The organism is Brevibacillus sp. B_LB10_24 (assembly GCF_046036945.1).
In the GTDB taxonomy this organism is placed as follows: domain Bacteria; phylum Bacillota; class Bacilli; order Brevibacillales; family Brevibacillaceae; genus Brevibacillus_C.
Map to the genome: position 1 here is coordinate 57076 of NZ_JBJQOQ010000012.1, position 55313 is coordinate 112388.

The 55313-nt window shown below is 52.9% G+C and carries 63 protein-coding genes and 2 riboswitches (2 of these 65 only partly in view); of the genes, 50 read left to right on the forward strand and 13 right to left on the reverse strand.

Annotated elements, in window-relative coordinates:
* The 9 genes from araD to ACI7RC_RS13120 form a co-directional block, all read left to right on the forward strand.
* Positions 1-319, forward strand: the 3' end of a protein-coding gene (gene araD / locus ACI7RC_RS13080; protein WP_408108687.1) for an L-ribulose-5-phosphate 4-epimerase. 389 nt of this gene lie to the left of the window's left edge; only the last 319 of its 708 coding nucleotides appear in the window; its start codon lies off the left edge, out of view; it ends in the stop codon at positions 317-319.
* Positions 316-1986, forward strand: coding sequence for a ribulokinase (locus tag ACI7RC_RS13085; protein ID WP_408108688.1), 1671 nt, complete (start codon positions 316-318; stop codon positions 1984-1986). The genes araD and ACI7RC_RS13085 overlap by 4 nt, the downstream gene beginning before the upstream one ends.
* Before the next feature lie 34 nt (positions 1987-2020).
* Positions 2021-3508 (forward strand): L-arabinose isomerase, encoded by a 1488-nt coding sequence (araA, locus tag ACI7RC_RS13090; RefSeq protein ID WP_408108689.1) that lies wholly within the window; start codon positions 2021-2023, stop codon positions 3506-3508.
* Positions 3509-3545: 37 nt separating this feature from the next.
* Positions 3546-4664 (forward strand): GntR family transcriptional regulator, encoded by a 1119-nt coding sequence (locus tag ACI7RC_RS13095; protein WP_408108690.1) that lies wholly within the window; start codon positions 3546-3548, stop codon positions 4662-4664.
* Positions 4665-4858: 194 nt separating this feature from the next.
* Complete coding sequence (gene ppsA, locus ACI7RC_RS13100; RefSeq protein WP_408108691.1) at positions 4859-7471, forward strand: phosphoenolpyruvate synthase; 2613 nt, start codon at positions 4859-4861, stop codon at positions 7469-7471.
* Positions 7472-7825: 354 nt separating this feature from the next.
* The gene (locus ACI7RC_RS13105) at positions 7826-8548 is read left to right on the forward strand and encodes a hypothetical protein (RefSeq protein WP_408108692.1); all 723 of its coding nucleotides are present in this window, start codon (positions 7826-7828) and stop codon (positions 8546-8548) included.
* Positions 8549-8766: 218 nt separating this feature from the next.
* A complete protein-coding gene (locus ACI7RC_RS13110; protein WP_408108693.1) occupies positions 8767-9672 on the forward strand; it encodes a LysR family transcriptional regulator in 906 nt (301 codons plus the stop codon).
* A 192-nt stretch (positions 9673-9864) separates the two neighbouring features.
* Entirely contained in the window at positions 9865-10878 is a 1014-nt protein-coding gene (locus ACI7RC_RS13115; RefSeq protein ID WP_408108694.1) for an NAD(P)H-dependent amine dehydrogenase family protein, read from the forward strand.
* Between the two features lie 99 nt (positions 10879-10977).
* Positions 10978-11430 (forward strand): GNAT family N-acetyltransferase, encoded by a 453-nt coding sequence (locus ACI7RC_RS13120; protein WP_408108695.1) that lies wholly within the window; start codon positions 10978-10980, stop codon positions 11428-11430.
* Positions 11431-11539: 109 nt separating this feature from the next.
* Here the strand turns inward: ACI7RC_RS13120 and ACI7RC_RS13125 are convergent, their stop codons facing one another.
* Positions 11540-12088 carry a GrpB family protein gene (locus ACI7RC_RS13125; protein WP_408108696.1) on the reverse strand — a complete coding sequence of 183 codons (549 nt, stop codon included), beginning with the start codon at positions 12086-12088 and terminating at the stop codon, positions 11540-11542.
* 276 nt (positions 12089-12364) lie between these two features.
* Between ACI7RC_RS13125 and ACI7RC_RS13130 the strand changes: the two genes are divergently transcribed.
* Positions 12365-12760, forward strand: coding sequence for a hypothetical protein (locus ACI7RC_RS13130; protein ID WP_408108697.1), 396 nt, complete (start codon positions 12365-12367; stop codon positions 12758-12760).
* Positions 12761-12808: 48 nt separating this feature from the next.
* Here ACI7RC_RS13130 and ACI7RC_RS13135 read toward each other — a convergent pair whose 3' ends face one another.
* Positions 12809-13237 (reverse strand): protease complex subunit PrcB family protein, encoded by a 429-nt coding sequence (locus tag ACI7RC_RS13135; RefSeq protein WP_408108698.1) that lies wholly within the window; start codon positions 13235-13237, stop codon positions 12809-12811.
* 102 nt (positions 13238-13339) lie between these two features.
* On the opposite strand from ACI7RC_RS13135, the gene ACI7RC_RS13140 reads away from it, so the two are divergent.
* From ACI7RC_RS13140 to ACI7RC_RS13180, 9 genes are all read left to right on the forward strand, one after another.
* Positions 13340-15280, forward strand: a complete 1941-nt coding sequence (locus ACI7RC_RS13140) for a tudor domain-containing protein (protein WP_408108699.1) — start codon at positions 13340-13342, stop codon at positions 15278-15280.
* Positions 15281-15375: 95 nt separating this feature from the next.
* Entirely contained in the window at positions 15376-15828 is a 453-nt protein-coding gene (locus ACI7RC_RS13145) for a YlbF/YmcA family competence regulator (RefSeq protein WP_408108700.1), read from the forward strand.
* A 159-nt stretch (positions 15829-15987) separates the two neighbouring features.
* Entirely contained in the window at positions 15988-16323 is a 336-nt protein-coding gene (locus ACI7RC_RS13150) for a YlbG family protein (RefSeq protein WP_408108701.1), read from the forward strand.
* Positions 16324-16486: 163 nt separating this feature from the next.
* Positions 16487-17245 (forward strand): LamB/YcsF family protein, encoded by a 759-nt coding sequence (locus ACI7RC_RS13155; protein ID WP_408108702.1) that lies wholly within the window; start codon positions 16487-16489, stop codon positions 17243-17245.
* 61 nt (positions 17246-17306) lie between these two features.
* Positions 17307-17765 (forward strand): helix-hairpin-helix domain-containing protein, encoded by a 459-nt coding sequence (locus ACI7RC_RS13160; protein ID WP_408108703.1) that lies wholly within the window; start codon positions 17307-17309, stop codon positions 17763-17765.
* Between the two features lie 89 nt (positions 17766-17854).
* Positions 17855-19705, forward strand: coding sequence for a M1 family aminopeptidase (locus ACI7RC_RS13165; RefSeq protein ID WP_408108704.1), 1851 nt, complete (start codon positions 17855-17857; stop codon positions 19703-19705).
* 11 nt (positions 19706-19716) lie between these two features.
* Complete coding sequence (locus ACI7RC_RS13170) at positions 19717-20238, forward strand: shikimate kinase (protein WP_408108705.1); 522 nt, start codon at positions 19717-19719, stop codon at positions 20236-20238.
* A 19-nt stretch (positions 20239-20257) separates the two neighbouring features.
* On the forward strand, positions 20258-20419 hold the full coding sequence (locus tag ACI7RC_RS13175; protein WP_408108706.1) for a YqzE family protein: 162 nt from the start codon (positions 20258-20260) through the stop codon (positions 20417-20419).
* A 20-nt stretch (positions 20420-20439) separates the two neighbouring features.
* Entirely contained in the window at positions 20440-20697 is a 258-nt protein-coding gene (locus tag ACI7RC_RS13180) for a YkuS family protein (protein ID WP_408108707.1), read from the forward strand.
* Positions 20698-20723: 26 nt separating this feature from the next.
* On the opposite strand, the gene ACI7RC_RS13185 is transcribed toward ACI7RC_RS13180, so the two are convergent.
* The 3 genes from ACI7RC_RS13185 to ACI7RC_RS13195 form a co-directional block, all read right to left on the reverse strand.
* Complete coding sequence (locus ACI7RC_RS13185) at positions 20724-21602, reverse strand: hypothetical protein (RefSeq protein WP_408108708.1); 879 nt, start codon at positions 21600-21602, stop codon at positions 20724-20726.
* Positions 21603-21710: 108 nt separating this feature from the next.
* Complete coding sequence (locus tag ACI7RC_RS13190; protein WP_408108709.1) at positions 21711-22808, reverse strand: YqhG family protein; 1098 nt, start codon at positions 22806-22808, stop codon at positions 21711-21713.
* A gap of 29 nt (positions 22809-22837) precedes the next feature.
* Positions 22838-24532: a DEAD/DEAH box helicase gene (locus ACI7RC_RS13195; protein WP_408108710.1), complete on the reverse strand. Its 1695-nt coding sequence runs from the start codon at positions 24530-24532 to the stop codon at positions 22838-22840.
* Positions 24533-24722: 190 nt separating this feature from the next.
* Positions 24723-24821: riboswitch (glycine riboswitch) on the forward strand.
* Positions 24822-24929: riboswitch (glycine riboswitch) on the forward strand.
* A gap of 118 nt (positions 24930-25047) precedes the next feature.
* On the opposite strand from ACI7RC_RS13195, the gene gcvT reads away from it, so the two are divergent.
* The 4 genes from gcvT to ACI7RC_RS13215 all read left to right on the forward strand — a co-directional run bounded on the left by gcvT (position 25048) and on the right by ACI7RC_RS13215 (position 29931).
* Positions 25048-26151, forward strand: coding sequence for a glycine cleavage system aminomethyltransferase GcvT (gcvT, locus tag ACI7RC_RS13200; RefSeq protein ID WP_408108711.1), 1104 nt, complete (start codon positions 25048-25050; stop codon positions 26149-26151).
* A gap of 66 nt (positions 26152-26217) precedes the next feature.
* Positions 26218-27528, forward strand: coding sequence for an aminomethyl-transferring glycine dehydrogenase subunit GcvPA (gcvPA, locus tag ACI7RC_RS13205; protein ID WP_408108758.1), 1311 nt, complete (start codon positions 26218-26220; stop codon positions 27526-27528).
* Positions 27521-28990, forward strand: a complete 1470-nt coding sequence (gene gcvPB / locus ACI7RC_RS13210) for an aminomethyl-transferring glycine dehydrogenase subunit GcvPB (RefSeq protein WP_408108712.1) — start codon at positions 27521-27523, stop codon at positions 28988-28990. Before gcvPA ends, gcvPB begins: the two co-directional genes overlap by 8 nt.
* Positions 28991-29100: 110 nt before the next feature.
* Positions 29101-29931: a lipoate--protein ligase family protein gene (locus ACI7RC_RS13215; RefSeq protein WP_408108713.1), complete on the forward strand. Its 831-nt coding sequence runs from the start codon at positions 29101-29103 to the stop codon at positions 29929-29931.
* 197 nt (positions 29932-30128) lie between these two features.
* Here the strand turns inward: ACI7RC_RS13215 and dat are convergent, their stop codons facing one another.
* Both dat and ACI7RC_RS13225 read right to left on the reverse strand, forming a co-directional pair.
* Positions 30129-30986 carry a D-amino-acid transaminase gene (dat, locus tag ACI7RC_RS13220; RefSeq protein ID WP_408108714.1) on the reverse strand — a complete coding sequence of 286 codons (858 nt, stop codon included), beginning with the start codon at positions 30984-30986 and terminating at the stop codon, positions 30129-30131.
* Positions 30987-31095: 109 nt separating this feature from the next.
* On the reverse strand, positions 31096-32118 hold the full coding sequence (locus ACI7RC_RS13225; protein WP_408108715.1) for a hypothetical protein: 1023 nt from the start codon (positions 32116-32118) through the stop codon (positions 31096-31098).
* A gap of 299 nt (positions 32119-32417) precedes the next feature.
* On the opposite strand from ACI7RC_RS13225, the gene mntR reads away from it, so the two are divergent.
* Complete coding sequence (mntR, locus tag ACI7RC_RS13230) at positions 32418-32846, forward strand: transcriptional regulator MntR (RefSeq protein WP_408108716.1); 429 nt, start codon at positions 32418-32420, stop codon at positions 32844-32846.
* 103 nt (positions 32847-32949) lie between these two features.
* The gene (locus ACI7RC_RS13235; protein WP_408108717.1) at positions 32950-33873 is read left to right on the forward strand and encodes a patatin-like phospholipase family protein; all 924 of its coding nucleotides are present in this window, start codon (positions 32950-32952) and stop codon (positions 33871-33873) included.
* A gap of 39 nt (positions 33874-33912) precedes the next feature.
* Here ACI7RC_RS13235 and ACI7RC_RS13240 read toward each other — a convergent pair whose 3' ends face one another.
* Both ACI7RC_RS13240 and ACI7RC_RS13245 read right to left on the reverse strand, forming a co-directional pair.
* Entirely contained in the window at positions 33913-34257 is a 345-nt protein-coding gene (locus ACI7RC_RS13240; protein ID WP_408108718.1) for a hypothetical protein, read from the reverse strand.
* Positions 34258-34291: 34 nt separating this feature from the next.
* On the reverse strand, positions 34292-35233 hold the full coding sequence (locus tag ACI7RC_RS13245) for a DUF1385 domain-containing protein (RefSeq protein WP_019122801.1): 942 nt from the start codon (positions 35231-35233) through the stop codon (positions 34292-34294).
* Between the two features lie 149 nt (positions 35234-35382).
* Between ACI7RC_RS13245 and ACI7RC_RS13250 the strand changes: the two genes are divergently transcribed.
* From ACI7RC_RS13250 to efp, 4 genes are all read left to right on the forward strand, one after another.
* Positions 35383-35838: a YqhR family membrane protein gene (locus tag ACI7RC_RS13250; RefSeq protein WP_019122802.1), complete on the forward strand. Its 456-nt coding sequence runs from the start codon at positions 35383-35385 to the stop codon at positions 35836-35838.
* Between the two features lie 64 nt (positions 35839-35902).
* Entirely contained in the window at positions 35903-36340 is a 438-nt protein-coding gene (gene aroQ / locus ACI7RC_RS13255) for a type II 3-dehydroquinate dehydratase (protein WP_019122803.1), read from the forward strand.
* 35 nt (positions 36341-36375) lie between these two features.
* Complete coding sequence (locus ACI7RC_RS13260; RefSeq protein WP_019122804.1) at positions 36376-37449, forward strand: M24 family metallopeptidase; 1074 nt, start codon at positions 36376-36378, stop codon at positions 37447-37449.
* Positions 37450-37489: 40 nt separating this feature from the next.
* Positions 37490-38047 carry an elongation factor P gene (efp, locus tag ACI7RC_RS13265; protein WP_019122805.1) on the forward strand — a complete coding sequence of 186 codons (558 nt, stop codon included), beginning with the start codon at positions 37490-37492 and terminating at the stop codon, positions 38045-38047.
* 92 nt (positions 38048-38139) lie between these two features.
* Here the strand turns inward: efp and ACI7RC_RS13270 are convergent, their stop codons facing one another.
* The 4 genes from ACI7RC_RS13270 to comA form a co-directional block, all read right to left on the reverse strand.
* The gene (locus ACI7RC_RS13270) at positions 38140-38367 is read right to left on the reverse strand and encodes a hypothetical protein (protein WP_019122806.1); all 228 of its coding nucleotides are present in this window, start codon (positions 38365-38367) and stop codon (positions 38140-38142) included.
* Positions 38368-38470: 103 nt separating this feature from the next.
* Positions 38471-38935 (reverse strand): DUF441 domain-containing protein, encoded by a 465-nt coding sequence (locus ACI7RC_RS13275; protein ID WP_026074545.1) that lies wholly within the window; start codon positions 38933-38935, stop codon positions 38471-38473.
* Positions 38936-38978: 43 nt separating this feature from the next.
* On the reverse strand, positions 38979-39695 hold the full coding sequence (locus ACI7RC_RS13280; protein WP_019122808.1) for a 2-phosphosulfolactate phosphatase: 717 nt from the start codon (positions 39693-39695) through the stop codon (positions 38979-38981).
* Complete coding sequence (gene comA / locus ACI7RC_RS13285) at positions 39686-40510, reverse strand: phosphosulfolactate synthase (protein WP_019122809.1); 825 nt, start codon at positions 40508-40510, stop codon at positions 39686-39688. Before comA ends, ACI7RC_RS13280 begins: the two co-directional genes overlap by 10 nt.
* A 167-nt stretch (positions 40511-40677) precedes the next feature.
* Between comA and ACI7RC_RS13290 the strand changes: the two genes are divergently transcribed.
* From ACI7RC_RS13290 to xseB, 21 genes are all read left to right on the forward strand, one after another.
* On the forward strand, positions 40678-40941 hold the full coding sequence (locus ACI7RC_RS13290) for a DUF2619 domain-containing protein (RefSeq protein WP_019122810.1): 264 nt from the start codon (positions 40678-40680) through the stop codon (positions 40939-40941).
* Positions 40942-41007: 66 nt separating this feature from the next.
* On the forward strand, positions 41008-42024 hold the full coding sequence (gene namA / locus ACI7RC_RS13295; protein WP_019122811.1) for an NADPH dehydrogenase NamA: 1017 nt from the start codon (positions 41008-41010) through the stop codon (positions 42022-42024).
* A 98-nt stretch (positions 42025-42122) separates the two neighbouring features.
* The gene (locus ACI7RC_RS13300; RefSeq protein WP_019122812.1) at positions 42123-42650 is read left to right on the forward strand and encodes a CD1247 N-terminal domain-containing protein; all 528 of its coding nucleotides are present in this window, start codon (positions 42123-42125) and stop codon (positions 42648-42650) included.
* Positions 42651-42794: 144 nt separating this feature from the next.
* Positions 42795-43757, forward strand: a complete 963-nt coding sequence (gene spoIIIAA / locus ACI7RC_RS13305; protein ID WP_026074546.1) for a stage III sporulation protein AA — start codon at positions 42795-42797, stop codon at positions 43755-43757.
* Positions 43745-44263, forward strand: coding sequence for a stage III sporulation protein SpoIIIAB (spoIIIAB, locus tag ACI7RC_RS13310; protein WP_019122814.1), 519 nt, complete (start codon positions 43745-43747; stop codon positions 44261-44263). The genes spoIIIAA and spoIIIAB overlap by 13 nt, the downstream gene beginning before the upstream one ends.
* 15 nt (positions 44264-44278) lie before the next feature.
* Positions 44279-44482: a stage III sporulation protein AC gene (gene spoIIIAC, locus ACI7RC_RS13315; RefSeq protein ID WP_019122815.1), complete on the forward strand. Its 204-nt coding sequence runs from the start codon at positions 44279-44281 to the stop codon at positions 44480-44482.
* 18 nt (positions 44483-44500) lie between these two features.
* Entirely contained in the window at positions 44501-44890 is a 390-nt protein-coding gene (gene spoIIIAD / locus ACI7RC_RS13320; protein WP_019122816.1) for a stage III sporulation protein AD, read from the forward strand.
* A 13-nt stretch (positions 44891-44903) separates the two neighbouring features.
* Positions 44904-46088: a stage III sporulation protein AE gene (gene spoIIIAE / locus ACI7RC_RS13325; protein ID WP_019122817.1), complete on the forward strand. Its 1185-nt coding sequence runs from the start codon at positions 44904-44906 to the stop codon at positions 46086-46088.
* A 9-nt stretch (positions 46089-46097) separates the two neighbouring features.
* Positions 46098-46760 (forward strand): stage III sporulation protein AF, encoded by a 663-nt coding sequence (gene spoIIIAF / locus ACI7RC_RS13330; protein ID WP_408108719.1) that lies wholly within the window; start codon positions 46098-46100, stop codon positions 46758-46760.
* 27 nt (positions 46761-46787) lie between these two features.
* The gene (gene spoIIIAG, locus ACI7RC_RS13335) at positions 46788-47438 is read left to right on the forward strand and encodes a stage III sporulation protein AG (protein WP_019122819.1); all 651 of its coding nucleotides are present in this window, start codon (positions 46788-46790) and stop codon (positions 47436-47438) included.
* A gap of 12 nt (positions 47439-47450) precedes the next feature.
* A complete protein-coding gene (locus ACI7RC_RS13340) occupies positions 47451-48080 on the forward strand; it encodes a SpoIIIAH-like family protein (RefSeq protein WP_408108720.1) in 630 nt (209 codons plus the stop codon).
* A 223-nt stretch (positions 48081-48303) separates the two neighbouring features.
* A complete protein-coding gene (accB, locus tag ACI7RC_RS13345; protein ID WP_408108721.1) occupies positions 48304-48828 on the forward strand; it encodes an acetyl-CoA carboxylase biotin carboxyl carrier protein in 525 nt (174 codons plus the stop codon).
* A gap of 16 nt (positions 48829-48844) precedes the next feature.
* A complete protein-coding gene (accC, locus tag ACI7RC_RS13350; protein WP_408108722.1) occupies positions 48845-50197 on the forward strand; it encodes an acetyl-CoA carboxylase biotin carboxylase subunit in 1353 nt (450 codons plus the stop codon).
* Positions 50198-50264: 67 nt separating this feature from the next.
* The gene (locus ACI7RC_RS13355) at positions 50265-50684 is read left to right on the forward strand and encodes an Asp23/Gls24 family envelope stress response protein (protein WP_019122823.1); all 420 of its coding nucleotides are present in this window, start codon (positions 50265-50267) and stop codon (positions 50682-50684) included.
* Positions 50685-50786: 102 nt separating this feature from the next.
* Positions 50787-51347: an alkaline shock response membrane anchor protein AmaP gene (amaP, locus tag ACI7RC_RS13360; RefSeq protein WP_408108723.1), complete on the forward strand. Its 561-nt coding sequence runs from the start codon at positions 50787-50789 to the stop codon at positions 51345-51347.
* A gap of 12 nt (positions 51348-51359) precedes the next feature.
* Positions 51360-51572: a DUF2273 domain-containing protein gene (locus ACI7RC_RS13365; protein ID WP_408108759.1), complete on the forward strand. Its 213-nt coding sequence runs from the start codon at positions 51360-51362 to the stop codon at positions 51570-51572.
* A 15-nt stretch (positions 51573-51587) separates the two neighbouring features.
* Complete coding sequence (gene nusB, locus ACI7RC_RS13370) at positions 51588-51992, forward strand: transcription antitermination factor NusB (protein WP_408108724.1); 405 nt, start codon at positions 51588-51590, stop codon at positions 51990-51992.
* 19 nt (positions 51993-52011) lie between these two features.
* Positions 52012-52977, forward strand: coding sequence for a tRNA (adenosine(37)-N6)-threonylcarbamoyltransferase complex transferase subunit TsaD (locus ACI7RC_RS13375; RefSeq protein ID WP_408108725.1), 966 nt, complete (start codon positions 52012-52014; stop codon positions 52975-52977).
* A gap of 86 nt (positions 52978-53063) precedes the next feature.
* The gene (gene folD / locus ACI7RC_RS13380) at positions 53064-53924 is read left to right on the forward strand and encodes a bifunctional methylenetetrahydrofolate dehydrogenase/methenyltetrahydrofolate cyclohydrolase FolD (protein ID WP_408108726.1); all 861 of its coding nucleotides are present in this window, start codon (positions 53064-53066) and stop codon (positions 53922-53924) included.
* Between the two features lie 20 nt (positions 53925-53944).
* Positions 53945-55312, forward strand: a complete 1368-nt coding sequence (gene xseA, locus ACI7RC_RS13385; protein WP_408108727.1) for an exodeoxyribonuclease VII large subunit — start codon at positions 53945-53947, stop codon at positions 55310-55312.
* A protein-coding gene (xseB, locus tag ACI7RC_RS13390; RefSeq protein ID WP_408108728.1) for an exodeoxyribonuclease VII small subunit crosses the window boundary here: on the forward strand, positions 55293-55313 show its start. 234 nt of this gene lie beyond the right edge of the window; the window shows 21 of its 255 coding nt (coding positions 1-21); it begins with the start codon at positions 55293-55295; the stop codon falls past the right edge of the window. Before xseA ends, xseB begins: the two co-directional genes overlap by 20 nt.

Consider the following 55313-nt stretch of genomic DNA (forward strand, 5'->3'; position numbering starts at 1 on the left):
GCTCAGCAATGAGGAAATTGCCGGCGAGTACGAACTTGAAACGGGAAATCTCATTGTGGAAACATTCCGGAATCTGGATCCGAATGAAATGCCGGGCGTACTCGTACACAACCATGCCCCGTTTAATTGGGGCAAGGATGCTCTGGACGCGGTGCACAATGCTGTCGTCATGGAGGAGTGCGCGAAGATGGCGTATCATTCCTTTCAATTGAATCCAAAGCTGGAGGAGATGAACTCCCGTTTGCTTGAAAAGCATTTTTTTCGAAAACACGGCGCTCATGCATATTACGGCCAGAGAGAACAGGGGGATACACGATGACCAGATATGCCATTGGAATCGACTTTGGGACCCAATCGGGGCGTGCGGTTTTAGTATCGCTTGCCGACGGGAAAGAAATTTCTGATCACGTCACACCCTATCGGCACGGCGTAATCGATACGGTCTTGCCCGGTTCTGCCGCTGAATTGGGACATGAGTGGGCCCTGCAGCATCCCTCAGACTACCTCGAGGTGATCAAACATTCGGTGCCGGCCGTGCTGCGTCAAGCGGGAATCGATCCGAACCTGGTCATCGGGATTGGCATTGACTTTACGGCGTGTACGATCCTGCCGGTTGATGAGAGCTTGCAGCCCCTCTGCCTTCGCGATGAGTACAAGGATCATCCCCACAGTTATGTAAAGCTTTGGAAACATCATGCGGCACAGCACAAAGCAAATAAAATTAATGAGACGGCCAAACGAAGAGGCGAGGCCTTTTTGCCGCGGTACGGCGGGAAAATCTCGTCTGAATGGATGATCGCAAAAGTCTGGCAGGTGCTGGATGAGGCTCCTGACATCTATGATCGAACCGATCAGTTTGTGGAAGCGGCGGATTGGGTCGTCTCGCAGTTGACGGGAAAGCTGCTCCGAAACAGCTGTACGGCGGGTTATAAGGCGATCTGGCACAAACAAGACGGATATCCCGGCAAGGAGTTCTTTCGCGCTCTCGACCCGCGGCTGGAAAACCTGACCGCGACCAAGCTGCGCGGGGAAGTCGTCCCGCTTGGAACCAAGGCGGGCGGGCTGACGAAAGAAATGGCGCAGCTGACGGGATTGCCGGAAGGAATTGCCGTCGCCGTGGGCAATGTAGACGCCCATGCCGCCGTCCCGGCGGTGGGTGTCGTCCAACCGGGGAAAATGGTCATGGTGATGGGCACCTCCATTTGTCACATGCTGCTGGGCACGGCAGAAAAAAAAGTAGAAGGAATGTGCGGCGTGGTAGAGGATGGAATTATTCCCGGATATTACGGCTACGAAGCCGGACAGTCGGCTGTAGGTGATATTTTTGAGTGGTATGTGGAAGAGGCGGTGCCCGCCTATGTGCAGCAAGCAGCGCAGGAGCAGGGCCTTGAGATCCATCCTTATCTGGAACAGAGGGCTTCTGCATACAGACCGGGAGAAAGCGGCCTGCTCGCCCTTGACTGGTGGAACGGAAATCGTTCTGTCCTGGTCGATACGGAGCTTGGCGGCCTCTTGCTGGGGATGACCCTGCAAACCAAGCCGGAAGAGATATACCGCGCCCTATTGGAGGCCACCGCATTCGGGACGAGAACGATCGTGGAGGCTTTTCAGAAAAACGGTATCGAAGTAGATGAATTGTATGCGTGCGGAGGACTCCCCCAGAAAAATCAACTGTTATTGCAAATATATGCAGATGTTACCAATCTTCCGATCAAGGTGGCTGCGTCCAAGCACACGCCTGCGCTCGGAGCTGCGATGTTTGCTGCCGTTGCGGCTGGCAAAGAAGCAGGTGGTTACGATACAATCATAGAAGCCGCAGGCTATATGGCCAGGGTCAAAGCAGAAGTGATCCTGCCCATTCCTGAACATGCCGCGATTTATGATAAACTATACGAAGAGTATAAACGGCTGCATGATTATTTTGGCCGCGGTGACAACGATGTGATGAAAAGACTGAAATCGCTTCGGACCTTTGCCGGTGGATAAATAGGAAAATTGCGAATCGAACAGGGGGGGTTTCATGCTGCAAACAGGGCCGCATCAATTTTGGTTTGTGACCGGAAGTCAGCATTTGTACGGAGAAGACGCCTTGGCGGAAGTGAATGCCAATGCGAGAACGATTGTCGATGCGTTGAACCGCATGGGACAGCTTCCGCATGAGATCGTCTGCAAAGGCGTCGCAACGACAGCGGACGACATCCGCAAACTCATGCTGGAAGCCAATGCCGACGACGCGTGCGCAGGCCTGATCACCTGGATGCATACCTTTTCCCCTGGGAAAATGTGGATTTCCGGTTTGTTATCCCTGCAAAAACCGCTGCTCCACCTCCATACGCAGTTTCATCGAGATATCCCTTGGGAAACGATCGATATGGATTTTATGAACCTCAACCAATCCGCTCACGGTGACCGCGAGTACGGCTATACGGTCACGCGGGTAAAAATACCGCGAAAAGTCATTGCAGGCTACTGGCAGCATGATCAGGTCCAGCAGAGAATCGGAGAGTGGATGAAGACGGCGGTGGCCGTGGTCGAAAGCAGGAAGATTCGCGTGGCCCGGTTTGGCGACAATATGAGAAATGTCGCCGTTACCGAAGGGGACAAGGTCGAAGCGAATATCACCTTTGGCTGGACGGTGGACTACTACGGCATCGGCGATTTGGCAGAGAAGATGAAGGACATCACGGAAGAACAAATGGAACAGCTCTTCGCGGAATACCGGGAGTTGTACGATATGGAGCCGGAATGTCTCACGCCTGGCCCGCTGCAGGAATCCGTCAAGGAACAAGCGCGTATGGAATTGGCGCTAAAGGCCTTTTTACAAGAGGGAAGCTACACGGCGTTTACGACGAATTTTGAGGACCTGCATGGAATGAAGCAGCTGCCGGGTCTTGCCGCCCAGCGGCTGATGGCCGAAGGGTACGGCTTTGCCGGTGAAGGAGACTGGAGAACGGCTGCCTTGACTCGTCTGGTAAAGATACTTACAGATAATCAAAATACCTCCTTCATGGAGGATTATACCTATCATTTCGAACCGGGCAATGAAATGATCCTCGGTTCACACATGCTTGAGATCTGTCCAACCGTTTCAGCCACAAAGCCCAAGCTGATCGTGCGGCCTCTTGGCATTGGCGGAAAGGAAGCTCCGGCCAGACTTGTATTCGACGGCAAGGCTGGAGATGGAATCGTCGCGTCGCTTGTCGAGCTGGGGGGACGTTTTCGGCTTGTGATCAACGAGGTACAAGCCGTTCAGCCAACTGCCGCCACTCCCAAACTGCCGGTTGCCAAGGTGCTCTGGAAGCCGCTTCCTTCCTTGACGGCGGCGGCGGAAGCGTGGATCTATGCAGGCGGTGCCCATCATACGGTTTTTTCTCTGTCAGTAACGAAAGACCAATTGTATGATTTTGCTGATATGATGAACATTGAATGCGTAATCATCGACCAACATACGATTCTTTATCGGCTCAGATATGAACTAAAAATGAACGAAGGTATTTGGAGATCATAAAAGCGAAACATATATTCTATTTACGAGGTGTGGTTTTGTGGCTGAAACGAAGTACAGTATGGTCAAAGGATGGATTCGGTCGAAAATATTGGACGGAACGTACGCGCCAAACCAAAAGATCAGTTCCGAAAGCGATTTAATGAAACAGTTCGACGTCAGCCGCCATACCGTCCGAATTGCCATCGGTGAACTGGTGAGCGAGGGCTGGCTGTACACGGAGCAGGGAGCGGGCACATTTGTTGCGGACCGTTCGGCTATTCTTCCGGATACCCCTGCCTATCAGCAAAAGAAGATCGCCATCATAACGACATATATCTCCGATTATATTTTTCCATCGATCATCCGGGGCGCCGAAGCGGAAATCAGCCAGGAAGGCTACCAGGTCAGCCTGTTCAGTACGAATAACGATCACGAACAGGAAAAACGCATCCTGGAAACGATCCTTTCGCAGCCGTTCAGCGGTGCGATTATCGAAGCGACCAAAAGCGCATCGGCCAATCCGAACATCAACTACTATTTGAATTTGGAAGCATTGGGAATTCCCTACGTGATGATTAATGCTTATTATGATGAGCTCGAACCTGTAAGTGTAGTGGTTGACGATGAAAAAGGCGGTTTTTTGCAAACAGAGCATCTCATCAAATTGGGCCATCGCCATATCGCCGGTTTTTTCAAGACGGATGACATGCAGGGCGTCAAGAGAATGAAGGGCTTTATCAAAGCCCATCGGGTCTACGGCATCCCCATCAATCCCAAGAACATCGTCACCTATCACACCGACAAAAAATCCTCGAAACCGGCCGAGGTGTTAAAAATGATGCTGGAGTCCTCGCAGGAGAAGCTGACAGGCCTCGTTTGCTATAACGATGAATTGGTGATGAAGCTGCTGGATGTGCTCAGGCAAAAAGAAATGAATGTCCCCGAGGACATATCCATCGTCGGTTTCGATAATTCATTTTTGGCAGAGGTATCCGAAGTGAAACTGACGACCATCGAACATCCGAAAAGCGAGCTGGGGAAAGTCGCCGCAAAGACGGTGCTGGAGATGATCGGCAGGGGCAGGGGCTGCAAGCAGGGAACTCCTGTCGAGTCGGTCGTGTTTGAGCCGGAAGTGGTGTTGAGGAACTCTACGAAGAGCCTAGGGGTGATGGCATGAAATCAAAAAAGAACCTGGAAAGTTTTACCAGGTTCTTTTTATATTGCACATAAACAGACATGATGATATAATCACATCACGACTGTTTCAAATTATTAAGTCATAAGTATTGCATCTTACACTTTTATTGTATCATGCCGGTGAACTCTTGTCAAATGTTTTTTCTCAATTTAAGGGTTAGGAGAGGATATTGAATGAGTTCTTTGATTCTCGGTTTTCAGGAAATGGAAAAGTCGCAGCTTTTGCTCGTTGGCGGAAAAGGGTTACATTTAGGGGAATTATCAAAAATTGAAGGCATACAAGTGCCAGAAGGATTTTGTGTTACAACAGTGGGATATCAAAAAGCCATCGAACAAAACGAAACGTACCATGCTTTGTTGGATCGACTAACCATGCTAAAAGTAGAAGATCGAGATCAAATCAGTGAAATCAGCAGGAAGATTCGACAAATCATTATGGATGTAGAAATTCCTTCCGATGTGGAGTCCGCAGTTACTCACTATCTCTCCCGGTTTGGTGAGGAACATGCTTATGCCGTGCGTTCTAGTGCGACTGCTGAAGATTTGCCGCATGCCTCTTTTGCCGGTCAACAAGACACCTATTTAAATATCATCGGCGTCGATGCCATCTTGCAGCATATCAGCAAATGTTGGGCTTCCCTGTTTACGGATCGCGCGGTAATCTACCGGATGCAAAATGGATTTGACCACAGTCACGTTTATATATCCGTTATCGTGCAAAGGATGGTTTTCCCACAGGCTTCAGGGATTTTATTTACCGCTGATCCGATTACCTCCAACCGGAAGCTGCTATCAATCGATGCCGGTTTTGGACTTGGAGAAGCACTGGTCTCTGGCTTGGTATCTGCCGATTGTTATAAAGTTCGCGATGGGGAAATCGTCGATAAGAGGATAGCAACCAAAAAATTGGCGATCTTTGGACGAAAAGAAGGCGGAACGAAGACACAGCAGATCGATCCTGATCAGCAAAAGACTCAAACCCTTACTGAAGAACAAATTTTACAACTGGCACGCATCGGAAGACAGATCGAAGCTTATTTTGGCTGTCCGCAAGATATCGAATGGTGTTTGGCTGATGATACATTTTATATTGTTCAGAGTCGGCCCATCACGACTTTATACCCGATCCCTGAAGCAAATGATCAGGAAAATCACGTTTACGTCTCTGTCGGTCACCAACAAATGATGACTGACCCCATGAAACCACTGGGATTGTCTTTTTTCCTGTTAACGACTCCTGCACCCATGCGCATAGCTGGTGGAAGGTTGTTTGTTGATGTTACAAATCATCTGGCTTCACCTGTCAGCAGAGAAATTTTATTAAATACCCTGGGGAAATCGGATCCGCTCATAAAAGACGCACTGTTGACCATCATAGAGCGAGGAGATTTTATAAAATCGTTGCCAAATGATAAAAAAGAACAGAGTCCAAGTAAAAAGAAAGATATGTCGTTCCCGGATTTGCAAGCACAAGTCGAAAATGATCCGACAATCGTTTCTGATTTGATTAAGCGTAGTCAAACATCGATAGAAGAGTTAAAACAAAACATCCAAACGAAATCAGGATCAGATGTATTTGATTTTATTCGAGAAGATATCCAAGAATTAAAGAAGATTTTATTTGCCCCGCAAAGTTCGGGAGTGATTATGACTGCTATGAATGCTTCATCATGGATCAATGAAAAAATGATGGAGTGGTTGGGTGAAAAAAACGCAGCAGACACCCTTTCTCAATCTGTACCAAACAATATTACTTCGGAAATGGGTCTGGCGCTATTGGATGTCGCAGATGTGATTCGTCCTTATCCGGAAGTGATTGATTATTTACAGCATGTAAAAGATGATAACTTTTTGGATGAACTGATTACGTTTGATGGTGGACAGGAAGCCCAAGACGCTATCTATGCTTATCTCAACAAATACGGAATGAGATGTGCCGGAGAAATCGATATTACTAGAACTCGCTGGAGTGAAAAACCAATTACACTTGTCTCCACGATTCTGGGTAACATCAAAAACTTTGAGCCTAATGCCGGAAAGCGGAAATTTGAGCAAGGGCGACAGGAAGCTTTGAAAAAAGAACAAGAGTTATTAGATCGATTGAAGCAATTGCCGGATGGCGAACAAAAAGCGAAAGAAACAAAGAGTATGATCGACCTCATCCGGAATTTCAGCGGGTATCGGGAATATCCAAAATACGGCATGGTGAATCGCTACTTCGTTTATAAGCAGGCTTTACTGAAAGAAGCCGAACAACTCGTACAAGTGGGTGTTATTCATGAAAAAGAAGACATTTACTATCTCACTTTTGAAGAACTTCACGAAGTCGTACGCACAAAGAAACTGGATTACCAGATCATCAGCAAACGAAAAGACGAGTACAAATTCTATGAAAAACTAACTCCGCCACGTGTTATCACGTCTGATGGTGAAATCATTGCAGGAGAGTATAAACGAGAAAATCTCCCAGCCGACGCGATTGTAGGTCTGCCTGTTTCTTCCGGAGTGATCGAGGGGCGAGCACGTGTCATCTTAAACATGGAAGATGCAAATCTGGAAGCTGGAGATATATTAGTCACCTCCTTTACAGACCCTAGCTGGACACCCTTGTTTGTATCCATAAAAGGTCTCGTCACCGAAGTTGGTGGACTAATGACCCATGGCGCAGTTATCGCACGTGAATATGGCTTGCCAGCAGTTGTTGGGGTGGAAAATGCTACCAAATTGATAAGAGATGGGCAACGAATTCGCGTGAATGGAACAGAAGGTTATATCGAAATATTGTAATGGCTGAACGATCGAGTACGATACAATAAGAGAGGAAGCAGTCTATATGCAATCCGTTTAGACTGCTTCATTTTTTCCATACGAAATGCCTCGCTAAGTCGTACCAATTTGCTTTCTTGGTAGTATTCCCGCTCAAATTTACGTACAAGGGCTAAAAGCGTAGCTGTCACCAGCCGCAAAGTATGGAGAAATCTGGTGAATATTAAATATTTGCTTGCGAAGTACAATTTTTCGATACATACCGTCAAATAAGACAGATGAATCTTTAATCACTGAGACAGTAATTGTCTCCCTTTATCATTTCACTAAGGCTGTCGGCCGTATCAGTTCCAGTTTCATAGTAAGGAGGATCTTATGAAATATTCAGCCCTTTTTCTGGCTATCATGTCATGGCTCTCGATTAGCTCGACTTTATCTGATCGATCCACCCAAATCCAATATAACGACACCCATTCCGAGATGGTTTCTTTGCATACTACTGATAAGTCTTCGGATAAAGAACATACAGAAACAATGGGGGGACATATACGATACTCCATTGCACTGCATGATTCATCCGGCCAAACTTATACGGTCCGTATCTACTCCGAAAACGAAAGCATGTATGTGGAACAAAACGATTGGTCTGGAGCATCTGAGGGTGACAGGATTTACAGGGGAAAATATCGGATCAACCTGGTTAAAGCCGGTCAGGAACAGTTGGAGGGCCAGCCACTAATGCTCTTTGATGATGAAGAAATGGAGTTTCATTCTTCCAGGAACATGGTCTATAAAGTGGAATCAGGGTACCCAGGCCAACCAGACCTCTTGGTTGTCACCCAGCACGGCGGATCAAATGGTGTTTTTGCCAGGTTCTTCTACATCAGAGACGAGGAATTGCGGCCGGTTGCAATCAAGTGGCAGGAGCGAACGAATTTCGAGTTGTTTATGCAGGAAATCGAAAACCCGGCTTACATGGTGTTTCAAACGAAAGCTTATGTTAATGCGGAGGGGAATTGGTACACCCGTCGGTGGACTTTAGACATAAAGACAGATTCGTTTTTATTAATTGATACGAAGGTAAAGACGAACGGGTGATATATCTTGGAGAATACAAAAATGGAATGTAAAGTGGTCGAGGAACGAATCAAACAAACAAAAGTCCGGCAAGTCCAGCTCGAACAAACCATTATCGATCATGTGCCTCATGAAGTGGGTTTTCCAGCAAGATTCAACTGGACTCTGGCGCCGCGTGTATTTTTGTGACACATTGTATATCGAAGATACTAAATAAATTCGATGAGGCTGGTACAATAATGAACTACAATTATTTATCCTTACGTTATTTTATTGAAGTGGCAACATACCTAAATTTCAGTCATGCTGCACAAAAACTTCATATATCCCAACCCGGTCTGAGCCAACAAATCAACGCGCTTGAAAAAGAACTTGGCGTTAAGCTTTTCCACCGATCGACGCGTATGGTATCTTTAACTCCTGAAGGAGAGTACCTTTTTAAAAATCTATCGCCCGCCCTCGAAATTATAGAGAGAACAATTACTGAGCTCAAAGAAGAGGGCGCCGTCCCGAAAACGACAATTCGCATCGCTACCGTTCCTTCCGCAGCAAGCAATAAGGTGCCCTTCCTCATTCAAAAATTAAAGGAAGAGCACCCCATGATCGAATTTTATATTAAAGAAACCACTTCTGTTCATGCGATTGAGCTCGTGCAGAAAAACGAGTATCACCTAGCATTTATTCGTACACCAATCGACCTAAAGCATACGATACAAAAACCTTTGGATTGGATGGAGTTTACCAAACATCCGCTTCAAGCGGCGTTATCCTGCGACCATCCATACGCCGACCAGGATGAGATCGATCTCCTTGAATTAAAGAACGAGACTTTTTTACATTATGACGCAAAACATTCACCGTCTCTCTATTTTTTACTAGAGCACGCATGCTTGACTGCGGGTTTCATTCCGAAAACGATTGGTTCCGGTCCGGAGATTCTTACCATAGCAAACCTGATCTCGAATGGCATAGGGATTACTTTGCTTCCCCAAGACATGCTTGAGTTGCTGCAATCCTATCGAATCAAAGCCATTTCCTTAAAAAATCTCTCTCTTCTTAGTTCCATATCAGTCGTCTGGAATTCTGCAAATGTTCCTGTTATTGTAGAAGATGCTATCCGTATATTAGATGAAATGATGAAATAAACCAATCATACCTATACCTTTCGCCTATCAAAAATTTCACGTAAACGTATCGCATCTTTCCATAAGGAAGGATGCGTTTTTACTTCAATTTTATAATCATAGATTATATATATATCATTTTTTCGTATTTTAGCTTTCTACAAGGCGATGTTACATTGGGTCTGACACTTATCCAAGGAGGAGTACAAACTCATGAGCAACTCAAAAATGAATGTGATATCGTACGGTCTAGGCCCCATCGGCATCAAGATGCTGCAAGGTATTCTTCAGTCTGATTCGATCGAACTGATTGGCGCCGTGGATATCGATCCGCAAAAGCTTGGTAAAGACGCTGGAGAATTAGCTGGCGCTCAATGCATTGGCGTGAATGTAGTTCGAACCTTGGAAGAAATCGACACTTCGTCAATTGATGGACCTAAGATAGCTCTTCACGCAACGGGGTCTAATCTGGAACAGGTGTGGCCTCAACTGAAACAACTGCTCGATCACGGATATTCCGTTGTATCCACTTGTGAACAACTGTCTTTTCCTTGGCATCGCTATCCCGAATTATCTTCTGAAATTGACCAATATGCCCGTGATAAACAGCAATTTGTAATTGGTACTGGAGTAAACCCAGGATATATCATGGATACGCTAACATTATTCGCAACTTCAGTGACGCAAACATTGTCAAAAATTACAGTCTACAGAAAAGTTGATGTCTCCAAACGCCGCATTCCACTGCAAAAAAAAGTGGGAATCGGGATGACAAAAGAAGCTTTCAACGACCTGGCTCAAAATGATCGTATTGGCCATGTCGGTCTTGAAGAGTCGCTCCGTCTTATCGCACATGGGCTAAATTTGACTCTTATCGAGGTACAAAACAGCATTGAGCCAATAATCTCTGACAAAGACACAACGTTAGCGCTTGGGCCGCTGTGTAAAAATGAAGTAAGCGGGCTTCATCAAGTCTCTCGTGGTTCGACGGCGAGAGGAATCAGTATCGAATTGGATCTAATCATGTCAGTAGATATCACGCAGGAGGATCGGATCGTTCTGGAAACGAGAGATATGGGAACCGTGGAATTCGTGGTACCAAATGGGATATTTGGAGATACCGCTACAGTTAACATCGTAACGAATACCGCTAAAACTCTTCAATTTACTGATAAAACAGGACTACTAACCATGGCCGACATCCCACTTACCAGGAGCGTTCAATAATAGCCTTTGTAAATGTAACAATCGTTTTCCTCCTTCAGGGAAAGGATTGTCTTCGTATTATATGAGAGATCTATAAAAAAGAAAGGGGAATAGATGTAAATGGAGTTTAGAATGGCGACGAAAAGAGATGTAAAAGAAATTGTGCGCTTATTAGCAGATGATGAACTGGGGTCCAAACGGGAGAAATATGAAGACCCTTTACCAGAGGCTTATTATAATGCCTTCTCGGCAATTGAAGATCAAAGTGGTAATCAAATCTTATTAGTTATGGAAGATGAAATCGTGATAGGTTGCTTACAGTTAACAATTATCCCTGGACTAGCCAGGCTAGGGATGAAACGGGCGCAAATTGAGGGAGTGCGTGTTGATAAAAATTACAGAGGTCAAAAGGTTGGAGAAGCTTTATTTCGTGAAGCAATTGCAATAGCAAAATCCGAAGGTTGCGGTCTTGTACAGTTAACTACTGATAAAGACCGTAAAGATGCCCACCGTTTTTATGAAAAATTAGGCTTTACCTCCAGCCATGAAGGCATGAAGTTAATTCTAAATTAATATAAATCATCTATTCCACAATCGGTTTGTTATAATAATGATACGACGGCAGCCGGCAAGTTAATCGGCTGCCTTTTCTCATCTGAGGGCAGGATCGTGATGATAACAACTATTCCCATACTTTTTGAAGAGGGAGTCCCCGTTCAGCTCGAGCCAGATCGACAACATGCTGTATAAAGGCAGTTTTTGCCTTTGTATAGCCCTCATTGTCGGAGTGATATTGTTCAGCCAACGCGCGTTTCAGTTCGCCGTATTCCTTTATTAAATGAGGATGGTGACAGAGGTAGTCTCGAAATAGCAATTCATTTCTTTCATGGAATCCCTCGATCGACATGATATGCAAATGATGTGTACGCAGACCTGCGAATTCTTTTACAAAAAAATGCCGCTCGGTCATGCCGGTTTCAACATAGCGGTAACCCGAGTGACCAAGCAAGTCCGCATAGACCTGTTCATGAAGCAATTTTTGAACACCGGCGAACATATCGATGATTGGTTTTGCCTCTTGGTTGGGGATGGAGGTGCTTCCAATATGTTCAATTGCAACGATGTGAGGGTTCAGGATCTCAAGCAGCCGGTTTTTCTCTTTTTCAAATTCCAGAGACCACTTGGAGCTGTAAGGAACTACTTTGACTATATGATGATTCTGCGCAGACATCTGATTCATCCTCCCTTTCCTTTTCGGGCGCCTGATTGCAGAGCGTATTCTATCATTTGATTTTTTGTTCTGTCAATCTTTTCCTTTCATGAAAATATAGTTGTAGGACAGGCAACCTTGTTACGAAGAAATACTTACAAGGACCGATGAAGAAGCCAAACATGATTTTCATCAGACACCAGGGCTGGCTTTATTCATAACCGATTGCAGAATCTAAAAGAAATATTTGGGCACCCTATGTGTAAGAATGCACATGGAAAGGGGGCCCTTTTAAACATGAATGGCAAAAAGCTGATGCGGCAAGCAATGCTCGGGTTGATCCTCGCCGGTACGGCTGTCTCCGCGGTTCCGTTAGACGCCGCAGGCCTGATTCTGGAAGAGCAGGGGCCAACGCTCGCCGTCAAGCACTCGCTGAAGGGAAACAGCTTGCACCTCAAGCTGGAGGTGTCGCGCTTTACCTTCTCGCTCGACAACATGGGCAAAGAAAACAAAGCGGGAGAAGGGCACGCCGTACTCTATCTGGACGGCAAAAAAACAGCGAAAATTTTTGACAAGGAATATGTACTTGACGAGATCCCGCCGGGAAAACATCAGGTCGTGATCGAACTGGCGCACAACAATCATGAATCATACGGAGTGAAGCAGGCGTTTCAGATCAGCGTAAAACCGTAACCAACGAAAAAAGCAGAGGACAAAGCACCTCTGCTTTTCACGGTTGTATTAAGACGAAAAGACGACTTTGGCCTGGGCGTCCGCTTTCGGCAGCGAGACGACCAGCGTCGGGTAGGTCAGGACTTGCGTTTTCATGCTGCCAGGGGCGGGCTTAGACTCGTGGACGTGGACCTGCCAGGTTCCATCGGCAGACTGCTCTACTTTGTCCACTTGCAGGCTGTACCCGCCGGTTGGGCGTTGTCCCAACCCGATGACGACGTAGGTTTGCTGATCAGCGTGAACCACTTGGTAACCGCCGGCCTCTTTCACCTGCTTGTAGACAGGCTGCAAAGCGTCGGAATAGGGGGGCTGAACGACTTGGTAGCTTCCCGCAGTTTGCCCTTGAGAGTGCTGGGGCTGATTGGTTTCAGACATGACGGATGCTCCTCCGAATACCGCCAATGAGGCGGCGAGTATCATTGAAAGATATATATTCATTCCATTACCTCCTCGTGATTAAGGTCGTTTAGCAGCCTGCCCTTGGCAAAAACGGCCGGGACATGTAAGATCATGACATGATGCGTAATGCGAGGTGTCCCAATGAACCTTTCGACATGCTTGTCCATGCTATCTGATTCGACGCAGCAGGCGATTGTCGAGGAACAAAATCGACGCTTGCAGGAGAACAGCAAGGCTGCGCTGGCAGAACGTCTGACAGACGAGTGCTATCTGACGCGCTTATGGCAGGCATTGCACGATGTCGAACGCGACGTCGTAAGACTGTTTCTCCTCGAAGCGGCCAAAGGCTTCTTGACTAAACGACAATGGGAAAGCCTGTCACATGCAAGACACGCCAGGTTGTCTGTTGGCTTGACTCGGCTGCGCAGGCTGGGGATCGTTCTAACGGTTCGAAAGCTGTGGAGCGAGGTGGGCTACTTTGTTCCCGAAGAGATTCGCCGCACCTTTCTCCCCTTGCTCGATCAGCAAGGAAAGACGGAACTACACTGCAACAATCACATTCAAACGCTCTCCTATTATACTACAGGAGGGCGGGGAATACATCTGGATTTGTTTGCCTGCCTGCAGCTGGTACGCGACCAACAGCCCGCGCTGACCAAGCGGAGGACGATTCATCAACGCTTTATCCAAAAATTGTCAATCCAGGTATCGCTCAGTGATGAGCACGTGGGTACCATGGCCGACCGACTCGGCGGCGACGGACGCAAGCAGCCGTATCCTGTCGCGATTGCGGTCCTGCTCGATATGGCCTTCCGCTTGCAGCTGCTGAGCGCAGATGAAAAGCAGATCGGGTTGAACCAAGCCAAGGTGGACGAGTGGCTGGGGCTGTCTGCAGCGGAGCGGCTTATGGACATTTACCGGCTGGCGGAACGCTACTACCTCCCGCATCAGCCTTGGCTGGAAGCCTGTTCGTTTGAAATGAAGCGCTGCCGGGATAGCGGCTGGCGATCGGTTTCGCAACTGCTGCAGCGCCTGCGTACACTGGGATTTCGGCTGCCGGATGACGCGGATGCTCTGCTGAAAGCCGCCTGGCTGCACCCGTTGCTGGGCTTTGGCTTTGTACAGTTAGGCCTGGATCAGGACCAGGAGCTGTTTTGGCGGTGGAATCCGCTGCTCGCCGAAGGGAGCGAATCGTCTTTGTGGTATGTAGAGCCGACCGGAGTAGTCATCGCCGCGCCGACTGTTCCGCTGCGTGATTTGTGGGAGCTCGGCCGATTGGGCGACTTTTCGTTTGAAGGCGAGATGGTGCAATGTACATTGCAGCCGGCAAAGGTTCAATCCTATATCGGAGGCGGAGGGGCGGAAAGGCAGATTCTCTCTTTTCTGCAGTCGGCCTGTCCCTATCCGTTGCCCGATGCGATTTTGCAGCAGGTGAAAAATTGGGCAAGGGATGCGAGACAAATTCAAATGGAACGCTGCATCCGGGTGCGGACAGCCCATGCCGGAATTCTGCAGGAACTGCGAGAGCTGCAAAGCATGCAGCCATTCCTTGGCGAGATCATCTCCGAGACTGATTTCCTGATTGATGAACGACAGGAAGAGAAGCTGCTCATTATGCTGCGCCAGTGCGGGTATGAGCCGCAAGCAGGCCTCATCCGCGGTTTCCGGCCGTTGGAAGCAGGGGAGGGCCGCCCAACATCAGCCCGGCCTGACGCCGATGACACCCAAAACGGGCTTTTGGCGATCGCGCTGCCGTGGGACGGATATCAGGTGGAAAACGTCTTTCCCGACCCGTCGGACGGAGCGCCGCAGTTGTCCCGATTGCCGCGAATCTGGACGCAGCATTACCAATCCTACCATCCGCAGACACTTCGGGACTTGTTGAAGCGGGCGGAGGAACTGCAGCTGACAGTCCGCGTTCAATTGGCGGCAGGCACGGAACAGGAGGGGGTTCCGGTCAAGGTGGACATCCAGCTGGGCTATTGGCATGTCACCCTGGATACAGGAGCAGGCAAAAGCAGGCTCCGGCTTGATGACATTCAGCGGGTGCGCATGCTGCTGCCGGACTACGTTCAACATTGAGCAGGCAAACACTTCCTTTTTGCGCGGGAAACTGTTACAAATCCATGGTTTCGTGTTAAAATAGGATGTGCATCATATCACAAGGGGGGTCGCACATGATCCAGACGATTGAGCCGCTTGACATGGCGGAGATGCTCAGCCAAAGTTACGCGCTGGCCGACATGATCAACAGTTCATGTGAAGTCTCCGCATACCTCCAGGCCAAACAGGCCATGGAGCAAGATGAGGAAGCACAGCGCCTGCTGCATCTGTTTGAACGCAAGAAGGTGCAGTTTGAAGAAGTGCAGCGATTCGGGAAGTACCATCCCGATTTTCATAAAGTTTCCGCAGAGTTGCGGCAGTTGAAGCGTTCGCTGGAAATGCTTGACTCCGTCCAGAATTTTAAACGGGCGGAAAACAAGCTGGACGAGATGCTGTACAGTGTTGGCCGGTTGATCGCCGACGCCGTCTCGCCAGAGATTAAGGTACCGAGCAACAATCCCATTCTGGAGGCTAAGGCAAGCGGCTGCGGCAGCGGCGGAAGCTGCGGGTGCAGCACACGGGCGTAACGGCATTTTGGTCTGGCTCGTCCCTGCGGGACAGCTGCCAGACCATTTTACCGGAAGCAGAACACAGCGATGGCCGGTTCGTTTTCGCCGGCCGCGCTCCTGCCGTTTTAGGCGGCGCGCCATGCATGTGACCAGATGAGGAAGGGGTTCAATGAGAAAATGAGGGAAAGACGACTGGGATTGGCCGTCTGGGTAAAGCACCCGCGTGCGGCTAAAAATTTGCGGAAATTTGGAACCATTCACTATATCTCCAAGCGCTTAAACTACGTGGCGATGTACGTCGATGCCAACTCGCTGGATGAGACGATCAAAACGATGGAACGCCTGCACTTTGTCACCAGGGTGGAGCGTTCGCATCGGCATGAAATCCCAACGGTTTACAACAATGCAAAACCGGATCGGGCAAAAGAGTTCGATTACGAGCTGGAGAAGACACAGCTGATGGCTTTAACCGAGACGCTTCTGACTGAGACCAGCGGAAGCCTGGGCAAGTAAATCTGTTGTCTTTCGACGATCACTGGCTGCCTGTCCGGGCAGCTTTTTGTTCCCCCTCTGCGTTTTTCTTCCAGATTTGGCCAATCTGTGATATCCTAAGGGAACACAAAGATCAAGGATGAATGCGTTTACATAGAATGTCAAAAATGCGGAGGGTGAATAGATGAGACTTGATATTAACTGTGATATGGGAGAAGGATTTGGCCGTTATCGGCTGAAGGAAGACTTGGGCATTCTCAAGTGGATTACCTCGGCAAATATCGCCTGTGGCTTTCACTCCGGCGATCCACACGTCATCTGTACACTGGTGGAAGCGGCTTTGCGGAACAATGTGATGGTCGGCGCCCATCCGGGTTATCCCGACGTACAGGGGTTTGGCCGGCGCTCGATGGCTTTGTCGGCGCGGGAAGTGTACGAGCTGGTGCTGTACCAGGTGGCCGCACTTGACGGGATTACCCGGGGGCTGGGCGGGAAGCTCCATCACGTCAAGCTGCACGGGGCTCTGTACAACGAAGCGGCGGAGCGGCCGGAGCTGGCCGAAGCGGTCGTTCGTGCAGTCACGGATATCAACGAAGAACTTGTCCTCTATGCTCTGTCCGGCAGCTCGCTGGTCCATGTAGGCTTGGAGTACGGACTTGCTGTCGCGGAGGAAGTGTTTGCTGACAGGGCGTACCTGCCGACAGGGAGGCTGGCTCCTCGCGAATTGGAAGGAAGCGTCTTGATCAGCAAGGAAGAGCAGCTGGCTCAGACCAGCCAGCTGGTGTTGGAACAAAAAGTTCGCACGGTTGACGGCAGTACGATTGAGCTGGTCGCCGATACGCTCTGCGTTCACATTGAAAGTCCTGACACGCTGCTGTTTTTAAAAGAGCTGCACCGCTGGGCCAAGGAGCACGGTGTCAGCGTGGAGCCTATTTCAAGTTGATCGATCGAGGTGACTCCGATTTCTTCCGAGTCACCTCTACCCTTTCTAGGTGGGATGAAGTTTGGACAAAGACAAAAGCCCCAAGCTGCCGCTGACACAAGCGGAACGCGCTGCTCTGAGAACGTGCAAACTAAAATTGCGGGAGATCCATAAACAAGATCTGCATGATCTCATGCGGATTATGGATGTCTCGGAGGAACGGGCAAGGTATGTAAAAGCGATGGCAGCTTTTCAGCAAATTCCTTCCATCGGATATGAGTTGGCCTGCAACCTGACACGGGATTTGGGTCTGTACTCGATAGAGGAGGCTGTAAAAACAAGCGGGCCAGAGCTGTTTGACCGCCTCGAGCAGAATCTGGGGGTGCGGATTGACCCTTGTGTAGAAGATCAATTTCGCTGCGTGATTCACCACGCCAATCATCCCGGCAGCGACAAGCAGTGGTTTGACTTTACCGCCGAACGAAAGCAGTACCGTCAGACGCATGGCTATCCCAAGTCGCGTCCCGCTCCTGTCAAATAAGCGGAACAACAAAATGCAGTTTGTACCGGAAATCTTTGCTACAATGAAGAGAGTATTTCGAGAGATATAGAGATGTACGGGAGATTTGCATGAAACCGATTCAACGGACGAGCTTATTGCTATGCCTTACCATTTTCGTGGTCTTCGCCGCTGCTGCCATCGTGTTCAAGTGGCCTGTCATCGCCGCCTGGCTGGACAGCCAAAAGCCGCGTCAGACAGCCGGTTACACAGGGGCGGATCCCTTTGGCTACAACCCGCCGCTTCCCTCATTGGTAAAAGAACTGCATCCGGTCTACCAGATCAAGGCGGAGCTGAACCCGGATGAGAGCGAGATTACCGGCAGCATGACGCTGCAATTTGACAATCCGAAGACGGCCGAGATTTTCTTGTACATATACGACTATACCTGGAGTCCGATCACGATCACTTCGTTGCAGGTGGGGGACAAGCCTGCGGTCTTTCAGCGGCGCGGAGCCATTGTGACTCTGAAGCCTCCGAAGGAAGAGGCGTCTGGCAGGCTGACGCTGCAGATCGCCTTTCGGTCAAAGGTGCCGCGCGGATGCACCCGGTTTGGCATGAGGGAGAATATCTGGACGCTGACCAACTGGTATCCGATGCTCGGCTCCCTCAATCAGCAAAACCAGTGGTACGAACCGCCAAAACCGGTCGGCTACGGCGATCCGTTTTTTTACCAGTACGCCGATTATGACGTATCGTTTGTGTCGCCGGGGGCCTATCGCTGGGTGTCCTCCTGGGGCAGAGGAGAGGGGAAACCGGTGTCGGACGGCAAGCAGGAGGTGCGTTATACTGCCCGCCGCGTGCTCAATTTTGCGCTGGTTGGCAGTCCGAACTACCAGATCGAAAGCGTGCAGGTCAGCCCGAAATTGACGGTTGACATTGCATCTGCCGACCCGGTCCGCCTGAAGCAGATAAAAGAGATTGCCGGCACGGCATTTTCGGCCTACAGTGAGCAGTTTGGCGAGCTTGCCTACCCGCACGCGGCGGTCGCGGAGACGGGAGGATGCACAGTGTACGCGATGGAGTACGCAAACATGGCGATATTCTCCCGTGACTTGTTTGCCCAAAAGCGGGTGGACCACTGGCTGCCGCACGAAATCGCCCATCTGTGGTGGTACAACAGCGTGGCGACGCTCAAGCCGATTCACAGCTGGCTGGATGAAGGGCTTGTAGAGGCAAGCGTGTATTTTTACCTGAAAAAGCGCCATGGTCAGGCCGCCGCCGACCAGCTGCTGACGGAATACGCTCTCGAGACGTCCAAGCTGTCCCAGCATTATCCCGACGGATCGCTGGCGAAGCATTTGGTCCAGTTCAGCAGCTACAACGAGTTTGACTGGACCTGGTATTCCAAAGGGGCGATGCTGTACCACCGCCTGCGCCAACAGATCGGCGACAAGCAATTTAGCCAGTTCCTCAAGCGAGTCCAGCGCAATTACCAGGGAAAAGTCATCGGCCCGGCCCACCTCGACCAAGCCCTCAGCCAGACGTTGAACGGGGAGGCACAGTACTTCGTGCCGAATGCGGCGCAGCCAAATCGCAACCCGTTTCTGCCGCTGCAGGTAGAGCGCTACGTCGGTACGGTGATCAACGACATGATTTTTTATCCGGCCACACCGGCGCGGGAGCACGGCAAGACCGTGTACCTGCCGCTTGCCGAGATCATGAAAAAGGTTGGATTTGAGATGTCCGCCGGCCCGCATCCGGGAGAATTGCTGCTGAAGGCAGACGGAAGGGAATTGCGGCTGAGCGAAAATTCACCGGATGTAACCTGGGATAAACAAACATATCAGCTTTCCGCAAAGACATTGAAGGCGAATGGGCAGCTAATGGTCCCGCTTGACTTTTTTGAAAAAGTCATGAAGTACCGGGTTCGTTACGATGCCGATGCAAAGACTGTGCGGATAGACGTTGTAAAGAACTGAGGCGTTGAAGTATGGACAACATTATTTTCATCGGATTTACCGGGACGGGTAAATCGACAGTGGGAAAAGCACTGGCGCAGGCTCTGGGTCGACGCCATGTCGACTTGGATGAGGCCATCGTAGAGGCGGATGGCAGAACCATCCCCGACATCTTCCGTGACGAAGGAGAACCCTTCTTTCGCCAGCTTGAATCGGACGTGCTCGCCCGGCTGCTGCAGCAAAACGGGCTGGTGATCTCTACCGGTGGCGGGGCCGTGCTCAGTATGGAGAACGTAAAGCGAATGATGGAATCCGGCCTGGTCGTCAATGTACGGGCGGCAGAAGAGGAAATTGTCCGGCGGCTGTCCGGACATTCGGATCGGCCGCTATTGGTCGGCGATGTACAGGGACGGGTGCAAAAATTGCTGAAGGAACGGGCGGGGCGATACGACTTTGCCCCGCTGCAGATTGAGACGACGGGGCGGGATGTCAGTTCCATCGTCGAAGAAATTATTGAGAAAATGACTGAAATGGCGGATTCCCGGAAAGACTAACATCAAGGAGGAATCTGCGATGTCATTCCAAGAGTACCTAAAGTATCTGACGAAAAGGCTTGTCGAATACCTGGATACCCCGGCGGTAGAGCGCAAACGGCGAAAAGAGCCGCGGGAGGCGTGGTCAACTCGCTGGTTTGGCGCAATTCCTATGTCTATCAGGCTTCTCAGACGCAAATAACCAAGGAAAGGGTGTCCGCATTGCCGAGAATTGCAGTAGAACAATCGCTTAGCCACATTGCGGAAATGCTGCGGAGCAACGGTTACGATGTCGTTGATTTAGGGAACAGCCAGCAAATGGTTGACGCCGTGGTCATCACAGGGCTGGATGAAAACATCATGGGCGTAGAAAACAAAACGTTTGCCGGTGCTCCTGTAATCAGTGCGGAGGGATTGACGGCGGAGGAAGTTTTTCACGAAGTGCATGAACGCTGCTCTCCTACCGACCATCAATACTAGGGTAGAAACAAAGGTGTCTCGAACGATCACGAGACACCTTTTTGCTGTTCAGGAGGGATGATGATTTTCCCCACCCGGTTTACGTAGGAATAGGGCAGAAATCTCAGTCCTTCATCCCAGACGCCGATGTAGGCAAGCCGGTCGCTCCAGACGTGAATTGTTCCAACAGAATACGGAGCCATCACCTCATCGTGAAACAAGGAGGCGGAGACGACGACCGGGTGCGAAGGAGCGTCGCCAGCTTGCATCAATTTCATCCAGGGCTTGTCCCCTTCGCCCTCCGTTCTGAGCGGTCCGGCCCCGATCCAGCTAATGTCGTCAAATGGATCTGTTTCGTTCTCTTCCAAGGTCGTCGATGCCGTCAACTGCTGCCCCGGATTAATCACTTCTTGTAAAGAAAGCGTGTTGACGACAGAGGGATCCGGGGTTAGAGCAGCAGGATACCTTTCTCCCGTCTTGGCATTCACATATAAGTCGCCTCCATGCTGAGCAACCCGCCAATAGGAGGAAAACCCGTCGTAAACCGGCTCGGCCGCTATATTTTGAGGGGCAAATGCATCATCGAACAGGATAAATTCGCCAAGTCCGTATTCGAGCAAGACAAATTTGGCCAGGTTGCCTTTGCTCTCGGGTGCTTCCGCCACCACCAGGTATCCCACGTTCTTTCCTTTTGCCGACAGCGTAATCAGCCATTGGTGGCTGCCCGGGCCGAGAGCTTGAACGGTCGGCTTTGCATCCTGCCACGTTTTAAACTGTTTGTCTTTGGCCGCCAGGTCTGAAATCCAGTGCTGAACCTGCTGCTGAAACTGTTGGCTCCAATCCTGTTCCATCGCAGGTACGTGAATGGAGGGCAGCATCATCAGCAGCAGAACAAACAAGAGTATAGACGGTAGTTTTGCATTCAATGGACAAACACCATCCCTTAACAAAGGTTACATTTTTATTGTAACCACTTTCAGAAAAAAGATTTGTTGCTTATTGTCAAGGGCAGACCGTTTTTTCTCGTTGATCTTTTACATATTTTGCGGTTCCGCAGCAAACGAGGGGGTGCTGTGCAGGTAAAACAGGCCGGCGTTGACCAGGGTCACTTCGATCCTCGGTTCGTACTGCCACTTCAGTTCGGCAATCCGCCGCTCACGCTCTTCCTGCGGCGTACTCTTACGCCACTCCGTCTGCTCGATCTGTTCTTTTGGTGTGACAGGAATGCCATTCATCCGCAAAAAGTCCAAGATTCTGCCGCCTGTCGACTGGTGCTGCTCCCATGAAACGGGTTCCTCTGAGGGAGGATAAGGAGGGGGCGGCGGCAGTTCTTCTCCTGCTTCAGCAGTACCCGTCGCTCCAGGATCGTCCTCTGCCGAATCCGCAGTCTCTTGGGACGAACCCTCGCTGGCCGTCTCTTTGGAGGAACTCTCTCTGTCTGTCAGCTGCGTGTAGTACGCCTCCAAGATCTCCAGTTCCTGTGCCAACCGCTCCCGGGCCAATTCTGCCCAGCGATGATCCTCCCGCCCGATCGTTTCGTCGACAGCCTGTTTGACCAATTCAACCGCCTGCTCCAGCGTCATCCGCTGGTCCAGCGTGTAGAAGTAGTCGGGGATGGTAGGGGAGAGCGCCAGCTTTCTCACCGACGGATAAAAGTCAAAAATGACCTTGGGTTGATGGAGATTGACGCCAAGGTAGAGAAGCAAGTCTTTCTTTTTGTCGCAGATGAACGAAATTTTCACATTCACGCCGAACCAGGGGACAAGCGGCATTGAACGCCGCTTGGCGCTGCTTTGGTGAACGGTCGGGGCAAGCTCATACATGCAGACAAACCTGCCGTGTTTTTGGGCAGAGCGAAAAATTTGCTGCAGCCGGCCTGCGCCCAGGTGAAGCAGTTCGGCCCGGACACCTTCCGGCATCCGGTCCGGATCAAACGCAAACGTGAGGACCATCGGCTGGGGAGGCATGTTCATCTTTTCGATCCACGACCAGTAAAAAGGCCGGTTGCCGATATCCTTGTCGATTGCTTCCGGCAGTTTGACCGTCAGATAGTCAGGGTGCGATTCACAGATATGGGAAGAAAAGGCTGCCAAATAGGTTTCGATAAATCTGCGCATCTGCTGCTGTTCCACGGAAGGCCCCTCCTTTGCGGTATCTGGGGTTATGAGAGTTTCTTGGCTTTGTCTGCCAGGGCGCTCTGCCGTATGGAATTGATTGCTTGGCCAATGTTGTCCAACTTTAACGCCATCTCTTTTTCTGACCCTGATTCCATGATGATATCGATAATGTTTTGCTCCAGGGAGGAGAGCAAGCCGAGCCGGTCGACGATTTCATCCAGTTCTCCGATCACCATCTCGAACAAGTCGATCTTTTCATAGAGCAGATGGAGGATGTGCTCCTCGATCGTTCCGGTGGTGGACAGGTTGTAAATGTGGACGTCACGCTTCTGGCCCAACCGGTGCACACGGCCGATTCGCTGCTCGATTCGCATCGGATTCCACGGCAGGTCGTAGTTGATCACCTGATTGCAAAACTGCAGGTTGATTCCCTCGCCGCCCGCTTCGGTAGCGACCAGCACCTGTGCGCGATTCTGGAACAGCTCGGTCATCCAGTCCTTCTTGCTGCGCTTGAAGCCGCCGCGGAAAGGAACCGAGGTGATGCCGTGCTCGCCGAGGTATTTTTGCAGGTAGTTTTGGGTCGCGCGGTACTCGGTGAAAATGATCACCTTGTCGTCTATCTGCTTTAGCAGCTCGACGGTTTTGGCTGCCTTGGAGTGGGTTTCGATCCGCTTGATCATCTCTACCAGTTCGAGGATCGCTGCCTGTTCCTTCGACCCTTCTGCCGTCCGCTGATGCATGTTGTACAGGGTCATAAACGCCGCCTCCCGGCTGGAGCAGACTTCCCGCTGCAGCGTGATCAGAGCAAGGGCGTTGATCCCGCCGATGTCGGCACGGTAGGTTTGGCGGACAAAATCAGTGACGCCTTGGTACAGCGCCCACTCCTCATTCGACAACTCAATCGGGATCGACTTCACCTGCCGTTCGGTAAATTCGATCCCGCCGTCGCTGCGCCGGTTGCGGATCATCACCTTGCCGATTTCCGTCTTCAACTGTTCATTGTTCTTTGCCTGCCGCTTCCCTTCCACATAATTCGTGGCAAATTCGTGAGAGGGACCCAGATGTCCCGGACGGAGCAGATTGATCAAGTTGTACAGCTCGTCCATTTCGTTCTGGATCGGGGTTGCCGTCAGCAGCAAACAGTATTTTTTCTTGATCTCTTTGGCAAATTGATAGTTGCGGGTGCGCTTGTTTTTTAATTTGTGGGCCTCATCGATCACCAGCATGTCGTACTCGATGTCAAGTACGTGACGGCGGTGCGGGTCGCGTTTGGCCGTGTCGATCGAACCGACCACCACGTCGTACTGGCGCCACATGTACTCTTTTTTCTGGGCGACGGCCGGGATGCCAAACTTTTGGTTCAATTCCTTCGTCCATTGAATGACGAGCGATGCCGGGACGAGGATGAGGATTTTTTTGGCCAATCCCCTCACCATGTATTCCTTCATGATCAGCCCGGCTTCAATCGTTTTGCCTAGCCCGACCTCATCGGCGAGAATGGCCCGGCCGCGCATTTCGTTCAGCACTTTTTCCGCCGTGCTGATCTGGTGGGGGTAGGGCTTCACATGGGGCAAGTATTTCAATGCTTGAAGCCGGTCAAATTCTTTGACCGCCAAGGCTTCTTCGGCTTCAAGAGCAAGTTGGAACAGTTCCCATTTGTGCCACGGACCGTCATTTTGCATCAGATCTTGCAAGGCGGGCAGCCAGGTGCGATCGAATGCGATGGGAATATTCGTCATTGTGATGACTCCTTTTGCTTCTGGCTTTTGATCATGAGTTTATCGCGGTTAAAACCAAACGTTTTTGATAACTATAAATAAAACGTTCAGTTTTTCTGCTGTTTTGCTGAATTGGTTATTCCCAAATACACCCTGGTCGTGGTAGGATACATATAGTATGGAATAAGCGAATAGCGATTATGTATGGCGGATGAGAGTAGTAGGGAGAGACTGCCGCAATTTGAGGCAGCGCCGAAGGAGCAAACCTTGTGCAGGTGAATCTCTCAGGCAAAAGAACCTCTGCTGGACGCATCTCTGGAGAGCGCTTCGGCTTGGGATAAGCGGAAGCCACCAAAGGGGAAACTTGTGTGCTTTGCGGCACGAGGTAACTCTCAGGTAAAAGGACAGAGAAGGAGAAGAAAGAGACGCGCAATCGCGTTCTTTCTTCTGCTTTTCTGTCTTTTTTCATGCCCAAAATCGAATGAGCTTGGGCCAAAGTGAAAGGCAGCAAGGAAGACGATGGAGGTGGAGGTAACATGGCAGAGTTAAAGCGCACCCCGCTGTATGACCTGTATGCCAGGTATGGCGGAAAAACAATCGACTTTGGCGGTTGGGAATTGCCGGTACAATTCTCCGGGATTTCCCAGGAGCACGAAGCTGTTCGGACGAAGGCCGGGTTGTTTGACGTCTCCCACATGGGGGAGGTAGAAGTAAAGGGGGAAGGAGCCCTTGACTTCCTGCAGCGGCTGACGACCAACGATGTCAGCAAATTGGAGGACGGACAGGCGCAGTACAGTGCGATGTGCTATCCGGACGGCGGGACGGTAGATGATCTGCTCGTCTACAAAATTGCCGACGATCACTATTTTCTGGTGATCAATGCGAGCAACATCGACAAGGATCTCGCCTGGATGCAGGAGCATAAGACCGCTGGTGTCTCCATTGCCAATCTTTCCGACGAAACGGCCTTGCTGGCGATCCAGGGACCGCTGGCGGAGAACATCCTGGGGAAGCTGACGGATTTCGATCTGTCGCAGATCAGACCTTTCCACTTTGAGCGAAATCTCGATCTTGCCGGCATTCCGGTGCTGATTTCCCGGACGGGTTACACAGGGGAAGACGGATTCGAACTCTACCTGGCCGCAGGCAAGGCAGCAGAGCTTTGGGAGGCACTGCTTCAGGCGGGCAAGGAAGACGGGCTTTTGCCGTGCGGCCTCGGCGCTCGCGACACGCTTCGGTTTGAAGCAAAGCTGCCGCTGTACGGCCAAGAGCTAAGCCGAGACATTACCCCGATCGAAGCGGGCATCGGTTTTGCCGTCAAGACGGATAAGGCTGTTCCCTTTATCGGCAGCGAGGCGCTCAAGGCGCAGAAGGAGGGCGGCGCACTGAGAAAGCTGGTTGGCATCGAGATGATCGATCGCGGCATACCGCGCTCCCACTACCCCGTATTTTCCGGCGGGGAACAGATTGGTGAAGTCACGACGGGTACACAGTCGCCCACTTTAAAGAAAAACGTCGGTCTGGCCCTGTTGAAACGGGAACACGCCGAGCTGGGCAGCCTTATTGAAGTAGAAATTCGCGGCAAGCGCCTGAAGGCCCAGGTTGTCGCCACGCCATTTTACAAGCGTCCGAAAAAATAGGACTTGAAGGAGGATTTCACTGTGCAATACCGTTATCTGCCCCAGACCGATCAAGATAAGCGCGAGATGCTGCAGGCGCTCGGCATCCAGTCGGTTGAAGAACTGTTTGCCGACATTCCCCGAGACATCCGGTTTAACCGCGAGCTTGACATTACGCCGGCGATGCCCGAGCCTGAGCTGGTCAAGTACATGAAGGGTCTGGCGGGAAAAAACGTGAATTTTGACACACATGTCAGCTTCCTGGGAGCGGGCGTGTATCAGCACTACATTCCCAGCGTGGTGAATCACGTCATCTCCCGTTCCGAGTTCTATACGGCTTATACACCCTACCAGCCGGAGATCAGCCAGGGCGAGCTGCAGGCGATTTTTGAGTTTCAGACGATGGTCTGCGAGCTGACCGGCATGGAAGTGGCCAACTCTTCGATGTATGACGGACCGACCGCCATGGCGGAAGCGTCGATGATGGCGGCAGGACACACCGGCAAAAAACGCGTCGTCGTATCCCGTGCAGTACATCCGGAAGCCCGTGACATTTTAAAAACCTATGCGTACGGACAAGGCGTCGAAGTAGAAGAGGTCGGCTACAATCGCGATGGCGTGACTGATCTGGAGGCGCTGACGCAGACAGTGGATGACACCGTGGGCGCTGTCGTCGTGCAATATCCCAACTTTTTTGGGAATATGGAAGACTTGGCCGAGATCGAAAAATGGGTTCACGGCAAAGGGGCGCTCTTGATCGTCAAGGCCAACCCGGTCGCTCTGGGCATCCTGGAAGCCCCGGGCAAACTGGGAGCGGACATCGTGGTCGGAGACATGCAGCCATTTGGCATTCACGCCGCGTTTGGCGGGCCGCACTGCGGTTACTTTGCCACCACCGCCAAGCTGATGCGAAAAATGCCCGGACGCATCGTCGGACAGACCAAGGACGAGGAAGGCAAGCGCGGCTTTGTCCTCACTCTGCAAGCGCGAGAACAGCACATTCGCCGTGAAAAAGCTACCTCCAACATCTGTTCCAACCAGGCGCTCAACGCTCTCGCTGCCTCTGTAGCCCTGACAGCGCTGGGCAAACAAGGCGTGCAGGAAATGGCGATGATGAACCTGCAAAAAGCGCATTACGCCAAGAAGGAGTTCGCCAAGGCGAAGGGGATGGAGATCGTATTTGCCGCCCCGTTCTTCAACGAATTCGTCATCAAATTGCCAAAAGAGGTAAATAATGTAAATAAAGCGCTTCTGGGCAAAGGGTTCATCGGCGGATATGATCTTGGCCGGTCCTATCCGGAGCTTGACGGTCACGTGCTGATCGCGGTGACAGAGCTTCGGACGAAACAGGAGATCGATTCCCTGGTGAAGGAAATGGAGGCGATCATCCATGCGTAACGATAAAGAAAAAGCACTGATCTTTGAACTGAGCCAGCCGGGACGGATCGGCTACAGTCTGCCGCCGCTTGACGTGCCGGAAACAGAGGTTGCCGACTTGCTGCCTGAACACCTGATCCGCGAAACGCCGGCAGAACTGCCTGAGGTTTCCGAATTGCAGCTGATGCGACACTATACGGAGTTGTCGACGCGCAATCACGGTGTCGATTCGGGTTTTTATCCGCTCGGCTCCTGCACGATGAAGTACAATCCGAAAATCAATGAGGATGTGGCCCGCTATCCCGGATTTGCTTCCATCCACCCTTATCAGCCGGACGAGACTGTCCAGGGCGCGCTTGAGGTGCTCTACAACCTGCAGCGCGATTTGGCCGAAATCACCGGGATGGACGCAGTCACTCTGCAGCCTGCTGCTGGTGCTGCCGGCGAGTGGACCGGGCTGATGATGATCCGCGCTTACCATGAGAGCCGAGGTGAGAAACGGACGAAGGTAATCGTCCCTAACTCGGCCCACGGCACCAACCCGGCCTCGGCGACGATTGCTGGTATGGAGACGATCACCATTCCTTCTGACGAGCGCGGGCTGGTGGACATCGAAGCGCTGCGCCAGGCGGTAGGGCCGGATACGGCTGCTTTGATGCTGACGAACCCGAACACGCTCGGCCTGTTTGAAGAAAACATCGTGGAAATGGCCAATATTGTGCACGAAGCGGGAGGTCTGCTGTACTACGACGGGGCAAATGCCAACGCTATCTTGGGGATAGCCCGACCTGGAGACATGGGCTTCGACGTCGTCCACCTCAATCTGCACAAGACGTTCACCGGTCCTCACGGCGGCGGCGGACCCGGTGCCGGCCCTGTCGGGGTAAAGGCATCCCTCTTGCCGCATCTGCCGGCACCGATCGTCGTCAAACAGGAGGACGGCAGCTTCGCTCTCCATTACGAACGACCGGAGTCCATTGGACGGGTGAAGGCGTACTACGGGAACTTTGGCATCCTGCTGCGCGCCTACACGTACATCTGCACGATGGGAGCGGAGGGTTTGCTGCAGGTATCGCAAAACGCCGTGCTGAACGCCAACTACATGATGCGCAGGTTGGCCGGGGCTTACGAATTGCCGTATGACCGCGTCTGCAAGCACGAATTTGTCCTGTCGGGCGTCCGCCAGAAAAAACTGGGGGTCCGCACCCTGGATATCGCCAAACGTCTGCTGGATTTCGGCTATCATCCGCCGACGGTCTACTTCCCGCTGATCGTCGACGAATGCCTGATGATCGAGCCGACGGAAACCGAGTCAAAAGAGACGTTAGACGAATTTATCGATGTAATGCTGCAAATTGCCCGCGAATGTGAAGAGACGCCCGAGGTCGTCCAGGAGGCGCCGCACACGACTGTCGTCAAGCGGCTGGACGAAGCGACGGCAGCACGCAAGCCGATTCTGCACTACCGCAAGGATGCGCAGTAGGCGGACGGGGCCAGATACCGGAGGGGCTGCACTTGTGAGCCCCTCCTTTCTTGTGCAAACCACAGGGCTGGCGTACAATGAAGACGGAATACATAGAAGGGGGACTGCAGATGGAACAGTGGCGTTTTATTCTCACCCCGCCGATGTCACCTGAGATGAACATGGCTGTAGACGAGGCGATTTTGATCAGCCACAGCGAGGGGAAGGTACCGCCGACCGTCCGCTTTTACACCTGGGAACCGGCTACCCTCTCCATCGGCTATTTTCAAAAAGCGGCAAAAGAGATCGATCTGGATGCGGTAAAAGGCAGCGGCTTGGGCTTTGTTCGCCGTCCGACGGGAGGACGGGCGGTGCTTCACGATAAGGAATTGACGTACAGCGTCATCGTCTCCGAAAGTCATCCGAAGATGCCCTCCGGCGTGACGGAAGCGTACAAGGTGATCAGTCTGGGACTTTTGCACGGGTTTCAGGAGTTGGGACTACAGGCGGAGATGGTATCGCTCGCCAGCGAAGAAGAGAAGGAGAAGTACAGCTCGCCGGGGTCTTCCGCCTGTTTTGATTCCCCCTCCTGGTACGAGCTGGTGGTCGAAGGGAAGAAGGTGGCAGGCAGCGCCCAGACCAGGCAGAAGGGCGTTATTCTGCAGCACGGGTCGATTCTTTTGGACATGGACGTGGAACTGCTGTTTTCCCTGCTGCATTTCCCTTCAGACCGGGTGAAGCAGCGGATGATGGACAGCTTCCGCCAAAAAGCGGTGACGATCAATGAGGTGAGCCCGCATCCGGTAGGCTTGGCCGAGGCGGTCGACGCGTTTTACCGCGGCTTCGCATCCGGACTTGAGGTCAGTCTCGAAAAACAGGAGTTGACACCGGACGAAACAGCGCTGGCCGAGGAACTGGCACGGACCAGATACGGAACGGATGAGTGGAATTTCCGCCGTTAGTTCGTAACTGGTATAGCAATAGCTCCTACGTACCGAACGTAGGAGCTGTTTGCGTTACGTAACCTTTTTGCAGGTGTTGCATCCGTTCCTTTTCCTCTGATTCCTTCGGCCGCAGCTTAAAACTTTCGGCAGTTGAGATTTGGGCAGATTCCGGTTCGCGGCGTAAAAAACCCCCGTTAGATGACGGGGGCTGCCGATTAAGAGTGTGTGTAAGAATAACGGGCAATCGACTCTTCAAATGCCGCTTGCAGCCGCTGGGCGATCTGTCCAGGCTGACCCGTGCCGACACGCTCGCCGTCGACGGTGACGATCGGCATGACTTCTGCTGTGGTGGAAGTAATGAATAGCTCGTCTGCCTGCTTGAGGAAGGCCAGATCAAATGCTTCTTCAACGACTGGGATGGAAAGCGAACGAGCCAGTTCAAGCACCGTCAGGCGGGTAATCCCGTTGAGGATCAGGTTGTCGGCCGGGTGGGTGTGCAATCGGCCGTCTTTGACAGCAAACACGTTGGTGGAGCTGCCTTCCGTCACGATGCCGTCACGGTGCAGAATCGCTTCAAATGCACCAGCTTCCTTCGCTTGCTGCTTGGACAAGACCGCACCCAGGAGGTTGAGTGATTTGATATCGCAGCGCAGCCAGCGGAGATCAGCCGTAACGCTCGCCGCGACGCCGTTTTTCATCTGCTCGAGCGGACGTCCCTTGCGGGTTGCGTAAGCAGACAGCACCGGTTTCGCATCTGCCGGAAACTCATGGGAGCGCGGGGAAGCGCCACGGGTTACCTGCATGTAGAGGTTGGCGTCATCGGAGGAAGTGAATCCATTTCTTTGCATAATTTCGACAGCTATCTGAAGCAATTCCTCATCGGACCATGCAAGTTGAAGCCTGATTTCCGAGGCACTGCGTTTCAGCCGGGCGAGATGTCCCTCCCACTGATACAGTTTTCCGCCGTAAATACGGATGACTTCATAAACGCCGTCGCCGAACTGGTATCCACGATCTTCAGGGTGAACGACCGTCTGTTCGGGCTGCACCCATGTTCCGTTGATGTAATACATTTGACAGGCCTCCATTTTTATACTAAACTTTACTTTTTTCAAGATATCAGAATAAAGACAAAGAATCAATTGAAAACGGCGAAATGATTGACAAGTTTACGCAAATCAGTCAGGGCGATTTTTGCCATCTCCAAACCATGGCGATCAGCAGGAAGACGCCCAAGTAAGCGGCAATGGTCAGCAGGCTGGTTTCGTACCATCCGCCGAGCTGCGGCAGAAAGGCACAGAAGGCTGTCAACCCGGCCATCGACAGCAGCACCGGAGCGGGGCGCAGGTCAAACTGGTCGACGATCGGCATCGCCAGTGCACAGAACCACAGGGCGACAACCATGATCGACTGGGCGCCGGCAAGCAGACTGAAGAGGGAGCTGCCTCCGGAAAAGAGCGAACCCACCGTATCGAGCAGCGGCTGAGTGGAATTGTTTACGTCGTGCCAGTGTGCCAGGATTGCCAGATGGTCAAGCAGGAGAATCGCCGTAAACAGGAGTCCGCCCAAAATCACGCCGCGGCGTGCGGCAGGAGCATTGCCGCTGTCTTGGGTGAGCGAGACCAGGACAGGCAGGCAGAACAACAGATGCAGACAGACGTAGAGCAGGGCGTGCCACAGCCACGAACCGCTCCACTGGTAAGCAAGGCTGGGCAGCGGGATATAGCGCTGATGGAGTAACAGGGCGAGCGGAATGAGCAGCCCAAGCAGGACAAGTACCCCGGCGGCGGTGGCGAGTTGTTTCCGTCCCTTGATTGCCAGCCAGGCTGCGATGGCAGTAAACAGGACAGCACCGCCGGCCGCGGGAAACAAAAAGACATGCTGCAGCTGACTCGCTTGCTGCGAAATAGCCGTCCCGGCCACGCCAAACAAGATGAGACAGAGGAACAGGGCCGCGATCGGTCCTGCGTTCGGGCCGAACAGCCACGAACAGAAATCGAACAGACTGGTAAACTGCCGCCTTGCCGCCCATCTGATTACCAGCCATGAGCTCCCGCAGAGGACTGCTCCGGACAGCAGCAGGCCAATCGTGCCCCATGTGCCGTATAAGGAGAAAAAACGCATGGTTTCAAACCCGCTTATGTAATTGGCTCCAAGTGCGGCTCCGGCATATAGTACCGCAATCCGCCATGTTTCGTGACGCATGCCATCCTCCTCCTAAGGGCAAATCAACGTGAACTCTAAGCGCCAGCATTCGGCAGGCAGCCGAATCTTGCGAACTTTGCTTGACCAAACTTGGTACAAGTGTATGAGGAAAGAGGCTGAATTCAGAACAGCTGTCGGGAAAAATGGATCGTCACCGCGGTGAATCCGCTGCCGGCTTTGGCGAATTTGGGGCAAATTGGCGAAAAAGACGACGTAAGCCTTGCATCTTCGCTTACCTGCACGGTAAGATAGAATTATCGGCTTTTGCGGTCGATCACGGTTGAAACGAGGGATGATCAGTGCCAACACCCAGTATGGAAGACTATTTGGAAAAAATTTACAATTTAATCGAAGAAAAAGGATACGCTCGTGTCTCCGATATCGCGGAAGCATTGGAAGTTCACCCCTCTTCCGTAACAAAGATGGTGCAAAAGCTCGATAAGGACAAGTACCTTGTCTACGAGAAATACCGCGGACTAGTACTGACACAAAAAGGGAAAAAGATCGGAAAACGCCTGGTCGACCGCCATACGCTGCTGGAGGATTTTTTGCGGATGATTGGCGTCGACGAGGAACATATCTATAAGGACGTTGAGGGAATCGAGCACCACCTCAGTTGGGAATCCATTACTTGTATCGAATACTTGGTTCAGTATTTTCATATGGACTCGGAGCGCAGTGAAGAATTGAAGCGAATTCGGTTGGAAGACGAAGCAAAAGAAGAATAATGCTCAGATCGCGCCGAGCCTGCCTCCAAGCAGGCTGGCGTTTTTTTTTGCATTTGACAAGTTTCGACAGGATAAGATGGAAGTAAACGGGGAGGTGGTGTCGATGAAGACTGACGCTGTCTTTGAAGGCGGCGGCGTAAAGGGGATCGCTTTCATCGGAGCTATCTCGGTTATGGAGGAGCACGGTTTTGAGTGGCACAGGCTATCCGGCACATCGGCCGGGTCAATCGTAGCCGCCCTGCTTAGCGCCGGGTACAACAGCCAGGAACTGATCCCCGTCTTCCAGCGGTTAAACTACCTTTCATTCCTGCAGCAGAGAGGCTTGGCCCGGCTGCCGTACATCGGAGGGATCGCCGGACTGCTGTTCAAAGAGGGAATCTATCCCAGCGACAACATTGAAAAGTTCGTCGATGAACTTCTCACCCGAAAGGGGATCCGCGTTTTCGGGGATTTGCCGGGCGGGAAGCTGCGGATTATCGCCTCCGACATTACTGCCGGGAAAATGCTGATTTTTCCTGATGACCTGACCGACTTTGACCTCGATCCCGACAACTTTCCGATTGCTCGCGCTGTCCGCATGAGCTGTTCGATTCCGTATTTTTTTTATCCTTACCGAATGAAGAAAAATGGCGGTTTTCACTATATTGTGGACGGCGGACTCTTGAGCAACTTTCCTGTCTGGCTGTTCGACGGCCCGGGTTTGCCGGAATGGCCGGCATTTGGGTTTCGTCTGGCGAACAAGGCAGCTATGGGGGAGAAGAGTAAAATCAGAGGTTTGATATCTTTCTCCAAAGCGCTCCTGACGACCATGCTGGATGCGCATGACCGCTTTCACATTGAACACAACAGCGCCGTCCGGACCGTCTTTATTCCGACTCTGGGAGTTAGAACCACACAGTTTAACCTGTCGGAAGCGAAGCGGCTTGAACTCATCGCCAGCGGGAGAAAGGCAGCAGAGGCCTTTTTGCAAACGTGGAGTTTTCTGGAGTACTGCAAAAGGTTCCGCAACCATCCCCCAAATGCGTAAAGGCTGCCCCAATGGGCAGCCTATTCCATCTTCGTGGATTCAATGGTATATTTTTGGTTCCTTCCCGGGGTTCTCTTCATCCTCAGCCTTCTGCTTTCCCTTGCTTCCCTCAATGACGTGAAAGGGATGGTCCCGGCGGGATGCAGTACTCCTCTTGGCGGAAGAACGGAGTTGCTTGACCGGTTGTTTTGCATTCCTCTTGAAACCTTGCTTGCGCGGCAGAAACTTTCCCGTTTTCAGGTAGTTGTTCACGAAAAACAGGATAAGCGCAATCATGGCAATGGTCAGAAGGATTTGCAGCGGGTTGGTCACCAGTTGAAAGATGAACCCGATGGCTGCCAGGATCAGCAGCAGCAGAATGAGCGGATGAATCCGTGTCGGCATAGAGTCTCACCTCAAGGAAATTGGGAAGTTGCTTTCAGCCGGTCGAAGCAAGCTGGTTGGACGACTGCAAATACTCCTGGTCGCGCTCACGCATCCGGTTAAACGAGGCAATCGCCACTTCCACCTGGCTGTCGTCAGGCTCGCGAGTGGTGATTTTTTGCAGCCACAAACCGGGATACCCGAGGAAACGCAGAGGGGTATCGCGAAGCCGATTGGTCCACTGCAGCACTTCGTACGACAATCCGATGACGACGGGGAGCAGCCAGATTCGCTGGATGACGCGCTCGGTCAGCGTCGTGTAGGGGACCAGCGAGTAGACGATTACCCCGACGATTACCGTAAAGATGAGAAAACTGCTGCCGCAGCGATAGTGCAGAGTAGAGAACGACTGAACGTTTCTTACCGTTAATTCTACCCCTGCTTCGTATGCGTTAATCACTTTATGTTCGGCACCGTGGTATTGAAACAGGCGCTTGATCAACGGTGTTTTGGCGATCAAGCTGATGTACCCCAGCAGCAGGACGATCTTGATGGCACCCTCGACCAGATTTTGCGGGATGCCATCGGGAACCCAATGGCCAAAAATAATTTTGGCGAGAAAGACGGGTATCAAGGTAAAAGCCAGCTTCCCTACCACAAAGGAGAGGACGCCGACAACGGCAACGCCGAGCAGCAAGGTAAGTCTGGACGGTCCTTCGGAGCTGCCTTCCTCATCCGATTCCTGACTGTAGCGCTCGCTGGCAAAGTTCAGGTGTTTGGCGCCGTTGGCACTCGCTTCGATCAATCCCACGATTCCTCGAATGAGCGGGATTTTTTTGAGGCGGGTCGCCCACTTGTATTCCTTGCGTTCATCTTCGTAGTATTCGATTTCTTGATTTTTTTTGCGTATGGCCGTGATGGTCACCTTTTTGCCGCCAAACATCACTCCTTCGATGACGGCTTGACCACCGTAGTTGGGTACTTTGGGTTGAGCCAAGTGGTATCACCTTCCTTATCCATATTGTAGCGCAAAGTTTCGATGCCTGCTACATACAGATGATTCTTCTTGCGGGAATGAAACGGTCATTGCGCTTCCCGTGATGTGAAAAATCTTGCCAGGGGCATACTATGCGGGAGGTGATGACGATGAATGCAACGGACAAACGGACTGGCGGCAATCAAGTAGGCAGCGAGGGCAGCCTGGCAAAAATCCTGGAAGTGGGTTTTTGGGGCGCGATTATTTGGGGCGTGCTGCGGATCGCAGCTCACTTTCTGAATTTTACGCCCTACGGTGTGTTCAGCTTTTCCCGCCCGTTTCTCGGCAGAGCGGGAGAACATTCCTGGCAGGGCTTCTTCGCCGGATTGCTGCTCTTGATTATCCTCTCGATCGCCGCAACGACCATCTTTACGCTGCTGTTGATGAAAATTCGCCACTGGTGGGTCGGACTGATATACGGACTATTGCTCCTGCTCCTATTCGGCCTTTTCTTTCAGATGGGCAGATGGCGGGCGGAAACGCTGTTTACGGAATTGGGCTGGTTTCTCACCTACGGACTTTTCGTCGGGATGAGCATGACGCTGGAGGAATATGATCGAGAGTGACTATTCAACCCGTTTTTTGGTTGTGGTAAAATGAGGAGAAAAACCTTGAAACGGGAGGACGGCTATGCTTTCTTTGCTGGTGTTGAACGGTCCTAATCTGAATTTGCTCGGCAAACGCGAACCTGAGGTGTACGGGGCGGAGACGTTGGAAGATGTCATTGCCCGTCTGGAAAAGCTGGCGGCGGAATGCCAGATCAAATTGGAACACCGCCAGTCCAATCACGAAGGGGAGATCATCGACGCGATTCACGCGGCCAAAGGGGTACACGACGGGATCGTGTTGAATCCGGGAGCCTTTACCCACTACAGCTACGCGATTCGCGACGCCATTGCCGCAGTGGAATTGCCGACGATTGAAGTACATATATCCAATGTCCATGCCAGGGAAGAGTTTCGCCATCATTCTGTCATCTCGGCTGTAACGGTCGGGCAGATCGTCGGGCTGGGGACAGACGGGTACGAATGGGCCGTCCGTGCGCTGATCAGGCGGCTTGGCAAGTAAGCTGGGGCTGTCTTCTGAAAGGGGAGCGTAAACTGATGCAGCATCGATTACAAGCATTGCGCAAAGCGTTAACAGAATGGCAGGCGGACGCCATCATTACGGGAAAACCGGTAAACCGGCGCTACATCAGCGGATTTACCGGTTCTGCGGGTTGGGTCATCGTCACAGCCCGGGATGCCGTGCTGTTGACGGACTTTCGCTACATCGACCAGGCCAAATCGGAAGCGCCCGATTTTCGGGTGATCAACCACGAACGGGATGAAAAAGCCGCTATCTACAAGCAGCTCCAGGAACTTGGGGTAAAGCGGTTAGCGTTTGAAAAAGCGCACATCACCTTCGCCACCTATGAGGAGTGGAGCCAGGTGTTCGGCGGAGTAGAGCTTGTTCCTGTCGCCGGGGTGTTTGAACAAATACGGGCCGTCAAGGACGAGGACGAGCTGAAGGTCGTCAGAGAGGCAGTGCGGATTGCCGACGAGGCGTTTACACACATTCTCTCCTACATCAGGCCGGGCGTGCGGGAGCTGGACATCGCTCTTGAGCTGGAATTTTTCATGCGCAAACAAGGGGCTGCCTCTTCCTCCTTTGACATTATCGTAGCTTCCGGCCAACGCGGCGCTCTTCCGCATGGAGCCGCCAGTGAAAAAGAGATCGCGGCGGGCGAGCTGGTGACGCTGGATTACGGAGCCCTGTACAAAGGATACTGTTCTGACATCACGCGGACAGTCGCTGTCGGAGAGCCGCCCGCCAAGATGCGCGAAATCTACGAGATTGTCCTTGAGGCACAGTTGAATGGAGTGGGCAGCATCAAATCGGGGATGACCGGAAAAGAGGCGGACGCGCTGACCCGCGACATCATTGCGGCAGCAGGATACGGCGCCGAATTTGGACACAGTACCGGCCACGGCTTCGGCCTGGAGGTTCACGAAGCCCCCAGTCTGGCGATGTCCAGCCAAACCGTACTGAAGCCGGGCATGCTGGTCACCGTGGAACCGGGCATTTACCTCAGCGGGGTTGGCGGCGTCCGGATCGAAGACGATGTGCTGATCACGGAAAGCGGTTGTGAAATCCTCACAAAATCACCAAAAGAGTTGCTCATTTTGCCTGTCTAATTTATACTATTGATGTTTATGATCTTTTAGGGGGACTACCATGATTTCAGTAAATGACTTTCGTACTGGGTTAACGATCGAAGTGGATGGCAATATTTTCCAAGTGATTGAGTTCCAACACGTGAAACCGGGTAAAGGGGCTGCTTTTGTCCGCTCCAAACTGCGCAACCTGCGCAACGGAAACGTGACCGAGATGACCTTCCGCGGCGGCGAAAAGGTAAATCCGGCCCGCATTGAAACCAACACGATGCAGTACCTCTACGGCAGCGGCGACGAGTACACCTTCATGAATACGGAAACGTTCGAGCAGATCACATTTACCCGCAAACAGATCGAGCGCGAACTTCAATTCCTGAAAGAAAACATGAACGTCCAAGTCATGCAGTACAACGGCGAGACGATCGGCATCCAGCTTCCCAATACGGTCGAGCTGGTCGTGACCGAATGTGAACCCGGGGTCAAAGGGGATACGGCGACGGGGGCGACCAAGAAAGCGACGCTGGAAACCGGTTTTGTCGTCAACGTTCCGCTGTTCGTCAACGAAGGAGACAAATTGATCATCGATACCCGTTCGGAATCGTACGTTTCCCGGGCATAAATCACGTTCTCCTGGTAAACCAAGAAACGAAGAAAGCAGTTGGCCGGCATCAAAGCGCCAACTGCTTTTCCTGTTTTTGGACCAACATCGCCTCAGCCGAGGAGCTCCCGAATTTTTGCCTCTTTTGCTCGCCGTTCTTCCTGATCGGCCAAATCGTATTTTTTCAATGCATGAAACAGTTCATTCAAGCAGGGCTGCGGCATATCCGCCGCAAGGGCCGACCTGATCTGCCGAACCAAATCTTCAGGCAAGTGCGGCACTTGCTGCTCCAATTTGTTGCACACATCTTCAAAGGTGTGATCAAGCTTGCATTCTCCCATCGCTAACGCCTCCTTGTTCCAGCGTGACAGACCCCCGTAGCCGGAGGATTCCGGCAGTTAGTCAAACTATAACACGTTTCATCCGACGCTGGTAGTCTGCGCTTTAATGCCATTTCGTCAGCCAGGCAAGCAACTTGAGAAAAAAAGCCGTAATGCCGGCAGCCATCAGCGGCCCGACGGGAATGCCGCGAAAAAAAACGATGCCGACAATCGAACCGATGACCAAACCGACGATGAGCTGCGGATCTGCGCGCAGCATCTCTAATCCTTTCCCGTTCATATAGGTAGCGAGGGCGCCGCCCGCCAAGGCCAATAGGCCGATCACGGTTGTGAACAACGGGGCAACATCCTTCCACGAGACCTTTTCGCTGGCGAACGGCACCAGGACGGATATCGTCAAAAACAGCAGACCCAGTTCCATCCCGCGCCGCTCAACGGTCGGAAAGTAACGGTCGAGCGCCGTCAGCTTCAAGACGAGCAGCATGCTGGCCGCCGTCGCGATGATCGGGGAGCGGCCTACCAAACCTACAATAATAAGGATGACGAGCATTACTTCGCCTGACAACATCTGCATCCTGATCGAACCCCTGTCCTTTTCCTGCTGATACAGGTTATGAGACAAGGCTGGGGAGTATGCGTTTTTCCTTTACGACGGGTACGATCGGATAAAGGTCAACCTGGCTGCAGAACCGAATATCCTCTACGCAGTTGTGCTGCACGAGACGCCTGCCTGTCACCGACGAAAACAGCATGTCGGGAAGCTTGCCGGCAGCATGCAGGTAGCCGGCAGCCAATACTTCGCCAAGATCGCTGACCGCAGCCGTGGGGACAGCCTGTTTGATCGAAGACACCATACAGCCCGCGGCCAGGCCGTCTTCCAGTGCGAAAACCTGCCGGGTGCCGGCACAGTACAGGGTGATGTCCACCTGACTGTCGAGCGCCTTTTTGACACAAGCCGAAGCGTTTAAAAAACAGCCGATCATCAGCACCTCAGCCCGCTCCGCCTTTTGAATCGCCCGGGTCCCGTTGGTCGTGGTCAGCACCAGCGTTTTTCCCGCGTGGTTCAGCCGGTTAAGCTGGGTCGGAGAGTTGCTGTAGTCGAAGTCGGCGATTTTTTTGCAGTAGCGTTCGCCGGCCAAGACGACACCTTCCCCCCGCAATGCGTTTGCCTGGCCGATCGTTTCGACCGGCACGATCTGTGAAAATCCGCTGCCGAGCGCGGTCACGATCGTACTGGCGCAGCGAAGGACGTCGATCACGACCACGATCCGGCCGCGAATTTGTTCGTGACGAATCTCTTCGACCGTTCCGACAACCTCTACTCGCATGTAGCAATTCTCCTTTCATGCAGTACCCAATCGGCCGTATCACCCCGCAGTCCCCGCCGCAGCGTCTCGATCGAGAGAACGTCTGACGGCGCAATATTGCCAAGGTTGGCATTCAGTCCAAGCGTCAGGAGCAGGGCCACCTGCTGGTCCTTGCGCGGAGCCTCCCAGATCAACCGGTTTGCCCGCTCCCCGGCCAAGAGACTGATGTCGCGCAAGAACGCGGTGTCCACTTCGCCAGAACGGTTAAAGACGCCGACATTTCCCGATTCCCTGGCCTCGATGATGACATAATCGGCACCGGCGCGCAAATCCCCCTCCAGGGTTTGAAACAACTGTTCCTGGCAGACGACAAATGTCGAGGATTTTTTTCCAAATTCCGTAAAAACAGTTAGCCCCGCTTCTTTGGCAAGCTGGATCGCCCGATAGCGCTGATCAAGCGAAATCGGCAAACTTCCATCGGAGATTTCCACGGCGGTAAACCCGAGTTCAGTCACTCTCTCGATATACGCTTTCTCCGAGTCCTGCACGGCGGCGATTTCGAAAAACGTTCCCCCCGGCATGATCGCGATATGATGCATGCGGGCCAGGGCGATCTTGCGCTTCAGGAGGGCGGTCGGATACAGGGCAGAGGTACCGAAACCCAGCTTGTAAACATCGATGTAAGGAGCGGCGACGTTGACCAAGTCTTCGGTCGCATGCAGTCCCAATCCCTTGTCAATCACCATGGTAAGTCCGCTGCTGCGGGGTTTTTCCAATCGGGTGCTCGAAGGGTCAAGCCAGCTTTGCGGCCAAAACGGCGATTCATTCTCAATCATGCGGTCTCCCCATTTCTCTAGGCGTTTTAGGTAGTTTATGCGGGACAAACGGGAGGAGTGATATGCGGCCAGACAAGTGGGCGATTGCCTACAAGCTGGGAGATTTTCGAACCGCTATCCTAAACGGATGATTGTCCGCATAAATTGGGGAGAGGGGAGGGACTGGCATGTTGGAGAAGGCAATTATCGGCATGGCATCGCTGAGGATTTTGTCCGGCACGATCGAAATTCTTGCCGCTTTGCTCATATTGAAGCTAAACGAAGTAGAAAAGGCGCTGATCGTCAACTCGGCGCTCGCCTTGGTCGGGCCCATTATCCTGCTGACGACGACAACGATCGGCCTCTTGGGATTGTCTGACCGCATCAGCATGGCGAAAATCATGTGGATTTTCGCAGGAATCACCTGTATTTTTATCGGAATCAGGAAATGATCAGCACATTTACATTTGATTAAACCGGTACTGTATGTGGTAGAATATGGCGGGAGGTGGTCGCAAATGAACCGCTTATTTCAACCATTACAGGTAAAAGGAATGCAAATAAAAAACCGCATCGTCATGTCCCCGATGTGCCAGTATTCGGCAGATCAAGATGGCAGGGTGACCGATTGGCACCGGGTGCACTACCCTGCGCGCGCCGTTGGCGGAGTGGGACTTGTTATCGTGGAAGCGACGGCTGTTCAGGCCAACGGAAGGATTTCAAGCCGCGATCTGGGGATCTGGCATGACGATCACATCGCCGGGCTGGCGGAAATCGTCCGGCTTGTCAAGGCAAATGGGGCCGCTATCGGCATACAACTGGCCCATGCCGGCCGCAAAGCGGAAAAGGACGTTCCTGGTGTCCACGAAGCTCCGTCGGCAATCCCTTTTTCCGACGCGTATGAGACGCCGACGGCCCTTGATCTGCAAGGGATTGCAGAGGTCGTCTCCAACTTCCAGCAGGCAGCAGTTAGGGCCGGCAAGGCCGGCTTTGACGTCATCGAAATCCATGCGGCCCACGGCTATTTAATCAATCAATTTTTGTCGCCGCTGACCAACCGCCGTGAAGACGAATACGGCGGCGATCCGGACAAGCGGTTTCGGCTGTTAAAAGAAATCGTCCTGGCCGTCAAGGAAGTGTGGCAGGGACCGCTGTTCGTCCGTGTGTCGGCAGAAGAGTACCATCCCGACGGCAACCATATCGAGCAGTACGTCGATTACGCCAAGCGCTTGAAGGAGTTGGGTGTCGATCTCATTGACGCCTCTTCCGGTGCAGTCGTGCCTTACCGGATTGACGCGTATCCCGGCTATCAGGTGCCGCTTGCGGAGAAGATCAGACAGGGTGCGGGCATTGCTACAGGGGCGGTAGGCTTGATCACAACAGCCGCACAGGCGGAAGAAATTCTGCAGAAGGATCAGGCAGACCTGATCTTTCTCGGCCGCGAGCTGCTCCGCAATCCTTACTGGCCTTTGCATGCCGGACGGGAACTCGAGGCACCGGACAACATACCGCAGCAGTATCTTCGCGCGTTTTAAAACGGCTGTTTAACCGGCAGAGTGACTCAGTTTTTTCCACTTGTAAGTCACTCCCCGCAGGGAACAATACTTTTGTACATCTGCGAGGAGGGGAATAGATGGAGCACCTGCAAAAACGTATCTCTTATCTGCGCGGTTTGGCTGAGGGAATGGATGTGTCGGGAGCGAGTCGGGAAGGCAAGATGATCGGTGAGATCATCGAGGTGCTGGATGACTTTTACGGTCAGGTACGCGATCTGCAGGCCAGGGTTGAGGAAACGGAAGTGTATGTGGAAGCGATTGACGAAGACCTCAGCGACCTGGAATACATGCTGCAAGCCGACGACGAAGCCCTGTACGAAATCGTAGAGGACGATGAGGATGCGGAGTCGGCGGAGTCGGACTTTTACGACCTTGACGACAGCGAGGACGCCAACGTGTACGCCTCACTGGACAACCGCGGACAGGAACGGTCCAAAACAGGCGCGGGCGCCGATGGCACAGGTGCGGAATACGAGATCACCCACGTCGTTGAATGTCCCAATTGCCATGAGACATTGCTGCTGCTCGACGAGGTCGACACAGACGGCTACCGCCATTACATCATCGAGCCGTACAACCGCTTGGAACCGATCAATCCAACTTGACGCTGCCAGCTTTTCATACCCAGGCCCGGGGCTTTTGCTCCGGGCTTTTTCGTGCTGCCTTTCCGAATCTGATTTGGTGGAATAAATCTCGTCCACTTCTGCATAGGTATGAGGTAAGTCTAAGTGGACAAAGGGGTGACACAAGTGAAAGAGATCAGCACCATCCTGCCAGCGTCTGTCCGCCACATCCTGTCCGCACTGCCGCTAGCCGTGAGAGAAAATATTGAAGAGATTCGCCTCAGGCAGAACATGCCGCTTGAAATCCGCTATGGCCAGCTGTCGAGCTACGTGACCCCAACGGGACAATTGACGGCAAATTCCAGGCAAGGTTGGGTGTTCACGGAAGAACAGGCAGGCAAGTTGATCAATCAAATCAGCCAGCATTCCCTGTATGCACTGGAGGAAGAATTGAAGCGGGGGTACATCACGGTCGTCGGAGGACATCGCGTCGGCATAGCAGGTAAAGTCGTGCTGGAGAGAGGTGAAGTCAAGGGAATTCGCGATCTCACCAGTTTTAATATTCGCATTGCGCGGGAAAAAAAGGGGATTGCCCAAAAGGTTCTGCCGTTCTTGCTGGAAGCAGCCAGGGTGCACAATACGCTGATCATCTCCCCGCCGCAGTGCGGAAAAACGACATTGCTTCGCGATATTGCCAGATCGCTCAGCTACGGAAGCGAATGGGCTTCCAGCCGCAAAGTGGCGATTGTGGACGAGCGTTCCGAGATTGCCGGCTGCCTGCATGGGGTTCCGCAGCGAGACGTCGGCCCGCGCACCGATGTACTGGATGCCTGTCCAAAAGCCGTTGGAATGATGATGATGATTCGTTCGATGTCGCCAGAGGTGTTGATTGTCGACGAGATCGGCAGACAGGAGGACAGCGATGCGATCTGGGAAGCCGTCTACGCCGGTGTCTCCGTCGTCTGCACCGCCCACGGCTGGGACGTAGAAGAGACCACCCGCCGTCCGATGCTGGCGAAGTTGATCCAGCAGGGGGCGTTCACGCGCTACATCACGCTCTCCCGCAGCAGCGGGATTGGGACGATCCAGGGAATTTACGATCAGGCACTGCAGCCGCTGCAAAAGGAAGAGCAGCTATGGTCAAGGTAATCGGAGCGGCGATCATCATCTTTTCCGCCTCGATGGTAGGCTGGCAAATCGGCAAGTACTACGCGCTGCGGCCAATTCAGATCCGGGGGCTCTTGATGGCCTTGCAGATGCTGGAGACGGAAATCGTCTACGGGGCAACTCCGCTCTCCCGCGCTTTTTTGCAAGTCGGCAGACGAATTCAGGCGGAAATCGGCCAGATCTTTACCAGCGCAGCCGAGTTTTTGCTGACCAAAGAGGGCCTCGGGACACAGGAATGCTGGCAAATGGCGTTAAACCGACACCTGCCGTCTACGGCCCTGCGCAAAACGGAGCGGGAAGTGTTGGCTGGATTGGGACACGTGCTCGGCAGTTCTGACCGGGAGGACCAGCAGAAGCACCTGCGGCTCGCGGCGACGCATTTGCGCAGTCTGGAGGAAGAGGCGAGAGCGGAACAGCACCGGTACGAAAAGATGTACAAAAGTTTGGGATTTCTCGGCGGTTTATTGGTCGTCATCCTAATGTTCTGAAGCGAGGTGTTACCCGTGAACTTTGATTTGACTCCCGTTTTTCAAATCGCCGGAGTCGGTTTTATCATGGCGGTCATCCACACCGTCCTGAAGCAGTCGGGGAAGGAAGATATCGCCCATTGGGCCACCTTGGTCGGATTTATCATCGTGCTGTACATGGTGGCACATTACCTGGGAGATTTGTTTACCGAAGTGAAACGGGTTTTTTTGTTTAACTAAGGACGTGGGGGTGCCCCGATGGAAATCGTTCAAATCGTCGGTATAGGGATGGTCGCTACCCTGCTCGCTTTGGTCATTAAAGACCAGAAACCGCTGTTCGCCTTTCTGCTTACCATTATCAGCGGCGTTGTCATTTTTACCTTCTTGATCGGAAAGATTTCCGAGGTCGTACGCATCTTGGAACGCCTGGCCGTCCAGGCCGACCTGAATATGGTCTTTTTGGAGACGATTTTAAAGATTATCGGAATCGCCTACATTGCCGAGTTTGGCGCACAGGTGACGCGTGACGCCGGGCAAGGAGCGATCGCTTCCAAGATCGAACTGGCGGGAAAAGTGCTCATTCTCGTGATGGCCGTCCCGATTGTCCAGATTATCATTGAAACCGTGATCCATCTGCTGCCGGGCTGAGAGGGGGATGTCCATGGCACGCGTCATATGGATGTTTATACTGTTGTGGCAAATCCTGCTCCCGGGGGCGGCCGCGGCCGACACTGCCGAACCGGCTGCCGCAAGTCCCGCGGGCGAGCTGATGCGCCAGCAAATCAAACAGCTGGACACATCGCGTGTCGAACAGTTCTGGAAAAAGACGCTGCAAGAGTACAAAGGGTATCTGCCCGACGTAAAATCGCCTGGATTCTTCCCCCTGCTGCTCGGAGACGGCGAGCTCACCTTCCCCGGCGTCGCCAAAGGCATGTTGAAATTTTTCTTTCACGAGATCTGGACAAACGGAAAGCTGCTCAGTTCGATCATCATTATCACCGTGCTGGCGATGATTCTGGAGACGATGCAGAACGCTTTCGAGAGAAATGCCGTCAGCACCGTCGCTTACTCCATCATCTATCTGGTCTTGATGGTGCTGGCCATGAACAGCTTTCACGTAGCCGTCACCTACGCCAAAGAGGCGATCACCAAGATGTCCGACTTCATGCTGGCGATGATCCCGCTGGTGCTCGCGCTGCTGGCGGCAATGGGCAATCTCGCCTCGGCGGCGATGTTTCACCCGATGATCGTGTTTATGATCAACATCAGCGGAATCATGATTTCCACCGTTGTCTTTCCGCTGATTTTCCTGTCGGCCCTGCTCGCGATTGCCAGCCTGTTTTCCGAGCGGTACAGAGTGACCCAACTGGCGACATTGCTGCGAAACATTGCGATGGGGGCGCTCGGCTCATTCTTCACGATTTTTCTTGCGATCGTGAGCATCCAGGGAGCGACGACGGCGGTGACCGACGGGATGACGATCCGCACGGCCAAATACCTGACCGGCAACTTTATCCCTGTCGTCGGCAGGATGTTTTCCGATGCCACCGATACCGTAATGGGAGCATCTCTATTGGTAAAAAACACGGTTGGACTAGCCGGGGTCGTGATCCTGTTGATCATCTGCGCTTTTCCGGCGATGAAAATACTGGTGTTGGCGCTGATCTACAACCTTTCTTCGGCGGTGCTGCAGCCGCTGGGAAACAGCCCGATTATCGGAGCGCTCGGCACGATTGGCAAGAGCTTGATCTACGTCTTCGCGGCGTTGGCAGCGGTCGGTTTGATGTTCTTTTTGGCCATTACGATCATCATCTCCGCCGGGAACATCTCGATGATGGTACGGTAGGTGAACGCTATGGATTGGTTAACGCTCTGGCTGAAGAAAATTATCCTGCTCGTCCTCCTGGCGGCCTTTCTCGACCTGATTCTGCCCAATACCACCCTGCAGAAGTACGTCAAAATGGTCATGGGAATGATCATTCTGATCACCATCCTGACACCGGCATTCTCGCTCTTGCAGCTGTCCCCCGACGAGTTGGCCAACCGGCTCACTCGCTATAAGGAAAACCTGAACCTTTCGTCTCCGGAGAGCGACTACAGGGCCTTGGCAGACAGACTGCTCAAACAGCAGAACCAGCAGGCGGAAGAATACGTAGCCAGGCAGGTGGAGACGCAAATTCGCGAGCAGGTGAAGTCTGAATACGGCGTAGAGGCAGGTGATGTGGTGGTATCGATCGAGAGTCAGCCGGGAAAACAGCCGCAAATTGAGAGTGTCACGTTTACGATCGCGAATCAGCCCCGGCAGGAGGCGGACCGACAAATCAAGCCGATTGAGCCGGTGGTAATTAAAGTGGGGGATGACAAGATGACGGAAACAGCCGCGGTCCCGGCAGCGGGCGGGCAGGACGAGCATCCGCTGTACCGAAACATTGCCCGGAGCATCGCGCAGGCGTGGGAGCTGCCAGCCGAACGGGTGAAGGTCGTAAGTGAAACAGACAATGCTGAGGTCAGGCGATGATGGAAGCAAAAAGGGGGGCAATGGCGAATGTTAGACAAGTTCAAGCAGCTCTGGGCGGGCGGGACAAGCGAGCCGGGCCAGAAGAACCAGAAAAAGATGCGGCCAATCCACTATTTCATTATTCTGCTCGGCCTTGGCATCGTCGCGATGATTTTCACCGACTTCCTGTCCGTCCAGCCCGATTCTCCCTTGCCGGGAAGCTTCAACCAGGCTGAGCCCCCAACAGGAGAGCAAGCGTCGCTGCCAGCTCTCGGCGGCACCCCGGGCAAGGATCAGATCCGCGAGTATGAAAACCTTTACGAAACCAGGCTGGAAGAAATGCTGGAGGGCGTGATCGGCGTCGGAAAGGTGGAGGTGATGGTCAACCTTGACTCTACGCCGGAGATCGTGGTGGAGAAAAACAGCAATTCGCGAACCGCAGCCACCAAGGAAACGGACAAGGACAGGGCGACCCGCGATCAAACGGATCAGTCAAAGGATGAACAAGTCGTGGTGATCCAGGGTTCCAAACAAGACCAGCCTATCGTGGTGAAAACGCTGAAGCCAAAGGTGAGAGGGGTGCTGGTGGTCGCCAAGGGCGCAGACAACATACAGGTCAAAGCGTGGATCACCGAAGCCGTTCAGAAAGTGTTGGACGTTCCTGCATATAGAATTTCAATTTTGCCTAAAAAAGGCTAGGAGGTAATGAAGATGATACTGCGAAAGCAAACAGTCTGGCTGCTGACGATGCTTGCCGTGATGGTCGTACTATCCGGCTACTACTTGGTTAAAGGGCCGACGAATCAGCCGGCTCTGGGAGAAGAAAACAAGCTGGAGGCACCGCTGGCTGGCGTGGAAGTAGATTCGCATGAAACCGACCAGCCGGCCACAGACGCCAAGCCGGTGAAAGGAACAGGGGAGGCGGCCGATACGGATACGGCAAAACAGCAGGAGACGCCGCAGGTCGCCGATCAGGATGTTTTGCCGAACGCGGCCAGCGATACGCTGACGGGGATGCGGATGCAGCGGGAAGCGACGATACAGCGGCTGAAGGATGAGCAGATGACGATCATGATGAACTCCGATTCGTCGCAAGCGATTGCCGATGCCAAATTGAAGTACGACCAGCTGTCCACGCAGGAAAACAATTCGATCAGGATGGAAGAACTGCTGAAAGTGCAGGGTTACAAGGACGCGATCGTCGACATCCACGACAACGGAGTAACGGTCCTCGTACTGAAAGATAAACTGGAGCCGAAGGAGGTCGTTGACATCATTGCCCTGGCCAAACAGGAATTGAAAGTTTCGGGCAGCAGCGTCACTGTCCGCTATACGCGATAGCTCACACTTACCCATAATTTCAGATTTGCTCGGGAAGGATTCGCTTCGAATCGTTCCTGATTTTTTTGCCCATACTAGATCACTAGACGCAAACGGGCCCGGGAAATCATTTCTTGACGAAACTCTATGAAAGAAGCTACCATGAAATGTATGGGCACAGCGCAGATGCCGCTTATCATAACTGTTTACATATGACTCATCGCCTGTAAAGGAGTGGACAAACATGTTCAAGATTCATGAGATTCGCGAGATTATCAAACTGGTCGACCAATCGTCGATTCAAGAGTTTACATTGGAATTGGACGGAGCAAAAGTCAGCATGAAAAAGGCCGAGGAACAACCGGTTGGCATGGCGGTGCCGATGGTGCAGTCCAGCACCGCCGCCGCCCCGGCTGTCCCTGCCGCCCCGCAGATTCAGGCAGCAGCGGCACCCGTCGTCGAGCCGGCCCCTGCCGCCGCAGCGGTACAGGAGCAGGCGAAAACAGCCGCTGCCGAGGATGAATCGGCATTCCATAAAATCGTGTCGCCGATGGTCGGGACTTTTTACCGGTCGCCGGAACCGGGATCGCCGGCGTACGTACAGGCTGGCGACAAGGTGACAGCGAGCACTGTCGTCTGCATCGTGGAAGCGATGAAACTGTTCAACGAGATCGAAGCAGAAGTGACCGGAGAGATTGTCAAGGTGCTGGTTGAAGACGGTCAGCTTGTGGAATACGGCCAGCCGCTCTTCTTAGTCAAGTCCGAATAACGGAGGAGAATGCAAGATGTTCCATAAAATACTGATTGCCAACCGCGGCGAGATCGCCGTCCGGGTCATCCGCGCCTGCCGTGAGATGGGCATTCAAAGTGTTGCCGTCTATTCAGAAGCAGACCGGGATGCGCTGCACGTAAAACTGGCGGACGAAGCGTACTGCATCGGGCCGACGCCGTCTAAAGAGAGCTATTTGAACATGGCCAACCTGATGAGCGTTGCGACCAAGGTAGGGGCCGACGCGATTCACCCCGGTTACGGATTTCTGGCGGAGAATGCCGATTTTGCTGAGATTTGCGCCGCCTGCAACATTACGTTTATCGGCCCCGACCCCGAAGCCATCACGAAGATGGGCGACAAGTCAACAGCCAAGGATACAATGAAAAAAGCCGGTGTCCCGACTGTGCCCGGTACCGACGGTCTGGTGGAAGATATCGAGGAAGCCGTCCAGACGGCCCGGGAAATCGGCTATCCCGTCATGGTCAAGGCAACTGCCGGCGGAGGCGGACGCGGGATGCGGGTGGCGGTCAACGATGAAGACCTGGAGAAAGCCATTCGACTCGCGCAAAATGAAGCCAAGACGGCATTTGGCAACCCTGGCGTTTACCTGGAGAAATTTGTTGAAGGTCCGCGTCATGTGGAAATCCAGATTATGGCCGACAAATATGGAAAAGTCGTTTACTTGGGCGAACGCGACTGCTCGATCCAAAGGCGCCATCAGAAATTGATCGAAGAAGCTCCGTCGCCGGCACTGAGCGAAGAGCTGCGCCGGCAGATGGGGGAAGCGGCGGTAGCGGCCGCACAGGCGGTTTCGTACAGCGGGGCGGGAACGGTCGAGTTTCTCCTGGACAAGTACGGCAACTTTTACTTCATGGAGATGAACACCCGGATTCAGGTAGAACACCCTGTCACCGAAATGATCACCGGGATCGACTTGATCAAAGAACAGATCAATGTGGCCGCAGGCCTGCCGCTGTCCTTTAGCCAGGAAGACGTAAAGCTGAACGGCTGGGCGATCGAGTGCCGGATCAACGCCGAGAATGCGGCGAAAGGCTTTATGCCGTCACCGGGGCGGATCACCGAATACCTGGCGCCGGGCGGGTTTGGCGTCCGCGTCGACAGTGCCGCTTATCCGGGGTATACGATTCCGCCTTACTACGATTCGATGATCGCGAAGGTGATCGTTTGGGGGAAAGACAGGAACGATGCGATTCGCCGGATGAAGCGGACGCTCGGAGAATTCGTCGTAGATGGCATCCATTCGACGATTCCGTTTCACCTCAAGATGATGGATCACGAGGTGTTCATCAGCGGCGAGTTTGACACCCGGTTTTTGGACATCTACGACATTAAGATCGATGAGTAAGTTGATTTGTAAAAATCATCCTCGTTTGCTATGATAGTATAGATATAAAGATTGGGAGGTGTGAATGATGGACGACTTTACACCAGAAACTGAGCAGACAGAACTTGGTAAAATCCAGATCGCTCCCGAGGTTTTAGAGGTGATCGCCGGTATGGCAGCCTCCGAAGTAGAGGGCGTTGCCCAGATGAGCGGCGGTATCGTTGGGGACATTGCAGAGAAATTGGGTCGGAAAAACGTGGCCCGCGGCGTTCGCGTGGAAGTAGGCTCGCGTGAAGCGGCGGTTGATGTATCGATCGTGGTCAAATACGGCCATCGCATTCCGGAAGTAGCTCACAACATCCAGGAGAGCGTGCGCAATGCGATTGAAAGCATGACGGGTCTCAGCGTCGTCGAGGTTAATGTACATATCGTAGACGTTGAATTGAAAGCGGACGAGAAGGCACAAGCAGCGGTTGCCGTGACGGAAGAATATCAGCGCGTGCGATAAAACAAGTGTTCATCAACCCAAGCACTACTTATGCCTCCACTTATCGGAGGCATTTTCTACATAACAGTAGCATTTAGATCCTGAATATAAGGAGGGCTGCGAGTGAATTTGTTCGACCGCTTTATCTTGACCATATACAGCTTCGCATTGATGCTTCTGTCCCTGATTGTGATCGGTATGGCAGCCAACTGGATTCCGTATGAGACGGCACAGTACGTTCTGGAGGGAATGTACATCCAGTACGGCATTCCTTACATCATCGTCAGCCTTGTTTTTTTCTTGATCAGCTTGCGTTTCTTCTTCGGCTCGATTACGATGAAAAAGCCGCGCAGCGACGCAGGGATCCGCCAGCGCGGGGAACATGGCGAAGTGATCATCTCGCTCGATACGATCCGCGCAATCGCAGAGCGGGCTGCCCGCAAGATCAGAGGAGTCCGCGGGTTCAAAACAACCATACGCTCTACGGAACAAGGCAATATGATTTTGCTTCGGGTCTCGGTCGATGGAGAGGAACCGCTGCCGGAGATGACGGAAAAACTGCAGGAAGCGGTCAAAATGCAGGTGGAACACATCGCCGGCATCGAAATCGCCGAAGTAGCCGTTGTGATCAGCGAAGTAGCAGGTGCCGACAACCCTTCCGTCCGCCCAAGGCGGGTTGAATAGAGGGTGAACGGTATGCTGTGGGAGCTGTTGTTGGAACACAAAGGAAAGGTGCTCGGCGTTCTAGCCGGCCTGTTGTTCGGGATCATCTTTCTGATTGTCGGCTTTTGGAAAACCGTGGTTTTCATCCTGTTTGTCGCAGCCGGTTTCTTCATTGGGAGAAAACTGGACGACAAAGAGGATTTGCGCGAGATCTTGGATCGCATTCTGCCTGGTAAATTTAAATAGTGGGTGACATATAACATGAAACGCAGAACAGCAAGAGAAAAAGCAGTCCAGTGCCTCTTTCAGATTGACGTGGCAGAAGTGGCCCTGCAGGATGCTGTTGCCCTCGTCATGGAGGATAGCGATGAGGACGCAGACTATTTGCTGCACCTGGTCGAAGGAACGCTGAACAACCTTTCACAAATCGACGAAGAGATCAAAACCTATCTGCGCGGATGGAAGCTGGAGAGAATCGCCAATGTGGATCGGGCGATTCTCCGGTTGGCTTTTTACGAGCTGATGTTTGAAGCAGACATACCGGAAAAGGTCGTTCTGAACGAAGCGGTCGAGCTGGCCAAGCTGTTCAGCGACGATCAGTCCTTCCGTTTTATCAATGGGGTTTTGTCTGCTTACATCCAGACCCGTGAAACGACGAAGGCGTGAGAAAACAGGTGGATGACAGATGAAAAAAGTCTTGCTCGGCATTGATACAAGTAACTATCGGACCTCGCTGTGTCTGGCCGGCGAGGAGGGCGAGATCGTCGCCGAAGCGAAGCGGCTCTTGCGGGTCAAGCCGGGGAAACGGGGCCTGCAGCAATCGGAGGCGGTGTTTCAACACGTGATGAACCTGCCCGAACTGTGCGATCAGCTTCGCCTGAACGACTGGGAGATCGCTGCCGTCTGCGCCAGTGAGAAGCCGCGCCCTGTCGATGATTCCTATATGCCGGTCTTTAAAGTCGGGGAGGGATTGGCCAAGTCTTTGGCCGTTTTTTTAGGTGTGCCCTGTTATCTCACGAGCCACCAGGAGGGACACGTCGCAGCCGGCGAGTGTACCGCCCGGAAGCGTCCTGCAGCCGACCGTTTTCTGGCCGTCCACCTGTCTGGCGGCACTTCGGAAATCCTGGATTGCGAGCGAATCGACACCGGTTATCGGATCAACAAGATCGGCGGGACAATCGATCTGCACGCGGGTCAGTTGGTCGACCGCATCGGCGTGGCGCTGGGCCTGCCGTTTCCGGCAGGTCCTGAGCTGGAGGGGCTGGCTCGGCAAGCGGAGGGGACGTTTCGGGTGGCCTCCGTTGTCAACGGGCTGCAATTTAGCTTCTCCGGACCGGAAGCAGCCTTGCTGAGGGCCATCCAGCAGCAGTCTGCCCACCCTTCCGAGATCGCCCGGGCGACAGAGCAATGCCTGTCCAATACGCTGGAAAAGGCGCTGCGCAATGCGGTGGAGGCAGGCTGGAGCCGGGAAATCCTGATCGTCGGCGGTGTTGCGGCTAATCAATACATCAGGGAGCGATTGATCAAACGCCTGGAGCACCCCGCTGTCGGAGCAGAGCTTTTCTTTTGTGATCCGGCGTATTCCGGGGACAACGCCTATGGAGTGGCGCAACTGGGCTGGCTGCAGCACAAAACACAAACATTAAATTGATAAATTGCTTATAAAATTCGCCTTTACATAACGCTTGCTCCCCGATACACTAAGAGTATCTGATACGCACGAAGGGAGTTTTTTTGATGACAGCCAGTATCATCGACGGGAAAAAGGTCGCACAGGAGATACGCGCCCAGTTGACAGACGAGATCGCCAAACTGAAGCAGCAGGGCATACAGCCAGGTTTGGCAGTCATCTTGGTGGGGGAAGACCCTGCTTCTCAGTCCTATGTCAGATCGAAGGCAAAAGCCTGCGGGGAGGTTGGCATCTATTCGGAGGTCATCCGGATGGAGGCGTCCATCAGTGAAACACAGCTGCTTGACACCATCAAGCAGTTGAATCAAAATCCGAACATTCATGGCATTTTGGTTCAACTTCCGCTGCCCGCCCACATTTCGGAAAAAGCAGTCATTGACGCCATCAGCGTCGAAAAAGACGTCGACGGATTCCATCCGATCAGCGTCGGCAACCTGGTCATTGGCAGTGATGCCCTGCTGCCCTGTACGCCGCACGGAATCATCGAACTGATCAAGCGGACGGGCACCCAGATCGCCGGCAAACACGCCGTCGTCGTCGGACGCAGCAACATCGTCGGCAAACCGGTGTCGATGCTGCTCTTGCATGAGAATGCGACGGTGACTATGTGCCACTCCCGGACGAATAACCTCGCCGGGATTACCCGACAGGCAGACATCCTGGTCGTAGCGGTAGGCAGAGCGGGCTTTATCGGAGCGGAGCACGTTTCGCCGGGGACTGTCGTGATTGACGTCGGTACGAATCGCCTTGAGAGCGGCAAACTGGTGGGGGACGTCAAGTTTGACGAGGTGGCCCCAATCGCCGGCCACATTACGCCGGTGCCGGGCGGCGTTGGGCCGATGACGATCACCATGCTGCTGGCCAACACGGTGAAGGCGGCAAAACTGTACGGACGCCCGCAAAAATAAATCGTGAAGGGATCAGTTTGATGAAAACAGTTGCGATCTGGTCAGTTACCGATTTAAATCGCTTTATCAAAGGCCAATTGGAGAAGAACAGCCAATTGGCCGACGTCTGGGTGCGCGGGGAAATCTCCAATTTCACCCACCATACCAGCGGACATATGTACTTTACGCTTAAAGACAGGGATTCGCGGGTCAAAGTCGTGATGTTTTCCAGTTACAACCGTTTTCTCAAATTTATTCCAAAAAATGGAACCAAAGCGATTGTGCGTGGTTCCATTTCTGTGTTTGAGCGGGACGGGGCTTATCAGCTGTATGCCAGAGAAATGCAGCCCGACGGAATCGGATCACTGTACCTGGCATTCGAGCAGCTGAAGGAAAAGCTGCAGGCGGAAGGTCTGTTTGCGGCAGAGCGGAAGCGGCCGCTTCCGAAATTTCCAAGGAGAGTAGGGGTCGTCACGTCTCCGACCGGTGCCGCGGTCCGCGACATTCTGATCACGATCAAGCGCCGGTTTCCCCAAGCAGCCATCCTGCTTGTTCCCGCCGTTGTACAGGGGAAGGAGGCGCCGATGTCGATCGTCGCCGCGATCAGCCGGATCAATCAGCATGGCGACGTCGACGTATTGATCGTCGGGCGGGGCGGGGGCTCGATCGAGGAGCTTTGGGCGTTTAACGACGAGCATGTCGCCCGCTCGATTGCCGGTTCGCGGATACCGGTCATCTCTGCCGTCGGACATGAAACGGACTTTACGATTGCCGATTTCGTCGCCGACGTGCGGGCGGCCACACCAACGGCTGCCGCCGAATTGGCTGTGCCTCATTACCTGGAGTGGCTGGAGCGGGTCAAGCAACTGGAAAACCGCTTGCATCGCGCGATACACGGCCGTCTGTCACAGGAGCGGGCCAGGTTGGAACAGCTCAGCCAGTCGTACGGGCTTCGCCAGCCGGAACGGCGGGTCGCAGAGCAGCAGCAACGCCTCGACGAAGCCGTCTACCGGCTGGGTCTGGGCATGAGACAAGCCCTGCGCAAGCACCGGGAACAGCAAGAGCAGTTGGCCCAGCGCCTCAAGCGGTACCGCTTGGTCGATCGCCTCGGTGTTCACCGCCAGCAGCTTGGCCGGATACAGGCACAGCTGCACCAGCGCATGGGGTACCGGGTGGAACGCGCCAGAGCGGAATGGACGGGATTGCTCGCCCAATTGGACGCGCTCAGTCCGCTCAAGGTGATGCAGCGCGGATACGCTCTGGTCTACCGCGAGTCGCAGCTCGCCAAGTCCGTCCGTGACGTTGCCCCGGGTGACAAGCTCATGGTACGATTAAGCGATGGAACCATTCGTGCAGAAGTGCTAGAGACAAATCGGGAGGGAATACAGCATGACCCGAAAAAAGGCTGAG

Excerpts from the sequence above, each read along its gene's own strand:
- ACI7RC_RS13085 (WP_408108688.1), top strand. The coding sequence starts at position 316 with ATGACCAGATATGCCATTGGAATCGACTTTGGGACCCAATCGGGGCGT.
- araA (WP_408108689.1), top strand. The coding sequence starts at position 2,021 with ATGCTGCAAACAGGGCCGCATCAATTTTGGTTTGTGACCGGAAGTCAG.
- ppsA (WP_408108691.1), top strand. The coding sequence starts at position 4,859 with ATGAGTTCTTTGATTCTCGGTTTTCAGGAAATGGAAAAGTCGCAGCTT.
- ACI7RC_RS13105 (WP_408108692.1), top strand. The coding sequence starts at position 7,826 with ATGAAATATTCAGCCCTTTTTCTGGCTATCATGTCATGGCTCTCGATT.
- ACI7RC_RS13110 (WP_408108693.1), top strand. The coding sequence starts at position 8,767 with ATGAACTACAATTATTTATCCTTACGTTATTTTATTGAAGTGGCAACA.
- ACI7RC_RS13115 (WP_408108694.1), top strand. The coding sequence starts at position 9,865 with ATGAGCAACTCAAAAATGAATGTGATATCGTACGGTCTAGGCCCCATC.
- ACI7RC_RS13120 (WP_408108695.1), top strand. The coding sequence starts at position 10,978 with ATGGAGTTTAGAATGGCGACGAAAAGAGATGTAAAAGAAATTGTGCGC.
- ACI7RC_RS13125 (WP_408108696.1), bottom strand. The coding sequence starts at position 12,088 with ATGTCTGCGCAGAATCATCATATAGTCAAAGTAGTTCCTTACAGCTCC.
- ACI7RC_RS13130 (WP_408108697.1), top strand. The coding sequence starts at position 12,365 with ATGAATGGCAAAAAGCTGATGCGGCAAGCAATGCTCGGGTTGATCCTC.
- ACI7RC_RS13135 (WP_408108698.1), bottom strand. The coding sequence starts at position 13,237 with ATGAATATATATCTTTCAATGATACTCGCCGCCTCATTGGCGGTATTC.
- ACI7RC_RS13140 (WP_408108699.1), top strand. The coding sequence starts at position 13,340 with ATGAACCTTTCGACATGCTTGTCCATGCTATCTGATTCGACGCAGCAG.
- ACI7RC_RS13145 (WP_408108700.1), top strand. The coding sequence starts at position 15,376 with ATGATCCAGACGATTGAGCCGCTTGACATGGCGGAGATGCTCAGCCAA.
- ACI7RC_RS13150 (WP_408108701.1), top strand. The coding sequence starts at position 15,988 with ATGAGGGAAAGACGACTGGGATTGGCCGTCTGGGTAAAGCACCCGCGT.
- ACI7RC_RS13155 (WP_408108702.1), top strand. The coding sequence starts at position 16,487 with ATGAGACTTGATATTAACTGTGATATGGGAGAAGGATTTGGCCGTTAT.
- ACI7RC_RS13165 (WP_408108704.1), top strand. The coding sequence starts at position 17,855 with ATGAAACCGATTCAACGGACGAGCTTATTGCTATGCCTTACCATTTTC.
- ACI7RC_RS13170 (WP_408108705.1), top strand. The coding sequence starts at position 19,717 with ATGGACAACATTATTTTCATCGGATTTACCGGGACGGGTAAATCGACA.
- ACI7RC_RS13175 (WP_408108706.1), top strand. The coding sequence starts at position 20,258 with ATGTCATTCCAAGAGTACCTAAAGTATCTGACGAAAAGGCTTGTCGAA.
- ACI7RC_RS13195 (WP_408108710.1), bottom strand. The coding sequence starts at position 24,532 with ATGACGAATATTCCCATCGCATTCGATCGCACCTGGCTGCCCGCCTTG.
- gcvT (WP_408108711.1), top strand. The coding sequence starts at position 25,048 with ATGGCAGAGTTAAAGCGCACCCCGCTGTATGACCTGTATGCCAGGTAT.
- gcvPA (WP_408108758.1), top strand. The coding sequence starts at position 26,218 with ATGCTGCAGGCGCTCGGCATCCAGTCGGTTGAAGAACTGTTTGCCGAC.
- gcvPB (WP_408108712.1), top strand. The coding sequence starts at position 27,521 with ATGCGTAACGATAAAGAAAAAGCACTGATCTTTGAACTGAGCCAGCCG.
- ACI7RC_RS13215 (WP_408108713.1), top strand. The coding sequence starts at position 29,101 with ATGGAACAGTGGCGTTTTATTCTCACCCCGCCGATGTCACCTGAGATG.
- dat (WP_408108714.1), bottom strand. The coding sequence starts at position 30,986 with ATGTATTACATCAACGGAACATGGGTGCAGCCCGAACAGACGGTCGTT.
- ACI7RC_RS13225 (WP_408108715.1), bottom strand. The coding sequence starts at position 32,118 with ATGCGTCACGAAACATGGCGGATTGCGGTACTATATGCCGGAGCCGCA.
- ACI7RC_RS13235 (WP_408108717.1), top strand. The coding sequence starts at position 32,950 with ATGAAGACTGACGCTGTCTTTGAAGGCGGCGGCGTAAAGGGGATCGCT.
- ACI7RC_RS13240 (WP_408108718.1), bottom strand. The coding sequence starts at position 34,257 with ATGCCGACACGGATTCATCCGCTCATTCTGCTGCTGCTGATCCTGGCA.
- ACI7RC_RS13250 (WP_019122802.1), top strand. The coding sequence starts at position 35,383 with ATGAATGCAACGGACAAACGGACTGGCGGCAATCAAGTAGGCAGCGAG.
- aroQ (WP_019122803.1), top strand. The coding sequence starts at position 35,903 with ATGCTTTCTTTGCTGGTGTTGAACGGTCCTAATCTGAATTTGCTCGGC.
- ACI7RC_RS13260 (WP_019122804.1), top strand. The coding sequence starts at position 36,376 with ATGCAGCATCGATTACAAGCATTGCGCAAAGCGTTAACAGAATGGCAG.
- efp (WP_019122805.1), top strand. The coding sequence starts at position 37,490 with ATGATTTCAGTAAATGACTTTCGTACTGGGTTAACGATCGAAGTGGAT.
- ACI7RC_RS13270 (WP_019122806.1), bottom strand. The coding sequence starts at position 38,367 with ATGGGAGAATGCAAGCTTGATCACACCTTTGAAGATGTGTGCAACAAA.
- ACI7RC_RS13275 (WP_026074545.1), bottom strand. The coding sequence starts at position 38,935 with ATGTTGTCAGGCGAAGTAATGCTCGTCATCCTTATTATTGTAGGTTTG.
- ACI7RC_RS13280 (WP_019122808.1), bottom strand. The coding sequence starts at position 39,695 with ATGCGAGTAGAGGTTGTCGGAACGGTCGAAGAGATTCGTCACGAACAA.
- comA (WP_019122809.1), bottom strand. The coding sequence starts at position 40,510 with ATGATTGAGAATGAATCGCCGTTTTGGCCGCAAAGCTGGCTTGACCCT.
- ACI7RC_RS13290 (WP_019122810.1), top strand. The coding sequence starts at position 40,678 with ATGTTGGAGAAGGCAATTATCGGCATGGCATCGCTGAGGATTTTGTCC.
- namA (WP_019122811.1), top strand. The coding sequence starts at position 41,008 with ATGAACCGCTTATTTCAACCATTACAGGTAAAAGGAATGCAAATAAAA.
- ACI7RC_RS13300 (WP_019122812.1), top strand. The coding sequence starts at position 42,123 with ATGGAGCACCTGCAAAAACGTATCTCTTATCTGCGCGGTTTGGCTGAG.
- spoIIIAB (WP_019122814.1), top strand. The coding sequence starts at position 43,745 with ATGGTCAAGGTAATCGGAGCGGCGATCATCATCTTTTCCGCCTCGATG.
- spoIIIAD (WP_019122816.1), top strand. The coding sequence starts at position 44,501 with ATGGAAATCGTTCAAATCGTCGGTATAGGGATGGTCGCTACCCTGCTC.
- spoIIIAE (WP_019122817.1), top strand. The coding sequence starts at position 44,904 with ATGGCACGCGTCATATGGATGTTTATACTGTTGTGGCAAATCCTGCTC.
- spoIIIAF (WP_408108719.1), top strand. The coding sequence starts at position 46,098 with ATGGATTGGTTAACGCTCTGGCTGAAGAAAATTATCCTGCTCGTCCTC.
- spoIIIAG (WP_019122819.1), top strand. The coding sequence starts at position 46,788 with ATGTTAGACAAGTTCAAGCAGCTCTGGGCGGGCGGGACAAGCGAGCCG.
- ACI7RC_RS13340 (WP_408108720.1), top strand. The coding sequence starts at position 47,451 with ATGATACTGCGAAAGCAAACAGTCTGGCTGCTGACGATGCTTGCCGTG.
- accB (WP_408108721.1), top strand. The coding sequence starts at position 48,304 with ATGTTCAAGATTCATGAGATTCGCGAGATTATCAAACTGGTCGACCAA.
- accC (WP_408108722.1), top strand. The coding sequence starts at position 48,845 with ATGTTCCATAAAATACTGATTGCCAACCGCGGCGAGATCGCCGTCCGG.
- ACI7RC_RS13355 (WP_019122823.1), top strand. The coding sequence starts at position 50,265 with ATGGACGACTTTACACCAGAAACTGAGCAGACAGAACTTGGTAAAATC.
- ACI7RC_RS13365 (WP_408108759.1), top strand. The coding sequence starts at position 51,360 with ATGCTGTGGGAGCTGTTGTTGGAACACAAAGGAAAGGTGCTCGGCGTT.
- nusB (WP_408108724.1), top strand. The coding sequence starts at position 51,588 with ATGAAACGCAGAACAGCAAGAGAAAAAGCAGTCCAGTGCCTCTTTCAG.
- ACI7RC_RS13375 (WP_408108725.1), top strand. The coding sequence starts at position 52,012 with ATGAAAAAAGTCTTGCTCGGCATTGATACAAGTAACTATCGGACCTCG.
- folD (WP_408108726.1), top strand. The coding sequence starts at position 53,064 with ATGACAGCCAGTATCATCGACGGGAAAAAGGTCGCACAGGAGATACGC.
- xseA (WP_408108727.1), top strand. The coding sequence starts at position 53,945 with ATGAAAACAGTTGCGATCTGGTCAGTTACCGATTTAAATCGCTTTATC.